The sequence below is a fragment of the Nocardia cyriacigeorgica genome, assembly GCF_010868145.1.
GTDB classification, from domain to species: Bacteria; Actinomycetota; Actinomycetes; order Mycobacteriales; family Mycobacteriaceae; genus Nocardia; species Nocardia cyriacigeorgica_D.
Genome location: NZ_JAAGUY010000003.1, coordinates 172,417 through 228,685, shown reverse-complemented (window position 1 = coordinate 228,685; position 56,269 = coordinate 172,417). Strand labels below are relative to the sequence as shown.

Below are 56,269 nucleotides of genomic sequence, written 5' to 3'. Positions count from 1 at the left end.
GTGGACGCAGCACCGGATGATCACCGTCGACGACGATGTCGTAGGCATCGTCCACTCCGATCATCGCCACCGGCACGATGGGCGCCCCGGCCTCGATCGCCATCCGGGCGAATCCGGTACGACCTTCCCATTTGAGGTGGTACTTCTCGTTCTTACGGCGCACGGCCTCCCGCCCGCCCCCAGGAAAGACCATCACCGCTTCACCGCGTGCGAGCAGAGCCAGGCAGTTGCGCCGGGTCCCGCGCACCGAACCGTAGTGGTGCAGCAGATGACGCACCCCCGGCACGGCGATGAGCACATTCTCCGCCAGCCCGCGGATGAGCCGGCCGCGTCGATGCAGTACCTCCGGCAGCAGCAGCGGCGCATCGATTCCGCCGAGCAGATTGTGGTTGCCCACCAAGAGAACCGGGCCCTCGGCGGGGATGTTCTCCAGCCCGTAGAACCGCGGACTCGTCCACGCGCGCAACGGAGCGAGCAAGGTCTCGATGATGCGCAGGTCGGTACCGCTCAGCGAGACCGACAGCGGCGCACCGTCGCTGAGCACGGCGGCCTCGGGCAGAGCGCCGGCCGGCCGATCACCGGAATCGGCCGAGCCGGAACGGTCGTGCGACATGAACCCTCCTGATGTCGATTCGATGACGATAACGCAACGAAATCGACTGTGTCGCATCGGATATGCCGTCAGCGCTGACCTGCGCCGATATTCACCCGCCGGACACCAGGTGGATTACGGTGCGGGCCGATCGTCGGCGACGGTGCCCGCGTGCGCATACTCCGACAGCGCCGCCGCAAGGGCATGCGGGACCCGCGCATGCACCCTGGTACCCGCTTCCTCGTGGCTGGAGCTGTCGATCCGGCCATCGGCGTGGATGCGGGCGAGCAGGTCACCGCGGGTGTAGGGCAGCAGCACACTGATCTCGACGTCGAGTCCGCCGAGCACCTCGGCCAGGCGATCACGCAGGGTGTCGATCCCGGTCCCCTTGTGCGCGGAGACGAACTCCGCGCCGGGTAGCAGCGCGCGCAGGCGCGTCAGCTCGACCGGATCGATGGCGTCGATCTTGTTGACGACCAACAGTTCCGGCGGCGCCGGGGCACCCGATTCGCGGATCACGTCGGTGACGACCTCGCGCACGGCCTTGATCTGCTCGGCGGGCAGCGCGTCGGAACCGTCCACCACATGCAGCAGCAGGTCGGCGCCGGTGACCTCCTCCAAGGTGGAGCGGAAGGCTTCGACGAGCTGAGTGGGCAGATGCCGGACGAAACCAACGGTGTCGGTGAACACGACCTCGCGGCCGTCATCGAGTTCGGCGCGGCGGGTGGTCGGGTCCAGGGTGGCGAACAGCGCGTCCTGGACCAGCACACCGGACCCGGTGAGCGCATTCATCAGGCTGGACTTGCCCGCGTTGGTGTAGCCGATGATCGCGACCGACGGGATACCGCTCGAGCTGCGCCGCGAGCGCATGGTGTCGCGCGCGGTCTTCATCTCGCGGATCTCCCGGCGCAGCTTGGCCATCCGCTCACGGATACGACGACGGTCGGTTTCGATCTTGGTCTCACCGGGACCACGCAGACCAACACCGCCGTTGCTGCCCGCCCGGCCACCGGCCTGACGTGACATCGACTCACCCCAGCCGCGCAGCCTGGGCAGCATGTACTCCATCTGCGCCAGCGCGACCTGCGCCTTGCCCTCGCGGGAGGTGGCGTGCTGGGCGAAGATGTCCAGGATCAGGGCGGTCCGGTCGATCACCTTGACCTTGACCACCTTCTCCAGCGCGGTGAGCTGCGCGGGGGTCAGTTCACCGTCGCAAATCACGGTGTCCGCGCCACTGCCGAGTACCACCGAGCGCAGCTCCTCGGCCTTACCGGAACCGATGTAGGTGGCAGGGTCGGGTCGGTCGCGGCGCTGGATCAGGGCTTCGAGCACCTCCGAACCGGCGGTCTCGGCGAGCGCGGCGAGCTCGGCCATGCTGGCATCGGCGCGTGCGGCGCTGCCCTCGGTCCACACACCGACGAGCACGACACGCTCCAGTCGCAGCTGCCGGTACTCGACTTCGGTGATGTCGGTGAGCTCGGTGGACAGCCCCGCCACACGGCGCAGGGCGCTGCGTTCCTCGAGCTGGAGTTCACCGGCGGTCGGCTCGGGCGCCCAGCCGCCACCGCGGCGGGCCGACTCGGCGTCGGAACCGACGTCGGTGCCGTCGAACTCGGTGCCGTCCTCGTCGTCGGCGCCGTCGAACAGATCAATACCGTTGGTCATATCGAAAGACTCTGAATTCCTCATACACCATCCATGCTGCCACGAAATCCCAGGACAGCGCATGTGGTTATCCGGCGGGCCGGTCCCTTCACGGCTGCTGCCACCATTCGGCGGCGATCCGGCCGGTCGCCACCAGCACCGAAGGTCCGCGCAGCCACGCCACGCCGCCTTCCAGTCCGACCGATACTTCACCACCCGGCACCCGCACGGTCACCTCACCGGTGTCGTGCGCGATCCGGAAGCCGCCCGCGGCCAGGGCGGCCGCGGCCGCGGCCACCGTGCCCGTCCCGCACGACCGGGTCTCGCCGACGCCACGTTCGTAGACCCGCATATCGACCGCACCCGAGGAGTCGAGCGCGGTGACGATCTCGATGTTCACACCCTGGGGAAAAACATCCGGGTCATAGCCCGGCGCCACCGTCAGGTCGAGCTTGCCGAGCGTGTCGGCCGTGAGTTCCGGGTCGACGCAGGCCAGGTGCGGGTTGCCGACGTCGATGCCGATCCCCGAATACGCCCATCCGGCCACCGTGGCGGTCGATTCGCCCAGTTCACGGACCTCGCCCATGGTGACGGTGACCTCGCCCCGCACCGGACCGGCCGCATGCACGGTCACCGGGCGGGCGCCTGCCCGGCTACCGACGACGAACGTCCGGCTCGATTCCAGGCCGGATGCCGCGAGATAGTGCGCGAATACGCGCACGCCGTTGCCGCACATCTCGGCGATCGATCCGTCGGCGTTGCGGTAGTCCATGAACCAGTCGTCGGTTCCGACGCCCTCGGGCAGTTCGGGCAGCACTCCCCTGTCCCGCAACGCACCGGCACGAGCGACCCGAAGAACCCCATCGGCGCCGAGGCCACGTTGCCGATCGCAGAGCGCGGCGATCCGCGCGGTGGTCAGATCGAGGCTTACCTCGGGGTCGGGCAGCACCACGAAATCGTTCTGGGTGCCGTGGCCCTTGGTGAACTCGATGCTGTCGGTATCTGGCACGTGCAGGCTGCCTCTCGTCATCGCGAGTGTCGGGGGAACATCGTGGTCATCTGGCAAACGTCCGGCGTTGCCGGGAAATTTCGTACAGCGCGACCGCACCGGCCGAGGGGGCACCGAGCGAGCTCGCGGTCCCGCCCATCGGGATATCGACGATGTCGTCGCAGGCCTGCGCCCAGCCCGCACTCATCCCGGTGGTCTCGTTGCCGACGACCAGGATCGTGGCCTCGGTGAAATCATGGTCGAACACCGCGTGCGAGCCACCTTCATCCGTGCCGACGATGCGGGTCGGAATGCCTCGCTCGACCTGCCGATCCCGGAACCCGACGATCTGGGCCGGCCCCGCTGCCCGCAGCACCGGTAGCGCGAACAGTGAACCGGTGGAGGCACGCACGGCCTGCGGGTCGTACTGATCGGCACCATGCCCGGTGACGATCACCGCGTCCGCGCCGAAGGCGTCCGCCGAACGGATCAGTGTGCCGAGGTTGCCTGGCGAGTTCGGACGGTCGAACACCACGACCACCGGCGCGTCACCGGGATCACCTGGTTCGAAGGTGTCGAGCTCGATGGTGCGCGACTCGGCGACCGCGACGACCTCCGGTGCCGCGCCGGACTTCTCCCCCAGTTCGGCCATCAATTCCGGCACCAGCCCGACCTGCGGTACATCGCTGGTCTCGAGCAGCTCACGCGCCCAGTGCGACAGCTCCGGCGTGCCGAGCCGGTACAGCAGCGTCTCGAGCGGCCAGTCGTTGGCGATGGCCTGGGTGATCGGGCGCACGCCCTGCACCAGAAACCGGCCATCACGATGACGCTTGGTGCGGTTGGTCAGGTAGGCCTGCCATACCTGCACGGAGGCGTTGCGGGTGCTGATCCGTCGGGTCACTGCGGGGTCCGCTCCTCGAGGTCGGTGCCGATGCCTGGCTCGGCGGTGGCGAGCAGCGTGGCGACTGTAGCCGCCAGCGCCGGATCGGCGCCGTCCACCCAGCGCACTCGTCGATCGCGGCGGAACCAGGAGCGCTGCCGCCGAACATAGCGTCGAGTGCCGATGAAGGTGCGTTCCTTCGCATGGGCGAGGTCGTATTCACCGTCCAGACAGGCCAGAACCTGGGCGTAGCCGATGGCCCGGCGGGCGGTTTGGCCGTCGCGAAGACCTCGATCGATGAGTCCGCGCACCTCCTCGACCAAGCCGGTGTCGAACATCAGATCCGTGCGGCGAGCGATGCGATCGTCGAGTTCGGTGGTGTCGCGGTCGACACCGATGATGGCGGTGCCCCAGCGGGGGCGGCCGATGACCGGCGCGGAGGCCGCGAACGGCCGCCCGGTGAGTTCGACGACCTCGAGCGCGCGCACCATCCGCCTGCCATCGGTCGGCAGGATGGTGGCGGCGGCGGCCGGGTCGGCGGCACACAGGGCCTCATGCACCGCGACCACCCCGCGCTCGGCCAGCAACGTCTCCCAGCGGGCCCGGACCGCAGGATCGGTGGCGGGGAAATCCCACTGATCCAGCAGCGCCTGGACATACATCATCGAGCCGCCGACGATGACCGGGGTGCGGCCGCGGGCCATGATCGCCTCGACATCGGTGGCCGCGGCGACCTGATAGGCGGCCACCGTGGCGGTCTCGGTCACCTCCAGCACGTCGAGCTGATGGTGCGGGATTCCCCGCCGCTGCTCCCGTGCCAGCTTGGCCGTGCCGATATCCATGCCGCGATACAGCTGCATCGCGTCGATATTGACGATTTCGCCGTCGAGGCGTTCGGCCAGATCCAGCGCGAGATCGGATTTGCCGGTGGCGGTCGGGCCGACCACCGCGATCGGAGTAGGCGCCGTCGTCACCGCTGCCCCGCTCCGGTGTCCGGCCGCCACACGCTCACCTGATAACCGACACCGAAGGGCGCGTCCTGGTAACGGGTGTCGATGGCGGGGTCCGCCGCATCGGCGCCGAACACCCCGGCCAGCACCTGGTAGGCGGCCCGGCCCAGGATGCCGACCTCGGCGCATTCGATCGGGTCCAACGCGAGCAGGCCGGCCCGGTCGCCCGCGCCGAGTGCGTTCTCCAGCGCGGCCTGCCTGCTCGCGGCGCGGGGATCGAAATAGCCGGGCGCGGATGTGGACAGGGTCGTCGCGCCGTCGGCGACGACGAGCACGCCGTGCGGTCGCGGGTCGGCGTCCAGTTCCGCGCGCAGTTTTGCGCCCAGCTCCGCACATCGATCGACCGGGCTGTCGGCGGCCACGATTCGGGCGTCCGCGACCGCATCCGGTGCGGCCTGCTCACGCAGCCACGCCGCGATCAGTACCGGTAGGGGTAGCTCCGGGTCCGCGTCGGTCGTTTCGATCGGTCCGATACCGGTGAGCGCGACGACGCGGTCCACTCCGAAACCTCGGAACGTGCCGACTGTCCCCGGCCCCATGACCTGGTCGAAGGCACCCACCCCAACGACTGTCCAACGCGAAGTCACCGCCGCCAGATCACCGATGGCGGCCAGCGTCGCCGCGCGCAGTTCGGCGGCCGCCGCACCCACGCCGAGACCACCGCAGAGCTCGGGAACCAGGACCGGCGGCGAGGGAACCAGGGCCGCAAGACAGAACACGCCGTCAACGGTAGTCGCCCACCAGAACCGCCCAGCGGCCTGCCAGTCCCGGTGCGCTGCCATGGGTTCGAGTGTCTCTGCCGGAAATCGGCCCGCAATTGCTAGTGTTCGAGGTACTCCAACCCAGGTCATCGCGGGTCGGGGTCCGTGGTGCCACACCGCGGTGCAAGGTCGATCGATGTGGTTTCCAGGGCTCGGACCGGGTTCAATGGGATGAGCTAGGGCGTAATCAGGCAGCCGTGACGCGCGGCAGGGACGAGGAGCAATGACCGACAGCAACGGAACCGCGAAACCCGGCCCCGGCACGACCCCGCGACCGTCCGGAATGCCGAAACCCGGCGGCTCCCCCCACCCCAAACCACATGCGGTCAAACCGCCGCCCGGCGCGTCGACCGAGCATCCGCATCCGGTCATCGTCCCCACGGTCACCGACCCGAGCAAATGGGGCCGCGTCGATGAGGACGGCACCGCCTGGGTCAAGACCGCCGACGGTGAGCGCGAGGTCGGCTCCTGGCAGGCCGGTGACGCCGCCGAGGGCCTGGCCCACTTCGGCCGCCGATTCGACGACCTGGCCACCGAGGTCGCGCTACTGGAAGCCCGGCTGGCCGCGGGCGCTGATGCCCGTAAAACCAAGGCCGCGGCGCTGACCATCGCCGAATCGCTGCCCACCGCCGCCGTCATCGGTGACATCGAAGGCCTGGCCCAGCGACTGCAGGCCATCGCCGAGCACTCGGAGGAAGCTGCCGCGCACGCCAAGGAGGAGAAGGAGCGCGCCAGGCACGAGCACACCGAACGCAAGGAAGCGCTCGCGGCCGAAGCCGAGCGCATCGCCGCCGAATCCACCCAGTGGAAGGCCGCCGGCGATCGGCTGCGCGAGATTCTCGACGAGTGGAAGTCCATCCGCGGGGTGGACCGCAAGGTCGACGACGCCTTGTGGAAGCGGTACTCGAAGGCGCGCGAGGCGTTCAATCGCCGTCGCGGCGCCCACTTCGCCGAGCTCGATCGCGAACGCGCCGCCGCCAAGACCCGCAAGGAAGATCTGTGTGCGCGGGCCGAAGAGCTGTCCGGCTCCACCGATTGGGCGGGCACCGCCGCGGTGTTCCGAGATCTGCTCACTGAATGGAAAGCCGCAGGCCGTGCACCGCGCGAAGCAGACGAGGCGCTGTGGCGACGTTTCAAGAGCGCCCAGGACGTCTTCTTCGCCGCCCGCAATGCCGCCGCCTCCGAACGGGACGCGGAATTCGAGCAGAACGCCGCCGCCAAGGAGGAACTGCTAGCCGCCTACGCCCACATCGACCCCGCGCACGGTCTCGACGGCGCCCGCGCGGCGCTGCGCGACCTGCAGGACAAGTGGGACGCCATCGGCAAGGTGCCACGCGAGCGAATGCAGGAGCTGGAAGGCAAGCTGCGCACCATCGAGAAGCGGGTCCGCGAGGCCGCCGACGCGCAGTGGCGCCGCACCGACCCCGAGGCCATGGCGCGGGCCGCGCAGTTCAGGGAGCGGGTCGCCCAGTTCGAAGAGCAGGCCGCCAAGGCCACCGCGGCCGGCAAGACCCGCGATGCGGAGAAGGCGCTCGAGCAGGCCAAGCAGTGGCGGGAGTGGGCCGAAGCGGCCGAGGGTGCGGTCAGCAACCGCTGACCGGCCAGCAACGAACAAGGCGCACCCGGCGAAGAGCCGGGTGCGCCTTGTTGTCGGGAGATGTCTTGCCGCCGCGAACCGGCCGGACCTGACTCACCGGCGCCCCCACTACGGCTTTCGGCCGGACTGCGGTCGGCACCGAAGGGCTCAGGAGTCGCTGTCGCCCTGCAGCCTGCGCCGATCGCGTTCCTCCTCGGCGGCGGCCGCGATACGCCGCTGTTCTTCGGCCGCCAGCTGCAACGCGGTGCGGCTCCAGACCACGCGGACCCAGTGGAAGGTCAGCACGACGGCGGCGATGGTGCCGATGACCAGGCCGATACCGGGTCCGGCACCGACATAGTTGTTCAGGCCGGGGGTCTGACGGTGCCAGATCGAGAACACGCCGAATGCGCTGGCGATCGCGGAACCGGCCACCGCGATCCAGGCCAGCACCCAACGCCGGGTCATCAGCGCCAGCAGCGAGAAGCCGATGCCGAACACTACGACGAACCATACGAAGATCCGCGACGGCAGACCGATGTGCTCGGTTGTCGCGACCTCCGACCCCAGCAGCACATCGAACCCGCGCGCGGCGCCCGCATGGGAGAGCACCAGCGATACCAGCAGCGCGAACACCGCGACGGCTACGACCATCGCCCGCACGCCCGGGTCGATCTCGCCGGCGATCCGGCGCTCGACGGCGTCGAGATCGTCGCGGAACTGTTCGAAATCGTCGGTCTTCTCCACCGAGCTCACGGAGTCCTCGTTTCCTTCGGCTGTGTCATCGGGTTCGGGTGCGGGGTCCGGACCGGTCGCGCCGTCATCCGGGACGTCGTTCGGATCGGTATCGCGCGCGCTCATGTCCCGCATCCGGTGGCGCAGCCCGCGGCGGCCACCGGTTCCGGTGCGGGGGCGCCGATGCGCGGCAAGCCAAGGCCGACGCCGATGGGTTCGGTCTTGGGCGTGGTCCCGCGTTCGTGAGCGTCACCGGCGCGGGTGCGTCGATGAGTGCGCAGCGGTGCATCGGCGATCAGGTGGTGGGGCGCCGCGCCGGTGATATCGACGGTGACGATATCGCCGGGCCGAATCGCTTCCGCGGATTCGGGCCGGAAGTGCACCAGCCGTCCGTCGCGGGCTCGGCCGCTCATGCGTGCGGTCGCGGCGTTCTTCTTTCCCGCGCCGTCGGCGACCAGCAGTTCCACCTCGGTACCGATCAGCGCACGGTTGGCGTCGAGGGAGATCTCCTCCTGCAACGCGATCAGCCGGTCGTAGCGGTCCTGCACGACCTGCTTGGGCAGCTGGTCTGGCATATCCGCGGCGGGTGTGCCGGGACGCTTGGAGTACTGGAAGGTGAATGCGCTGGTGAACCGCGCCTGCCGGACCACTTCGAGGGTCTGCTCGAAATCTTCCTCGGTTTCACCGGGGAAGCCGACGATGATGTCGGTGGTGATCGCCGCATGCGGCATCGCTGTGCGGACCTTCTCGATGATGCCGAGGAAGCGGGTCTGCCGGTAGGAGCGGCGCATCGCCTTGAGCACCCGGTCCGAACCGGATTGCAGCGGCATGTGCAGCTGCGGGCAGACGTTGGGGGTCTGCGCCATGGCCTCGATGACATCGTCGGTGAATTCGGCGGGATGCGGTGAGGTGAACCGCACCCGCTCCAGGCCATCGATGCTGCCACAGGCACGAAGGAGTTTGGCAAACGCGCCGCGGTCGCGCGGCTGCTCCGGGTCGGCGAACGACGCACCGTAGGAGTTGACGTTCTGTCCGAGCAGGGTCACTTCCAGCACGCCCTGGTCGACCAGTGCCTGTACCTCGGCGAGCACGTCACCGGGACGGCGGTCGACCTCTTTACCGCGCAGCGCGGGCACGATGCAGAAGGTGCAGGTGTTGTTGCAGCCGACCGAGATCGACACCCAGCCGGCATAGGCCGATTCCCGCTTGGCGGGCAGCGTCGAGGGGAAAGCTTCCAGGGACTCCAGGATTTCCACCTGGGCCTCGTCGTTGTGCCGGGCCCGTTCCAACAGCACAGGCAGTGAGCCGATGTTGTGGGTGCCGAACACCACGTCGACCCACGGAGCTTTGCGCACCACGGTGTCGCGATCCTTCTGCGCCAGACAGCCGCCGACCGCGATCTGCATCCCCGGGCGCTCGGCCTTGATCGGCGCGAGATGGCCGAGGGTGCCGTAGAGCTTGTTGTCGGCGTTCTCGCGCACCGCGCAGGTGTTGAACACCACCAGGTCGGCCGTCTGCCCCGACGACGCCCGCACATAACCCGCATCCTCGAGCAGTCCGGACAAGCGCTCGGAATCGTGCACGTTCATCTGGCAGCCGAAGGTGCGGACCTCATAACTGCGTGCGCCCGACTCCGCCGGGACCAGGGCCGGATGCGCTACTGCCTGTCCGATCGAATCCACCCGTCCAGGGTACGGGCTGCCCTGTGCCGGGTTCGCGGCGCATCGACCCCGCCCCGGCCATCGTGCCGCAGGTCACCGGCGGGGTGTCGGGTGTTCATCGGCAAACCGGTCGGTGTGTTCGGCCGGTGCGCTCGATCCGAACTTCCCCGAGCTGGACGCCAGGTTACGGCGACATGTCGATTCGGCGCGGCGACTCGGTGTGTCACCGAAAGCCGCGCAAATCCGTGATTTCCGCTTAAGGTCATGGACCATGACCGACGCCACCGACGCGGCCGGAACGACCGGGGCCGCCGACAGCGGGGACGCCACCGCGCCACCGATGATCTCGATGCGCAACGTCAACAAGCACTTCGGTGCTCTGCACGTCTTGCGTGATATCAACCTCGAGGTGCCCAAAGGGCAGGTCGTGATCGTGTTGGGGCCATCAGGGTCGGGCAAGTCGACGCTGTGCCGCACCATCAATCGGCTCGAGCCGATCGACACCGGCGATATCAGCGTCGACGGTGTGCCGCTGCCTGCCGAGGGCCGTGGCCTGGCCGCACTGCGCGCCGATGTCGGCATGGTCTTCCAGTCGTTCAACCTCTTCGCCCACAAGACGATCCTCGAGAACGTCATGCTCGCGCCGATGAGGGTCCGCAAGATCAAAAAGGACGGCGCCCGCACCACGGCGATGGAGCTGCTCGAACGGGTCGGCATCGCCAATCAGGCCGACAAGTACCCGGCGCAGCTGTCGGGCGGTCAGCAGCAGCGCGTGGCCATCGCGCGCGCGTTGGCGATGAACCCGAAGGTGATGCTGTTCGACGAGCCGACCTCCGCGCTCGACCCCGAGATGGTCAACGAGGTCCTCGAAGTCATGGTGTCGCTGGCCAAAGAGGGCATGACCATGCTGGTGGTCACCCACGAAATGGGCTTCGCCCGCAAAGCAGGAAACCGGGTGCTGTTCATGGCAGACGGTCAAGTGGTCGAGGACGCTACGCCGGAAACGTTCTTCACCACGCCGAAGTCCGACCGGGCCAAGGACTTCCTCGGCAAGATTCTCAGCCACTGAGCCGCCGAGCCGCCCACCGATCACGGACATCGAAAACCAGAATGAGGGAAGAAGGAACTCGATGAGGATCAACCGTGCGCTCCGTCTCGGAGTCGGGGCCATCGCCCTGGCCTTGGCCGCCGCCACCAGTGCGGGCTGCGGCAGCGGAGACGATAAGACCACTCTCGACCACGCCAAGGAAGGCAAGCTGACCATCGGCATCAAGTTCGACCAGCCGGGTCTGGGTCAGCGCAACACCGACGGCACCTACAGCGGCTTCGATGTCGAGGTGGCCCGCTATGTCGCGGCCAAGCTCGGCGTGCAGCCCGACGGCATCACCTTCAAGGAAGCACCGTCGGCGCAGCGCGAAACGCTGATCGAGAACGGTCAGGTGGACTTCATCGTCGCCACCTACTCGATCACCGACCAGCGCAAGGAGAAGGTCGATTTCGCCGGCCCGTACTACATCGCGGGCCAGAGCCTGCTGGTGAACGCGGGCAATACCGATATCACCGGACCGGACACGATCGCGGGCAAGACGGTGTGCTCGGTCAAGGGCTCCACTCCGGCCCAGAATATCGAGAAGAACTTCCCCGACACCCAGCTGCAGACCTACGACACCTACTCGCTGTGCCTCGAGGGTCTCAACAGCGGCGCGGTCGGCGCGATGACCACCGACGACATCATCCTCGCCGGTTACGCCGCGCAGACGCCGGGCCGCTACAAGCTGGTCGGTGAGCGGTTCACCACCGAGAACTATGGGATCGGCCTGAAGAAGGGCGATCAGGAAAGCCGCGACAAGATCAACGACGCGATCGAGGCGATGATCGCCGAAGGTGCCTGGGACAAGGCATTCCAGGATTCGGTCGGCCGCGCCGCCGGTTACCCCACTCCGCCCGCTCCGCAGGTGGACCGGTACTGATCCGATGATCGATCGCGGTGGGCGCCGTGATGCGCCCACCGCTCGGTCATCCGATCGGCTCTTTCCCCACCTCACGATCGGAGGCGCGCACCCACCGTGTTCGATTTGATCTCTGAGTACGACTCCCAACTGCTCGACGCGTTCTGGGTCACCATCAAGCTGACCGCCTTCTCCGCGATCGGCGCGCTGGTGCTCGGCACCATCGTCGCCGCCATGCGGGTCTCGCCGGTCCCGGTGGCGCGCTGGGTCGGCACCCTCTACGTCACCATCTTCCGCAATACGCCACTGACCCTGATCCTGGTGTTCTGCTCGATCGGCCTGTATTCGACCCTGCGGGTCAAGCTGGCCGCGGAAGGGCCGGACTCGCTGGCGGAGAACAACTTCCGGTGGGCGGTCGTCGGCCTGAGCGTCTACACCGCGGCCTTCGTCTGCGAATCGCTGCGTGCGGGCATCAATACCGTGCCGCTCGGACAGTCCGAGGCGGGCCGCTCGCTCGGCCTCGGCTTCCTGCAGAACCTGCGGTTGATCGTCTTGCCGCAGGCGTTCCGTTCGGTGATCGCTCCGCTGGGCAGCGTACTGATCGCGTTGACGAAGAACTCCACCGTCGCGTCCGCCATCGGCGTGGCCGAGGCCTCGTTCCTGATGGCCAAGATGCTCGATACCGAGGCCGCACTGCTGGCGATCGGTGCGATCTTCGCGCTCGGCTTCGTCATCCTGACGCTCCCGATGGGCCTGCTGTTCGGATACATCGCCAAACGATTCGAGGTAGCCCGATGAGCCGCGAACCGTCGGTTCTGTTCGATGCGCCCGGTCCAGCGGCGCGCGTGCGCAACATCATCTACTCGGTGATCGTGCTCGCCGTCGTGATCCTGGCGGGATGGTTCGTCTACCGCGGGTTCGACGAGCAGGGCCAGTTCGACGCCGAGAAGTGGACGCCGTTCCTCGAGGCGGATGTCTGGACGACCTATCTGCTGCCCGGTCTGCGCGGCACGATCGTGGCCGCGGTGCTGTCGATCGTCTTCGCGATGGTGCTCGGCATGATCTTCGGTATCGCCCGGCTTTCCGATCACCGATCGGTGCGCTGGGTCGCCGGTGCGATCGTGGAGATCGCACGCGCCATTCCGGTGCTGATCCTGATGATCTTCCTGTTCGCGCTGTACTCCGAATACAACGTGTTCGAATCGGAGTATCTCGCGCTCGGTGCCGTGGTGACCGCGCTGACCATCTACAACGGGTCGGTCATCGCGGAGATCGTGCGGGCAGGTATCCGCTCGCTGCCCAAGGGGCAGACCGAGGCCGCGGCGGCGCTCGGCATGCGCAAGAGCCAGTTGATGCGGTTGATCCTGCTACCGCAGGCCATCACCGCGATGCTGCCGGCGCTGATCTCGCAGATGGTCGTGGCATTGAAGGACTCGGCGCTCGGTTACGTCATCACCTACGAAGAGGTGGTCCGCAACGGTCTGCAGCTCGGCGCCGCGAACTCCAACACGATCCCGGCGTTGATCGTGGTCGCCATCATCATGATCGTGTTGAACATGACGTTGTCGCAGGTCGCGACCTGGCTGGAACGGCGTCTGCGCGCCGGCCGCCGCAAGGGTGGCGGCGCGGTGGTGGCCGCCGATTCGGTGATCACCGACGCCGCTCCCGGCGTGGACATCACCAAAGCCCCGTAACCGGTAGCTGTTCGGCGCACAGGTCGCAATCCCGCGACCTGTGCCCCGTTTCTGTTTCCGGACGTTCTCTGCCTTCAAGGGCGCGGTCCTGCGTGTCACGACCCTGAGCCCACTCCGCAATATAAGTTGAACTATGGTACAACTTGTACCATAGTTCAACTATCTTTGGGAGGCGCCGTGAACGCTGGGCGGTCCGCACGTGCGGGATGGCGAGAATGGGGCGGTCTTGCGCTGTTGGCGTTGCCGACCATGCTGTTGGGGCTCGATGTGACGGCGCTGTACCTCGTCGTGCCGAGTCTGGCCGCGGAATTGAATCCCACCGCGACAGAGACGTTGTGGATCATGGACGCCTACGGCTTCTTCATCGCGGGGTTCCTGATCACCATGGGAACGATGGGTGACCGAATAGGACGACGCCGCCTGCTGATGATCGGCGTGGCTACGTTCGGCGCGGCCTCGGTGTTCGCGGCGTTCGCCCCCAGCACCCTGTGGCTGATCGTGGCGCGGGCGCTGCTCGGAGTGGCCGGGGCAACAATGATGCCCTCGACGCTGTCGTTGATCAGCACTATGTTCACCGACGTCCGGCAACGAGCACTGGCGATCGGTGTGTGGGCCACGATGTTCGCACTCGGCATGGCTGCAGGTCCGGTCGTGGGCGGCGTGCTGGTCGCCCACCTCTGGTGGGGTGCGGTCTTCCTCATTGCCGTGCCGGTCGCCGCCCTCGTACTGGCCGGCGCGCCAGTTCTACTGCCGGAGTTTCGGACCCGTGCCGGTCGACTCGACCTGTTGAGCGTTGGCTTGTCTCTGGCCGCGATGCTGCCCATCATCTACGCGATAAAGCATGCGGCTGCCCATGGCATCGACCTTCAGGCATCGGTCGCTGCCCTACTCGGTTGTGGCTCGGCGGTCACCTTCGTCCGTCGCCAGCTGCGCCTGGCACAGCCGCTGCTGGATATGAAACTGTTTGCCAACCGGGCCTTCTCTGCGGCGCTGACCGTCTTGCTGATCGGTCTGGTCGGCTTTGGCGGGGTGATGCTGTTGGTCACCCAGTACCTCCAGCTCGTTGCGGATCTCTCGCCTACGACGGCCGGGCTGTGGATGGGGCCGCCCGCATCGGCAATGCTCATCGGAGCCATCGGTGCACCGCTGGTGGCCGGGCGCGTATCACCGGGCGTCGTCATGTCGACGACCTTGGCGGTGTCCGTGTCCGGATACGCGCTACTCGCCCTCGCCGAGACCGGCAGCACGCTGAGCGTGGTCGGTGGGTTCGCGTTCGTATATCTCGGACTCGGGGTGATCGCCGCGCTGGGTACCGAAATCGTCGTGGGCGCGGCACCATCGGAGCGGTCCGGATCAGCCGCCGCACTGTCGGAGACGGTTCAAGAGCTTGGTATCGCGGCAGGGGTGGCGATCCTGGGGAGCCTCACGACGGCGATCTATCGCAGCAAGATCGAGGCACCATCCGGGCTGTCCCCGTCCGCGGCCGAGACCTACGGGGACAGCCTCGCCGGAGCATCGTCGGTGGCGGACGAGTTGCCGGCTCGAGCTCTGGAATCCGCACGAGCCGCGTTCACCAGCGGACTCAGTACCGCCGCCGTCGTAGCAGGCATCGCAGTAGCCGCAGCCGCCCTGGTGTGCTTCACGACACTGCGGCACATCCATCCCCTCGGCGACGCACACGCTGAGCCAGCCGATAACCTCGTCTCGCGGGAGGCGCAATGACTGGTGAGACGATGGCGGCTGAACAGGACACGGTCGATGGACGCCGACTGCGCGGTCAACGCCGCCGAGCTCAGATCATCGAGGCAACGCTCATGATCGTCCTCCGCGACGGCGCCAGCGGGGTTACTCACCGGACCGTCGCCAAGGAGGCCGGGATCACCACCAGCCTGACGCTCTACTACTTCGCCACCTTGGACGACCTGCTGGTAGCCGCACTGACCAGCGTCACGGATGCGTACACCCACCGTATTCGTCAACTCATCGATTCCGAGGACGACCCACTCGATGGTCTTGCCCACCTCATCGCAGAATCCGCCGGCCCCGGCCGTGAGCGAGCACTCGCCGAACGCGAGCTGTCGACCCTGGCGGCGCGCCGACCCGCCCTTCGGCCCGTCGCGCGACGGTGGCGCGACAACGTCGCGGAACTCGCCCGAACGCAGACAGACGACCAAGACACGGTGGCAGCCTTCGTCGCCCTGACCGACGGCCTGTGCACAGCAATCCTTCTCGACGACCACGAGGCCGACCCGGACCACATCCGGGCAGTCCTCAGAAAGTCTCTATCGACAACCCTGCCCTAGGCCTACGGGCCGGACCGGCGAGTGTCGCGACTGCACAACGTCTCGTCGCGCAACACCTAGGACCCGCAATTGCGACGAGTTCGACGCTGGCCCAGCGAGTCCGGGCCCGGCGCCCCCGGTTTCCGCCCCTGGAGCGGACGGACTTGCGAACCGGGCAGCGGTCTCCAGCGGTCAGTCGAGTGGCCGGGCGTCATCGGGCGCGAACGGTTCCGAGCCGGTGGCGTCGAGTTCGGCCTTGACGACGGTGTAGGCGGTGGAGGGGTTATAGCCGCGGCGGGCGAGCATTCCGACGAGACGGCGGATCGCCTTGTCGCGGTCGAGGTTCGCAGGCATGGTGCGCAGTTTGCGGCGGACGAGTTCGGTGGCGCGGTCGTGCTCGTCGTCGGCGGTGACGGCGGAGAGGGCTGAGTCGGCGTCGTCCTTGGATACGCCTTTGCGATGTAGTTCCTGGGCGAGCGCCTGGCGACCTTTGCCGGAATAGGTGTGCCGGGACTGCACCCATTCCTGGGCGAAGGCGGCGTCGTCTATGAGGCCGACCTCGGCGAGCCGGTCGAGGGCGTGCTCGCTCACCTCGGCGGTGTATCCCTTGGCGGCCAAACGTTGTGCGAGTTCGGCGCGGCTGCGTGCGCGGACGGCGAGCAGCCGCAGGCAGGCGTCTTTCGCCTGTTCGACGGTGCCACCTGAGTCCGAACTGTCCGCAGTTTCGTCGCTCGGCGCGGCTGCCCGGCTCCTACCGCCCCGGCGTGAACGACGGTCGGTCGACGTCGACTCCCTGCCGCGGTCGTTCTCAGACGCGGGCCACGAAGCGTCGGTGGAGGCGATCCGGTCACCACGCTCGTCGGCTTCTGCCCGGGAACGACCACGGCGGCGCCCACTGTCCTCATGTTGCGCGCTGCGACGTCCACCGCCCCACCTGGAGAACTCGGTCGAGCCTGTCCGCTGCGGATCGGACCTGCTCGACCGAGTTCCCAGTACACCCGCATCGGCCGAACCACCATCGGCCGAGCGGGTCCGGTCCGGTTCCTGGCCATCCGGCCGGAGACCGGTGGTCTCAGCGATGTCGACGCCGAGGCGCGCCAGCTGCCGTCGCATATCAGCGACCGGATCAGCCGACGCCCGCTCGGGCGCCGCATCTGCCCGCGAGGTGACGCGGGTGCGCCGCGGATCAGAAATCGGCGGGAACCTCTTCGCTCGCCGTCACGTCGGCGCCGATGCCGAGCTTCTCCTTGATCTTCTTCTCGATCTCGTCGCGGACGTCGAGGTTCTCCAGCAGGAACTTGCGGGCATTCTCCTTGCCCTGGCCCAGCTGATCGCCTTCGTAGGTGTACCAGGAGCCGGACTTACGGATGAAGCCATGCTCGACACCCATATCGATGAGCGAGCCCTCCTTGGAGATGCCGTGGCCGTAGAGGATGTCGAATTCGGCCTGTTTGAACGGCGGCGACACCTTGTTCTTGACGACCTTCACCCGGGTACGGTTGCCGACCGCGTCGCTGCCGTCCTTGAGGGTCTCGATGCGCCGCACGTCCAGGCGCACCGAGGCGTAGAACTTCAGCGCCTTACCACCGGTGGTGGTTTCCGGGGAGCCGAACATGACGCCGATCTTCTCGCGCAGCTGGTTGATGAAGATGGCGGTGGTGCCGGAATTGTTCAGCGCGCTGGTCATCTTGCGCAGCGCCTGGCTCATCAGCCGGGCCTGCAGGCCGACGTGACTGTCACCCATCTCGCCCTCGATCTCGGCACGCGGTACCAGCGCGGCGACGGAGTCGATGACGATGATGTCGATGGCGCCGGAACGGACCAGCATGTCGGCGATTTCCAGGGCCTGCTCACCGGTGTCGGGCTGGGAGACCAGCAGCGCGTCGGTGTCGACACCGAGCTTGCGGGCGTAGTCCGGGTCGAGCGCGTGCTCGGCGTCGATGAACGCCGCGACACCGCCGGCGGCCTGGGCGTTGGCCACCGCGTGCAGCGCGACGGTGGTCTTACCCGAGGCTTCCGGGCCGTAGATCTCCACGACGCGACCGCGCGGCAGACCGCCGATACCCAAGGCCACATCCAGCGCGATCGAGCCGGTGGGAATCACCGACACCGGCTGACGGGCTTCCTCACCGAGCCGCATCACCGCACCCTTGCCGAAGCTCTTCTCCACCTGAGCCAGGGCGAGCTCGAGCGCCTTGTCGCGGTCGTACGCCTGTGGTGCCATGTCTTGATCCCCTTTTCGACGGGTGAGTCTCGTTCTGTGGTTGGCGCCCACATTAGAGGGCGGCACCGACAAGTTCTGGCGACCAGATTAGACGAACAGATGTTCGAGTCAAGCGACGCGCCCGAAGGTGGCTACCACTGCGGCAATGGCGTCTCGTCCCCCGCCGAGCGCGGGCCGGGGATGCGTCGGTCGGACTCGTCGATACGGACGTCGTTGATGCTCGCCTCTCTGCGGGCCATCAGCCCGTCCGCCGCGAACTCCCACTGTTCGTTGCCGTAGCTGCGCCACCACCGGCCGGTATCGTCGTGCCATTCGTACTGGAACCGCACGGCGATCCGGTTGCCATCGAACGCCCACAGGTCCTTGCGGAGCGCGTAGCCGTTCTCCTTCGCCCACTTCCGGGTCAGGAATTCGACGATGGCGGCACGTCCGACGATATGCTCGTCCCGGTTACGCCACACCGAGTCCGGTGTATAGGCGGCGGCGACGCGTTCGGGATCGCGGGTGTTCCAAGCATCCTCAGCGGCACGCACTTTCGCTGCCGCGGTGATGCGATCGAACGGGGGCAGTGGGGGTCGCATCGACCTCTCCTTCGTGGGTTCGGTTCAGGGGTTGACGGGCGAGAGTTCGGCGGGCCCCCATCGCAGCGGGCCTGCCGCCGAGGTATCGACCACCTCGGTGACGGTGAATTCGATCGAGCACTGACCGTCCGCCGCTTCGGCCCGCGGCGCCCAGACCAGCTCCGCGGTGCCGGTGAGTTGCAGGCACCCGCCGGTGGACCAGTTCGGAACGAGGATGCCGCAGCGGGGATTCACCGCGATATTGCCGAGCGTCATGAACATCGAGTTGCCGCGGTAGTCCGGCCAGCGCAGCCGGGTGGGTGAGAGCATCTCCAGGAATCCGGGATTGCCACCGCGATGGGAGGCGTCGGCATTGCCTTCGGTGTCGGCGCTGGCGAGGAAGAACGTGTCGGCCGCGGCGATGGCCGAGCGCTGCTGGGCGTCCAGCGCCGACGCGTGCCGCGGCCGGGCCGCCGCTCGCGGGTCATAGGAGCGGATCTGCCTGCGCGAGATGTATTTCGGGCAGTTCGAATACACCTGATCGGTGATGATCCGCAAGCCGTCACCCTCGGGTGTCGCGGTGCCGTTGACACGCATGCGTCTGCGTCGCTGCGGTTGTAGCGCGATCAGGCCGATGCCTGCCGATCGGTCGAGAGCCTCGCGCAGCGGGTCGCCGACCGCAGGCCGTGCATCGATCAGGACGGCGTGCGCGCCGTCCGCCCGAAGGAATCCGGGCGGTCCGGACAGCTGGCTCGCCCACATCCGGCCCGCGGCGTCGGCGGCGGCGAGCACCACCATCGACTGTTCGGCCAGGAAGGACGCGGCGACCGCGGGAATGTCGCCTCGGATCATCCGGCCGACCCTGCCTGCAATATCGGCCTGCCCCATCCGCTCCTGGACGGCGCGTTCACCGGCATGGAAGGGCGTCATCACGGTTACACCTGCCTCGTCGCCGAACGGTCGATGGTGTGCGCTCAGAAGAAGCCGCAGGTGGGCGCGGATCCGGTGGGCGCGGGCGCGGATTCGGCTCCGCTGGGTGCGTAGACCTCGAGCCGGATGCCGTCGGGATCGGTGAAGAAGATGCCACCGGAGGCCGCGCCCTCACCGTGTGCCACCACACCATCGTGGGCGAACTCCACCGACTGCTCGCGCAGTGTCGCCTCTACCGCGCGGACCTGCTCGATGGTGTCGACCTGGAACGACAGATGATGCAGGCCAGGGGTGGCGGTGGCGAATGCGCCCTCGCTCTGCTGCCACAGGGTCAGCACCAGAGTGCCGCCTGTGCCGAGGAAGGCCCATTTCCGACCGTCGTCGGTACTGGCCGCGAGCTGCTCGAAGCCGAGGGCACTGCGATAGAAGTCGACCGATCGGGACAGATCGGAAACGTTGAGCCCGATGTGGCCGGTGGCGAGCTGGGGCGTGGTCATGGTTTCTCCTCCGGAATGGTCAAACCGCCATAATTGGTTTGTCTGGTTAGAACCTAAGGGCGGACGAACTCCAATGTCAACTGTTCAAATGAGTTTTAGTGGTTAGAACGAGGTGGTTGTCATGCCGACGTGCCGCGAGCCGTTACCCTCAGGCATGCTCGATCCACGCCCTCACCTCGGTGAACCACTGGCCTTGGATCTGTTGAACACCCGGTGGATAGCCGACGGGCCGCAGGACCTGCTCACCGATGTGGCGGGTCTGCGGATCTGGCTGGAATCGGCCGGGCTTGCCGATCGTGCCCGCGTGGACACCGCCACCTTGGACGCCGTGCGCACCGCCCGCGCCGCGATCTACGAGACCGTCTGCCACGGCACACGAGACGCCCTCAACGAGGTCCTCGACCGCGGCCGCATCCGGCGCACGCTCTCGGAGAGCGGGCCCGACGATGCGCCGGAGGTCACCGACCCGGTGTGGCTGCCCGGCTGGCTCGCCGCCGACGACCTGCTGAGTCTGCTGGCCAAGGCCCCCGACCGCATCCGTCAATGCGCGCATCCGGAGTGCGTGCTGTTCTTCTACGACACGTCCAAGAACGGCACCAGGCGCTGGCACTCCATGGCGTCCTGCGGTAACCGCACCAAGGCGGCGCGGCACTACGCGAAGAAGCCCTGACCGCTACCGAGCGGAATCGGCATTGCGGTCAGAACAGTTCGTCGAGCAGCCGGTAGCGCCGACGTCGACCGCGGCAACGCGTGGCGGCAGCGGCACATCGCGCCAGGACGAGGGGCGGTCACCAGCGGGCGCGGGGGACGTCGAATTCGGCGCAGAGGGCGCGCCAGACGTCACGCGGGTCGATACCGGCTTCGATGGCAGCGGCACCGGTTCTGCCGAGGGACGGGATCACGTGGTCGGTGAGCAAGGTGTCGCCGCGGGACACACCGAACTCGGTGTGCAACAGCTCCTGGAATTCGGTCAATCGCACCGTGCCGAAGATACCCGTGTGCGCGCGAGGCGACAGCCGGGCCCGGCGGTGCTGTCCCCTACCGGGCCGCGGCGAGGGCGGTGTGGCACAGCTCGACCGGGTCGGTCACCACCGCCAGGCCAGCCGCGGCCTCGGCCGCTGCGGCTGCGAAACCCGGCTCCGAAAGCACCCGCTGCACTGCCTCACGAACAGCGTCGGCGGTCAGCGGCCGCACAAGCAGCGAACTACCGTGGCGCACTGCGCGATTGGCCAGTTCCCATTGGTCACCGCCGCCGGGGACGGTCACCACCGGCACGCCGGCCGACAGCGCTTTCGCGAGCAGCCCGTGCCCGCCACCACCGACGACGACCGAGGCATGCCGGAGCAGTTCGTCCTGGCGCCCCAAACCCGCGGTGGCCCAAGGCGGCAGGTCGGCGGGCGGCTCATCCAACATCGACACCGCTACCCGGACACCGGTCCCCTCCAGTCCCGCGAGCACGGTCTCCACCATCCCAGCGACCCCGGTATGCGCGGTGGACGGCGCCACCACCACCAGCGGGCCGTCGCCCGGCGGCGGGTCCAGAATCGCATCGGTCGGCTCCCACAGCAGCGGCCCGATCAGATGCGCGGTCTCCGGCCAATCCGGACGCGGCACCTCGAGGGCAGGAAGGGTCGCGATCAGGCGAGCGATCGGCCCCGGGTCCTCGCCCGGCAGCCCGACACTCGCCCGCGCCCGCGCCCGCTGCCGCCGCCCCTGTTCGATGGCGCGCGCGGTCATGGTCCGCAATACCCCGTCACGCATCCGACCACGCAACCCGACGCCGGGAGCGAGCCCGCTCCCGATGGGCGGCAGCGCTTTCGAGGGCAGATACAGCGGATGCGGTGACAGTTCGACCCAGGGCACGCCGAGCCGTTCGGCTGCCATCCCGCCGCCCGCCGTGAGCACATCGGAGACCACCAGCTCCGGCAGCATGGCACTGAGCTCGGGCAGGATCTCGGTCGAGATATGCGCGGCACGTTCATGGATGCGCTGCCCGGCGTCGCGATCGTCGTCGGTGGCGCGTGGCGCCAGACCTTTGAGCCTGCGCACCCCGATCCCCGCGCCCCGGGCGGCCTCGAACCAGCGCGGCCCGGTGAACAGCACCGGCTCGTCACCGGCGGCGGCAAAGCGCACACACAGCGCGATAGCGGGGAACGCATGACCCGGATCCGGACCTGCGATGACGGCTACTCGCATCCGCTCAGCCTGCCACACCGGTGATAGACCGCGACGGCGCATGCCATGGCGCTACTCAGCCGCGAAAGTGGAACAGCTCGAATCCCACCGCGCGCTCGGCGGGGAAGCCCTCCTTGGGCCCGGTGGTCATCTCGATCACGGCGCGCGCCTGTTCGGCGACGGGTTCGTCACTCAATGCCGCCAGGTAGCGGCCGTGTGCGGCGAGCGAGGCTTCGGCTTTGTCGACGGAGTCGGTGACGTCGACGGCGTGCGTCATCGTCGGCCCGACCACGGCCGCCCACCGCGGCGTCCATGGTTCCAGCTCGGCCAGCTCACGGAAGATCCACTCGTTGCCCGCGTCGGAGACCGCGTCAAGCGCGGCTCGCCCCACTGCCCGGTGATCGGCACTGTTGACGTATCCGGGTGCCCAGGTATCGCCGAAATTGAACAGCACCACCATGTCCGGGCGATGCCGCCGGATCGCCCCGGCGAGATCGCGGCGTAGCGCCAGGCTCTCCTCGACCCGGCCGTCGGGGTAGCCGAGGAACTCGACTTCATTCACACCGACCACGCCGGCCGAGGCGATCTCCTCGCCTTCGCGCAGCGGGCCGGCGTCCGCGGGCGCCATACCGGCGATCCCGGCCTCGCCCGAGGTGGCCAGCACGTAGCGAATGTCCTTGCCCTGGCCGGTCCAGCGCGCCACGGCCGCGGCGGCTCCGTATTCGATGTCGTCGGGATGCGCGACGATCACCAAGCCGCGCTCCCAATCCTCCGGTAGCTGCTCCATACCCGCCATTCAAACACGCGAGCCGAGATGACAACGGGCCGTGCACCATCCACCTCGGATGACACACGGCCCGGTCGGCGCGTACGCGTCAGAGCTTGCTCACGGTGTTGTCCGAACCCGACACCGCCTTGTACAGCAGGTAGAGGCCGAATACCACGGCGCTGATCACCAGGATCGGGAACAGTCCCTTGATCAACGCGCCGATGACGGCCAGTGCGATCCAGACGACGGCGACCACGCCGATGATCTTCCACAGCATTTCGTGCCTCCCAGCAGTTCGTTCCTCTCTTCGAGCATGACACCGGGTCGGCGATAAATCACCAGGTGAGAACCGATATCGGGGTGAAGTTCAGGGTTCACCCCTAGCCCGGGTACCGACATCGGCCGGTAGATCGCGCGCTGTGCACTCAGTCCGGCGTACTCGCTCGGTCGAGGGGCGCGTTCGGATCGAGAACGACGTCGACTGTGCGCAGATGGTGGTCGATCAGCAACCAGGCCTGCGTGGTCAGGAGTTCGACCAGCTCCGTGCGCGAGGTTCCGCGGAAGGTCAGCCACCACTGCACCGTGGCGTCGATGAGCCCGAGCAGCGCGACGACCAGCCGGTCCGCGGCGACCGGGTCGGCGTCGAAGCGCGGAATGTAGCGGACCGCCGCGGCGGAGATCTCGGCGGCGAAGGCACTACCGCCGATCCGAGGCAGGTCTTTGCCCCGGTAGTAGTTGCGTCCCAGCAGGAAGCGGTACAGGTTCGGGTGTTCGCTGGCCCAGCCGACGTGGGCCACGATCGGCGCCCGAATGGCGTCGAGCGGGGTGCCGTCGACGACGAGCGCGGCGCGGATCCGCTCGGTGATCTCCAGATGAGCCCGTTTGGCCACCGCCCAGTCGAGCTCTGCCTTGCTGGCGAAATGGCGATAGAAGTGGGTGCGGTTGAGGCCGGCACGGTCGGCGATCTGGCCGGTCAACGCATCGGGTCCGTGTTCGGCGATCGCGGCGAGGGCCGCATCGACGATCGTCGCGCGGCGCTCGTCACGAGCCGAGGCGTCCGATCCCGACCGCCGAGACTCGGCGGTATCGATCCATCGCTGTCGTTCCACGTTGCGTCACGCTATCCGAGGCCGGGGCCATCTTTCGACGGGTGGGGCTTGTCACACCGGCGGGTGTGGGACACACTGTACCCGTTATTCCCGGTAACGAATACTGCTCCGGGGACCGCTGAACGGAGGACACCCGATGACCACCTACCGGTCGTGTTGGATGAACGAGGATCTCGACGCGTTGCGCGAGCTCGCGCGGGCCTTCTTCGAGAAGGAAGTAGCGCCCAACGTCGACAAGTACATCGAACAGCACCATGTCGACCGCGACCTGTGGAACAAGGCCGGTGAGCTCGGTCTGCTGTGCCTGTCGATCCCGGAGGAGTACGGCGGCGGTGGCGGCACCTTCGCCCACGAGGCCGTACTGATCGAGGAGCAGGCCCGGGTCGTCGACACCGCCTGGGGCCAGAGCCTGCACAACGGCATCGTCGCGCACTATCTGCTGGCCTACGGCACGGAGGAACAGAAGCAGCAGTGGCTGCCGAAGATGGCCAGCGGTGAGGTCGTCGGCGCGATCGCGATGACCGAGCCCGGCACCGGGTCGGATCTGCAGAACGTCAAGACCAAAGCGGTGCGCGACGGCGACGAGTACATCGTCAACGGGTCCAAGACCTTCATCACCAACGGGGCGCAGGCCGACCTCATCATCGTGGTGGTCAAGACCGACACCAGCCAGGGCGCCTCCGGCATCAGCCTGGTGCTGGTCGAGGCCGACCGGACCGGTTTCCGGCGCGGCCGGGTGCTGGACAAGATCGGCCAGAAGGGCCAGGACACCTCCGAGCTGTTCTTCGAGGATGTGCGTATCCCGGTGAGCAACCTGCTCGGCACCGCCGAGGGCCAGGGCTTCGTCCAGCTGATGCAGCAGCTGCCGCAGGAACGGCTGATCATCGCCGTCGGCTCGGTGGCGGGCATGGAAGTCGCGCTCGAGCACACGCTGCGCTACACCAAGGAGCGCGAGGCGTTCGGACGCTCGGTGTTCGGTTTCCAGAACACCAAGTTCAAGCTCGCCGAGGTCGCCACCGAGACCAAGATCGCCCGCGTGTTCACCGACGACTGCATCGCCAAGCACATCGTCGGCGAGCTCGACATCCCCACCGTCGCGATGGCCAAGTGGTGGACCACCGACCGCGCCATGTCGGTGGCCAGCGAATGCCTGCAGCTGCACGGTGGCTACGGCTACATGACCGAGTACCCCATCTCCCGCATGTGGGTCGACAACCGCGTGCAGATGATCTACGCGGGCACCAACGAGATCATGAAGGAAATCATCGCGCGCTCCCTCTGAGCGCAGCGTTCAGCGGTCGATAATGGCGGACGCCGGAGCATCGGGCTCCGGCGTCCGCCTTGTTGGTCCGGTCGCCGACGTGCCCGCGCATATGACCGGATGCCGGCCCGGCTGCGGGAATCTGCTCGGCGACGGTCAGTGGCCGTGTGGGGGCAGTGGGGCGGGCGCCTGCCGGTCGGCGATTTCGGTGAGAGCCTGGGCCCAGCCGTCGAGGCGGTCGGCGGCGTGCTGGAGTTCTGCGACGATGCCATTGAACTGATAGGCCACAACAGTGCTGTCCGGGACGGCGAGCACGCGGCCCGCGGCGGCGACGAGCTGTTCGTATTCGGCGACACCGGATTCGAGGCGGTCGACCGCGGCGCGGACGTTACCGGTGAGCGCGGCGGCGGCGTGCGGGTTGGTGCGGCCGACAGTAGCCGCTGCGCGTTCCATCGCGGCGATATCGGCGGCGAGGGCATGAAGTGCGGCGGCGCCGGAGCGCGCGGTGTCGAGGAGATCGTCGAGTTCGTCGGGTGGTAGCCGGTGCGAGCGGGCGATCTGCGCGGCCAGATCGTGCATGGCGCGCTCGGCGTGCACCAATCGCATGATCGGCGCACGGGCCGCGGACCGCACACCGGGAGCTTTGCGTGCGACGAATGCCGCCTGCGGCAAAGGCTTTCCGCGCAACCGCAGATAGCGACGAGCGCTCAGCGCGGTCCCGGTCACCAGGGCTACCGCGCCACCACCGACGACGACAACGGCCCAGGCGGGCGCCGAGATCACGATCAGCCCAACAGTTCCCACCGTGGTGAGGCCGGAGACGGTGCCGAGCTGCATACTGCGCCTGCGCGCACGGCGGCGCTTACGCAACTCACGTTCACGTGGATCAGCCCAGCGACGCACCGCAACGAGTGCGTGCTCGCCCACTTCGCGCAGTGTATCGGGCAGATTGGTGGGGTGGGTGCCCCCGTGGGAGGGTGCTCCCACGATGTTCATGCCGTCGACGCGGCCGCGTGACCCCTTGCGGCTCATGTCCATCCTTCCGCCGACACCACCACGACCGTCCCACCGGACAGCCGGCATTCCGGGCGGGTGCGGGCGTCCACCGGTCTACCGGACGCCCGCACACTCGCCACCATCGATCTTCCTCGCGTCTACCGCTACTGCTGCGCGGTCTGGCCTTTGTTCATCTGCGGCTGCGGCTGTGCCGGATCGGCCTGCGCCTGCGCCGGGTTGATCGCCGGTGCGGCTCCGCCAGAGGGCAGCGCGTCACCGCGCATGGAGGCACGGATCTGCTCGAGCTTGCTGTGGCCGGCCATCTGGATGCTGGCCTGCTGCACCTCGAGCATGCGCCCCTGCACCGAGTTCTGCGCCAGTTCGGCCGAACCGAGCGCGGTGGCGTAGCGGCGTTCGATCTTCTCGCGCACCGCGTCCAGGCTCGGGGTGGAGCCGGGCGCCGACAGTGTGGAGTCCATCTGCTGCAGCGAGGCGCTGACCTGCTCCTGCATCTTGGCCTGCTCGAGCTGGCTGAGCAGCTTGGTGCGCTCGGCGACCTTCTGCTGCAGCAGCATGGCGTTCTGCTCGACCGCCTTCTTGGCCTGCGAGGCGGCCTGCAGCGACTGGTCGTGGAGCACCTTCAGGTCTTCGACCGACTGCTCGGCGGTGACCAGCTGCGCCGCGAACGCCTCGGCGGCGTTGGTGTACTGGATCGCCTTCTCGGTGTCGCCCGCGGCGGTGGCCTGATCGGCCAGCATCACAGCCTGACGGGCATTGGCGTTGAGCTTTTCGACCTCGTCGAGCTGCCGGTTGAGCTTCATCTCCAGCTGACGCTGGTTGCCGATAACCGACGCGGCCTGCTGCGAGAGGGCCTGATGCTGACGCTGTGCTTCCTCGATAGCCTGCTGAATCTGGACCTTCGGATCCGCGTGCTCTTCGATCTTGGAATCGAAGAGGGCCATCATGTACTTCCAGGCCTTGACGAACGGATTAGCCATCGATTGATCCCGCCTCCATCTGCTGCGCCGCTGTGCGCGACTCCAGTGCGCGACCGTCACGCACCCGATATATGCCTATCCTCCACCATGTGGCGCCCGGTCCGGGCCAACCCCGCGAGGTCGGGGACCGGCTCGGACCGTTCGGCCACCTATGACGAATCTATCCGCTCATGCGGGTGCGCCGCAGCGTTGCCACGGCTCACCGCCGATTTCGGGCTCATGCGCTGCGCACCAGAACCAGGGTGTCCGAGCGCGGCGCGGGGATGACGATCCTGGTGTCGTCGTCGATATGCGGGCGGGCCACCGACATCGTGGCCGCTGCTGGCTCATGCTCGGCCGCGGTTTCGGCAGGTGCGGGCTCATGCCCGGCCCCGCCACCGACCGGCACGCCCTCGGCCGCACCCGGTCCTGCCGGCACCGGCACGGCGGCCTCGCGCACGTCATCCCTACCGGCCATGATCGTGCTCACGTCCCACAGCACCCGCGACAGCGGGACGTCGAGGGCCTCGCAGATCGCGGCCAGCAGCTCGCTGGAGGCCTCCTTGCGGCCCCGCTCGACCTCGGACAGATAGCCGAGACTCACCCGCGCGGAGGTGGACACCTCCCGCAGGGTTCGCTGCTGGGCGAGACGCGCACGCCGCAGACTGTCACCGATCGCTTCTCGCAGCAGCGTCATCTCGGTCTCCTAACTTCCTGTTTCCAGGCCGTCGGCGCGCATGCGCCGTTCTTTCTGGCACAACGTCTCGGCGCGTCCGGTTGGTTCCCGAACGAGGTATCTCGCCCGCGAACTCAGTCCGTTATCGCCGGCCCTCGCACACAGCGCAGGAGCTCGGCGACGGCGGTCCGGGTCGCACCGAGTCTGATGTTCCACCGGTCGCCGGACAGTTTCAACCGCATCACCTCGGTGTGCCCGGGGCCGGCCAAGCCGAGGAACACCGTGCCGACCGGGTAACCGCCCTGCTCATCCGGTCCGGCGACGCCGGTCAGGCCGACTCCCCAGTCGGCGCCGCAGCGGGTCCTGGCGCCGACGGCGAGCTGTTCGGCGGTGCTTGCGGCGACCGGACCTTCGGTGGCGAGCACGTCGGCACCTACACCTGCCAAGCTGTGTTTGAGGTCGGTGGCGTACACCACCAGTCCACCGCGCAGCACCACACTGGCACCGGGGACACCCGCGATGGTGGCGCTGAGCAGGCCCGCGGTCAGCGATTCGGCCGTGGCGACGGTCTGACCGGCCGCGGTGAGCGCGGCCACCAGCTCGGCGGCGGGTACGCCCGCGGTGAGCGGATCGTTCATGCGGCGCGGTTGCGGGCGGAGCCGGCGAACCAGACGCGCGCCGCCTGACCGACGTAATCGAGTCCGGTGGCCACGGTCAGCACCAGCGCCACCCACATCAGTGCCATCCCCGCGGTGGCGAACCCACCCGCGAGCGGCAGCACCAGGACCGCGATCGCCAGCGATTGCACCAGGGTCTTCAGCTTGCCGCCGCGTCCGGCGGGGATGACACCACGGCGCACCACGACCAACCGCAACAACGTCACACCGAGCTCACGGCCGCAGATGACGATCGTTATCCACCACGCCAGGTCGCCGAGCACGGACAACCCGATCAGGGCCGAGCCGATCAGCGCCTTGTCCGCTATGGGGTCGGCCAGCTTGCCGAAGTCGGTGACCAGACCGTATTTGCGGGCCAGTTGCCCGTCGAACCGGTCGGTGATGGCGGCGAGTCCGAACAGTGCGGCTGCGGTGACCCGCCACGCGGTGTCGTGACCACCTCCGGCGAACAGCGCGAGCACGAACAGCGGAACCAGCGCGATCCTGGCCATGGTCAGGACATTCGCGATGTTCAGCAGCGGAACGGCGGGCTCGGCCGGCGGGGCTACCAGGCCGGGGCGCAGCGGCGCCGGCCCGGACCAACCGCGATCCATTTCGTCGGGTTGCACGCTCATGGCCGCCTCTCGGTCCAGTCGCGCTGCCCGGCGCGATGCGTTGAGCGGTACGACTGGGTGTGCGGCACATCTCCAGACTATCGGTAGCGGCGCCGACTACTGTGCACCCCATGACCTCACGGGGACCACTGAGTGGTTCGACCAGCGACGCACCCGCCGCGGTGCCCGCCGATCCGGCAGACGCGGCACCGTTGAACACGTCCGCCACCGGATCGGCCGGCGCGCATGATCGTGTCCCGACCATGCGCCGCGCCCGAACCTCCGACGTCCCCGCGATCAAAGCCCTGGTGGACGTCTATTCGGGCCGGATCCTGCTGGAGAAGAATCTGGTCAACCTGTACGAGGCGGTACAGGAATTCTGGGTGGCCGAACTCGACGGCCGAGTGGTCGGCTGTGGTGCACTGCACGTGCTGTGGGCCGACCTGGGCGAAGTGCGCACCGTCGCGGTGCACCCGGATGTCAAGGGCCACGGTGTGGGCAAGCTCATCGTGCGGCGGCTGATCGAAGTGGCCAGGGAGCTGGAGCTGGGCCGGGTCTTCGTGCTGACCTTCGAGGTGGATTTCTTCTCCAGGCACGGGTTCGTCGAGATCGACGGGACACCGGTGACTGCCGAGGTGTACGCCGAGATGTGCCGCTCCTACGACACCGGTGTCGCCGAATTCCTCGACCTCAGCTACGTCAAGCCGAACACCCTCGGCAACACCCGGATGCTGCTCACCCTCTGAGCGGTCCTGCCCCGCCCTCGACAGAAAGCGATCGATCGTGCCGCTGTTCGCCGTCCACTACACCTACACCGCCGACACCGTGCCCGGCCGCGACGAGCATCGTCCCGTGCACCGCGGCTGGCTGTCCGATCGGCTCGCGGACGGCGCCCTGCTGACCAGCGGGCCCTATCCCGACGGTTCGGGCGCACTGCTGGTGTTCCGCGCCGATGATGAGTCGGCGTTGCAGGCGATGTTGGCGGAGGACCCGTTCGCCAGACAGAACCTGATCACCGACGTCCGAGTGAACGAGTGGCTGCCCATCTTCGGAGCAATGAGCGACGCGTGAACACCGGTGGCGCCGGACCGGCGCCACCGAGTTGCCGCTACTTTGCCGTCTGCCTGGTGCGGAGCAGGCTGGCCACGGTCGCCACCGCCAGGATCCCGATGATCACCGACAACGAGAACGCAGTGGAGATCTCCGGCACCGAAACGTGCTCACCGCCGTTGATGAACGGCAGCGTGTTCTCGTGCAGTGCGTGCAGCACCAGCTTCACACCGATGAACGCCAGGATCGCGGACAGGCCGTAGGACAGGTACACCAGCCGGTCGAGCAGGCCACCGATCAGGAAATACAGCTGACGCAGGCCCATCAGCGCGAACGCGTTCGCCACGAAGACGATGTAGGGCTGTTCGGTCAGGCCGTAGATGGCCGGAATCGAGTCGAGCGCGAAGAGCAGATCGGCGAAGCCGATGGCCAGCAGGGCCAGCAGCATCGGGGTGACCACGCGTCGGCCGTTGATCCTGGTGATCAGTTTGTCGCCGTCGTATTCGTCGGTGGTCGGCACCAGGCGTTTGGTCAGCGCGACGATGCGACTGTCGCGTTTCTCCTCCTCCTCGACCTCGTGACCGCTCTCCCGCAGCAGTTTGACCGCGGTGTAGACCAGGAACAGTCCGAACAGGTAGAAGACCCAGCTGAACGCGCTGATCGCGGCGGCGCCGACGGCGATGAAGACACCGCGCATCACCAGAGCCACCACGATGCCGATGAGCAGGACTTTCTGCTGGTAGATCCGTGGCACCGCGAAGGTCGACATGATGATCAGGAATATGAACAGGTTGTCCACCGAGAGCGCCTTCTCGGTGACGAAGCCGGCGTAATACTCACCCGCGAACGTCCCGCCCCACTTCCAGGCGATGAAACCGCCGAAGGCCAGCGCAAGGCCGATGTAGACCGCCGACCAGAAGCCGGACTCCCGGAAGGTCGGCTCGTGCGGCGTGCGTACGTGGGCGAAGAAATCGAAGACGAACAAGCCGAGGATCACCGCGATGGTGATCCCCCACTCCAGCGCGGTCACCTGCATGGTGCGCCCCTATCGACAGTGAGGATCATGGCGTCAATCATGCCCGATTTGCCCGATTCGCTCGGCTTGCGGGTTGGTTGCTCACCATGATTTCACATCGATCGGGCATCTCTGCCACTCCATGACAGCCGTCTCACCGCCCTGTTCTCGCAGACGACCGCATCGCGTCCGGTGCGTGGGCCATCGTGTCCGCAGTCGCGGCGATGCACTGACTGCCACCCCGTGAGGTCATCTCACCAGCTCGATCCCGCCTCGTCGGCACGCCGGTAGTCATGCACGACACCACCTCGACCCATCGTGCCGAACATATGGGTTGTCGGCCCCTCCGATTCTCATGAGCAAGCAGCAATTGATCGGAGCCGAAAAAGGCCTTTCTTGAACATTATTCGAGTGCTACCGTGATTCCTGTCATCGAAATCACCCACGTATCAACACTTCAGACGAAAGGCTCGAGCCATGAACGTGCAGCGCATTCATGAGCGGCAGTTGTGCCGACTCGGCGTAGCGCGCCGGCTCAGCGGATTCGCCATGCCCGAGGCCAGGATGTATGCCGATCGCCTCGCTCGCGCCCGGAGCGGCCCCTAGCTCGATCTTCACGATCCAGCAAGGGGTCATTCCAGGCGACAGCCAGGAATGGCCCCTTTTTCGTGTGCGCATAAATTGCACACGAATCAGCACGGCAGTATGCCCGAGCGGACGAAAGGGCCTGACTGTAAATCAGGTGCATTACGCCATCGGAGGTTCGAATCCTCCTGCTGCCACCAATTCCCGAATTCTCGATTAACCCCGAGTGCCACGACGCACTCGGCCCATGGCTCACGCAGGTTGCCGCCGGGCTCTCATAAGGCCCGGTCGCGTGGTTCGACTCCACGGTGAGCTTCGGCGGAGGTCACTCCTCGTCCGATCCCGCATGCCACAGCGGCAGTGCGGATCGGCCAGAGCAAACCTTCCGGACAAGACCGCGGACTCAGTCCTCCGACTCCTCGGGCGCCTCGCCCCCACCGCCGCGAATCGACCACAGCAGCCCTTCCAGCTCATCCGGCTTGACGAGAACATCGCGCGCCTTGGACCCCTCGCTCGGACCCACCACATTGCGCGTCTCCATCAGATCCATCAGCCGGCCTGCCTTGGCGAACCCGACCCGTAGCTTGCGTTGCAGCATCGAGGTGGACCCGAACTGTGACGTGACCACCAACTCCACCGCCTGCACGAACAGATCCAGGTCGTCGCCGATATCGGGATCGACGTCCTTCTTCTCCCCCGCCTTGGCCGCGGTCACGCCCTCGGTGTACTCGGGTTCGGCCTGGTTCTTGGTGAACTCGACGACGGCATGGATCTCTTCGTCGCTGATGTAGGCGCCCTGTAGACGGGTGGGCTTACCGGCACCCATGGGCAGGAACAGGCCGTCACCCATGCCGATGAGTTTCTCCGCCCCCGGCTGGTCCAGGATGACGCGCGAGTCGGTGAGCGACGAGGTCGCGAACGCCAGGCGGGACGGCACATTCGTCTTGATCAAGCCCGTCACCACATCGACCGACGGACGCTGAGTCGCCAGCACCAGATGGATGCCGGCGGCGCGCGCCTTCTGGGTGATGCGCACGATGGCGTCCTCGACGTCACGCGGCGCGGTCATCATCAGGTCGGCGAGCTCGTCCACAATGGCCAGGATGTAGGGGTACGGGCGGTAGACACGTTCGCTGCCCAGCGGCGCGGTGATCGCGCCCGACTTCACCTTCCTGTTGAAATCGTCGATATGGCGAACCTTGTTGGCCTGCATGTCCTGGTAGCGCTGCTCCATCTCCTCCACCAGCCAGGCCAGTGCGGCGGCCGCCTTCTTCGGCTGGGTGATGATGGGCGTGATCAGATGCGGAATGCCCTCGTAGGGGGTCAGTTCCACCATCTTCGGGTCGATCAGGATCATCCTGACCTCGTCCGGGGTGGCCCGTTGCAGCAGCGACACCAGCATCGAGTTCACGAAGCTCGACTTACCGGAACCGGTGGAGCCGGCCACCAGCAGATGCGGCATCTTGGCCAGGTTCGCCGAGAGGAACTCGCCCTCGATGTTCTTACCGAGTCCGATCACCAGCGGGTGATGGTCGTTGCGGGTGGAGGGCGCCTTGAGCACATCGGCCAGCCGCACCAGTTCTCGATCGGAGTTGGGTACCTCGATACCCACCGCGGATTTGCCCGGGATCGGTGCGAGCAGGCGCACATTCTCGGTGGCGACCGCATAGGCGATATTGCGGGCGAGTGCGGTGATCTTCTCGACCTTCACACCGGGTCCGAGCTCGACCTCGTACCGGGTGACCGTCGGTCCTCGCACGAATCCGGTGACCGCGGCATCGATCTTGAACTGCACCAGCACCTCGGTGATCGCCTCGATCATCGATTCGTTGGCGGCACTGCGCTTCTTGGGCGGTTCACCGTCGGTGAGCAGGTTCATCGGCGGCAGCGTGTAGTCGCCCTCGATGACCCGGTCGGTCACGAACTCCGGTTCCTTCGGCGGTGGCGGTGTCTGATCCACCGCCTTCGCCGGTTTCGGCTTGGGTTTCGGTTTCGGCGGGTCGGCCTGCGCCTGCTCGGCGATGGGTTTGGCGTCGCGCAGCGGCGGTTCGCCCAGCGCCTCGGTGACGGCGTCGGAACCGGCGAACTCGTCGGTCGGATAGTTCTCCGCCGGAGTCCGGCCCCGGCGACGGGAACCACCGCGCGAGAGCGGGAAGCCTTCGGCGTCATAACCCCCGCTCGCGAATTCGGGGTCGTAGTCGTCGTATTCGTCGCCACCACTGGCGGTGCCGAAGTAGTGCCGGAACAGTTCCGGCAGTTCACGCACAGTGATCCCGGTGACGAGCAGCAGGCCGAAGACGATGGCCAGCAACAGAATCGGTACCGACAACCAGGCCGTCAGCCCGTCGGTGAGCGGACCGCCGATCACGAACCCGACGAAGCCGGCGGCACGCGAACGCCCGTGCGCGTCGGTCGGGGCGCCCGCGGCGAGATGCCAGAGCCCGAGCAACGGCAGCCCGATGAGCAGACCGCCGAGCACCAGGCGCGGCCGGATCTCCGGATGCGGTTCGGTGCGCATCAGCACCAGCGCGATTCCCGCCGCAACGAACGGCAAGGCGGCCGAGGCCGACCCGGACACCGCGCGGATCGCGTCGTCGACGAAATGCCCGATCGGCCCGCCCGCCGAGAGCCAGACGGCGGCGGCGATCACTGCGCTGAGTGCGATCAGGCCGAGCGCGATACCGTCGCGCCGGTGGCCGTGCTCGATCTCGCCGGCCCGGCTCAGCGTGCGGGTGGTGGCGCCGAGACCACGCGCGAGCATGGTCCAGCCGCTGCTGATCCCGCGCCCGATGACGGCCAACGGTGCGGTATCGGATCGGCGCCGGGCCGGCCGGCGACCGGCGGCCCGGACCCGTCCGGCCGACGCGCGGCCGCGGGCCGCCGTGGTGCGCCCGCGTGCGGCGGAACCGGTGCGAGTCGCCGAACGAGATGGGTTGTTCGTAGCCGAACGCGAGGAGGCCGCAGTCGTCCGCCCCCGTGCCGATCCCGCCCGCGCCCGAGTCGTCGTGGTGCTGCGGGACTTACCTGCCATGGACTCAGGCTAGCCGTAAACGCACCATCAGGACCATCCGCAACACTGGTATCGCCTGTAACTAATACGGATGAGCGGGGCGAATGCCCAGGTGATGAGGTTTCATCATGCACCGGACTGCGGTGCGGGACACGCCGACACACCGCGCCTGCCGCGGCGCCGACAGCAGAAACCCGCCGGATGACGTCGTATCCGGCGGGTTTCAAGCGATGGTGTGCTGTTGTCAGACCCCGATGACGGTCGGCACGATCATCGGACGGCGCCGATAGGTATCGGCCACCCAGCGCCCGACCACCCGGCGCACGCCTTGGGCGATGCGGTGGGTGTCGGTGATGCCTTCCCCGGCCAAGCGCAGCAGCTCGGACTCGACCAGTTGCGCGGCATCCGCGAGTGCGGTCGGGTCGTCGGAGAACCCTCGACCGCTCACCTCCGGTGTGCTCACCGCCTTACCGGTGGTCTCGTCGATCGCGACGGTAATGGCGATGAAACCGCCCTCACCCAGGACGAGGCGGTCCGACAGGGTCGATTCGCCGACGTCGCCGACCGACAGGCCGTCGACGTAGACGTGACCGACCGGCACCCGGCCGACGATCGAGGCGATGCCGTCGACCAGATCGACCACCACACCGTCCTCGGCGAGAACCACGCGGTCCTCCGGAACGCCGGTGGCCACGGCGAGCGCCGCGTTGGCGCGTAGGTGCCGCCATTCGCCGTGCACGGGCATGGCATTGGTCGGCCGCACCGCGTTGTACAGGTAGAGCAGCTCGCCCGCGGACGCGTGGCCGGAGACGTGCACCTTCGCGCTCTGCTGGGTGATCACCGAGGCGCCGAGCCGGGCCAGACCGTTGACCACGGCGAAGACCGAGTTCTCGTTGCCGGGGATCAGCGAGGAGGCAAGCACCACGAGATCGTCGGCCCTGATGTTGATCTGGCGGTGATCGCCGCGCGCCATCCGCGACAGCGCCGACAGCGGTTCGCCCTGCGAACCGGTCGAGATCAGCACAAGCTTGTCGCTGGGCAGGGTCGCGGCCTGATCGAGCTCGACGACGAGGCCGTCGGGCACCGTCAGATAGCCGAGATCCTGCGCGATCTGCATATTGCGGACCATGGAGCGTCCGACGAAACAGATCCGGCGCCCGTACTTCTGGGCGACGTCGACGACCTGCTGGATGCGGTGCACGTGGCTGGCGAAGGAGGCAACGATCACCCGGCCCTTGGCCTTGCCGATCACCGTGTCGAGCACCCCGCCGATCTCGCGTTCGGGGGTGACGAAGCCGGGAACTTCGGCGTTGGTGGAGTCGACGAGGAACAGGTCGACGCCCTCGTCGCCGAGCCGGGAGAACCCGGCGAGGTCGGTGAGCCTGCCATCGAGCGGCAGCTGGTCGAGCTTGATGTCACCGGTGTGCAGTGCGACGCCGGCGGGGGTGCGGATGGCGACGGCGATGGCGTCCGGAATCGAGTGGTTGACCGCGAAATATTCGCAGCCGAACGGCCCGTGCGTGGTGTGCTGCCCCTCGGTGACCTCCACCAGCTTCGGATGCTGGCGGTGTTCACGGCATTTCGCCGCGACCAGCGCGAGGGTGAACTTCGATCCGACAACCGGGATGTCTGGGCGCAACCGCAGCAGGAACGGCACGGCACCGATGTGGTCCTCGTGGCCGTGGGTGAGCACGACCGCGACCACATCGTCCATCCGATCCTCGATCGGGCGGAAGTCGGGCAGGATCAGGTCGACGCCGGGCTGCTGATCTTCGGGGAACAGCACGCCACAGTCGACGATGAGCAGCTTGCCGCCGTATTCGAAGACGGTCATGTTGCGGCCGATCTCGCCGATACCGCCGAGCGCGAAGACCCGAAGGCCGTTTCGCGGCGCCTTCGGCGGTGTGCCGAGACGGTCTTGCGGCGCGAGGGCAGCGCGCGGATCCGGTTGCGGGGCGGACTGATCGCCGCGGCCACGACCACCCTGGCGGGACCGCCCCTGGCGGCGCGGACGGTCGGACTGACCACCGCGAGATTCGGCGGGCGCAGCCGATTTCGCCGGCGCGGCGGCTTTCGCGGCCGTCTTCTTCTCGGGTGCCGCGGCGGCGGGCTGCTCGGCCTCGCTCGGCGCGGAAGGCGTTGCGCCGGCAGGCTTTTCCTGCTCGGGCGCGGGCTGCGGCGGGCGTGGCTCGGCGGGGCCGGCACTGCGGCTGGCGGAGCGGCGAGGGCGACGGCCTAGCGGGGCCGTCATCCGAGCACCCCGGCGGCCCGGAGGTCGGCGCTGAGCAGATCGACCTGATCGGGACCGGGCATGAGCTGCGGCAATCGCGGCTCACCGACATCGACACCGAGCAGGCGCAGGCCCGCCTTGGACATCGCGACACCGCCGAGGCGCGCCATCGCAGCGTTCAACGGCACCAGGCCGGCATTGATCTCGCGGGCGCGCACCACGTCACCGGAGGTGTATGCCTCCACGAGCTCGCGCAGTCGTTCCGGCACGAGATGTCCGATAACACTGATGAATCCGGTCGCACCGACCGACAGCCACGGCAGGTTGAGCGTGTCGTCGCCGGAGTAGAAGTCCAGGCCGCTGGTGGCAATGAGTTCGGCGCCGGCATTGAGATCGCCCTTGGCGTCCTTGACCGCGACGATGCGCGGATGCTCGGCCAGGCGGCGGATGGTGTCGGAGGCGATCGGAACGATCGAACGCGGCGGAATGTCGTAGAGCGTCACCGGCAGATCGGTGGCATCGGCGACCGCGGTGAAATGCGCGATCAAGCCTTCCTGGGTGGGCCGCGAGTAGTACGGCGTGACGACCAGCAAACCGTGAGCACCCGCCCGCTGCGCGTTGCGCGCGAGCTCCACCGAATGCGCGGTGTCATAGGTGCCCGCACCGGCGATCACGGTGGCGCGGGAGCCGACGGCGTCGACAACGGCGCGCAGCAGATCGGCCTTCTCCGACTCGGTGGTGGTCGGCGATTCACCGGTGGTGCCGGAGATCGCGAGCAGATCGACACCGCGGTCGACCAGGCGAGCCGCCAGTGCGACGCCGGCGTCGACGTCGAGCTTGCCCTCGGCACTGAAAGGGGTCACCATCGCGACGCCGACCGTGCCGGAGGCACGCAGTCGGGTCGGATCGCCAGCGCTGCCCGGCCCTTGGTGGTTACGCATGCTGCCGCCTCCGGGCCTGCGCCTCGCACCGCGGTGTCGGCGTCGATTCACCGTTCGTCATGGTCAGAAAGGCTACCCGGTCCGGGACACACCCTCGACACCCTCGTCGCCGTTCGGAGACGCGTGGCACATGATACCCGTCTCATAGCGTCGCTGTGACGCCAAAATCTTCCTTGAATGACATCAGATATGACGTCACACTGGTGTCATGGATCTGGACAAATACACCGCCCGTTTGCGCGCGGATCTGGTCGCCGCGGCGGCCCTCGGCGATGAGAAGACCCAGGCCACGGCCGCCGCTCTGGCCGCGGCCGTGGAGAGTTCGCAGCGACTGGTGCTGCTGTCGGCCCTGTCCGATATGGCCACCGAGGTCGGCGCCGCGCTCGGAGACCGCACCGTGCACGTGTCGATGGACGGCACCGACGCCACCGTCGATGTGCGCAAAAACCCCGCCGCCGAGTCCGAGCACCCGACCATCGAGGACATGACAGGCGACATCAGCCGGGTCACCCTACGTCTGGTTGAGCAGGTGAAGGCCCGCGCCGAGGAGGCCGCGGCACAAAGTGGGCAATCGCTGAACTCATGGATGTCGGGCGTGGTCTCGGGCGCGCTGCGAGACCAGATGCGTGGTTACGGCGGATATGGCAGCAGCCCCAAACGCGATACCGGCAGCTCCGCCCGCGATACCGGCAGTTCCTCGCGCGACACCGACAACCCCGCCTGAGCTCGAGCCGATCGGCAAAGGGACGCCTACCGCGCGGCGGCCTCGGCGCACGAAGCACTTGCTTGCCTGGCTTCAGCTCGCGGCGCGCAGTATCGGCATGAGGTCTCCACGATCGCCCAGGACGATGTCGTCGAGTTCCAGCCAGTCGGCCATCTCCCGCAGCGCGACCGACAACGCCTGCGCTGTCCGTGTGTCGCTGTGGCCGGGCTCGGCAAACGCGGCCGGGACCCGCAGCCGGCCGGTGCCGCGTTCGGCGCGCAGATCTACCCGCCCAACGAGCTCGCCATCCAGCAGGAAGGGGAAGACGTAGTACCCGTGCACCCGCTTGTGTTCGGGGGTGTAGATCTCGATCCGATAATGGAAGTCGAAGATCCGTTCGGTGCGGGCGCGGAAGAAGATCAGCGGGTCGAACGGGCACAGCAGGGCGGCGCCGTCGATCTTGCGCGGCGTCACCGCGCCCGAACGCACGTAGGCGGGTGCGCCCCACTCGGCGACGTCGACCGGGACCAGTTCGCCCGCATCGACGAGTTCGGCGATGGCGGGCCGGGTCTGCGCGCTGGCCAGCCGGTAGTAGTCACGCAGATCCGGTTCGGTGGCGACCCCCAGTGCGGTCGCAGCACGCAGCACCAGTTCCCGTAGGGCCTCGGCCTCGGGCACCGACCGGCCGAACACATCGGCGGGCAGTACCCGCTCGGCCAGGTCGTAGTGCCGAGTGAAGCCGACTCGACGCCCCACCGAAAGCTCACCGGCGGCAAAGAGTTGTTCGCAGATCATCTTGGTGTCACTGAGGTTCCACCAGGACCCCGGCGGGCGCGGTTTGTCCAGCTCCAGATGACGTTCCACGTCTCCGGCACTCGCCGCACCGACTTCGGCGATGACATCGAGGATGTCTTTGCCGAGCGTCGGATTGCGCTCGAGCACCGCCCGCGCGCCACCCCATCGGCCCTGCCGATAACGCTCCATGCGCCAACGCATCAACGGCCAGTCTTCGACCGGGATCAGGGCCGCCTCGTGCGCCCAGTACTCCACCAGCGCCCGCGGACGCCGGGTTCCGGTATGCCAAGTGGCCTCGTCGAGAAGCGCGCGATCATAGACGCCGATCCGGCTGAAGACCGGCGCGTAATGCGCACGCACCACTGCGGAGACTGAATCCAATTGCAGCAGTTGGGTTCTGCCCAGCACGCCGAGAAGCGTTCGCCGTGTCGCCTTCGCCGGCCTCGGCCGACCGAAACCTTGCGCCGCCAGCACCGTCCGCCGCGCCGCCGCCGCACTCATCGTCCGCATACCCGCACTGTGCCACGGAGGTACGACAGGTCCTGATCCGGTGTATTCGCCGGCACCGTCGCCAGGATGCGCACGATCTCCGAGCCCGTCAGGTGGAGACGGTCACCTCACCCGCCACGTCGATCTCGGTGCGTCGATCCTGATCCGGCGCGTTGGCGAGGACGGTCGCGAGGATGCGACGGCCGGTCGGCAGGATGCGCACGGTCACCGAGCCCGCGTTGGCCGCATCCAGCTCCCTGGTGGCGGCCTCGATGACCCGGCGCCGCGCCGAACGCGCCACCCCGTCGAAGCCACCGTCGTCGAGCAACACCACCTCGACCCCGCGCGAACGCGCACCCCGTGCGGCGCTGTTGAGTTCGTCGGTGGCGAGTTGAGGTGCGCGCAGGCCGTCACGCAGCTCGGCCTCGAGCAGCCGGCATTGTTCGCGTTCGAACGGAGTGAGTTCGACACCGTCGGCGATGCGTTCCAGGATCGGCCGCGCCACCTTGTCCAGCCGGGCGAGCTGACGGTCACGTTCACCGTTCTCGGCGGCCATGGTGGCCTCGGCGGCCGCACGCATGGTCGCCTCCTCACGCAGTAGCCGCAGGGAACGCTGGGTGGGTCGCATGATCAGCACGCACACCGACACCCCCGCAACGGTGGCCACCGGCACGATCGAGCCCACGATCACCCCCGCCGACAAGCCGGCGACCGCACCGACGACCGCGACCACGACGGCCACGCCCGCGACACCGAGCCAGGCCGCGCCCATCCGGCCGCGCAGCGCCAGCACCGCGAGCACATACGACGAGGCGAACGCGGTCCACACCTGGCTGGAGGCGTACTCCTGGATGTCGAAGGTGGTCAACGCCGTGGCCAATGGGCCTGCGATCACGATGTAGGTGGTGGCGAGCCATGGCAGCGGATCCACCGGGATCATCAGCACCAGCACACCGGAGACCACCAGCAGCACCATCGCGGCGGTGGCGGGCACGACCGAGGCCTCGGTGAAGTTGCGCACCATGTACAGCACGATGGTCAGCTCCAGGATGGCGAGGAACAGCCAGCCCGCGGCGCCGCGCAGGCCGAGTAGATCGCGCAATCCGAAGTCCGTACTCGTCTCAGCCATCGCCACCCCACACCAATGTCACCGTCGTACCATGGCCCGGTTGGGATTCCACGAATCCGGCGCCGCCCGCGAGCTGGCGCATCCGGCCGAGGATGCTGACCGAGATACCGAGCCGGTCCACCGGCACCAGGTTCTGATCGAATCCGGCACCGTCGTCGCGCATTTCGGTACGGATACCACCGGCGCTGACCGTCACGGTGACGGTGCGATGCACTTCCCGGCCCGGCACCGTGGCATGGCGCAAACTGTTGCGCGCGGCCTCGGCCAGGGCGGCAGCGATCGTGCTCGCGGCGGTCACCGGCAGGCGCAGGTCGTCGAACCCGGCGGTGCGCCGTGCGGTGAACTCGATCCCAGGGTTCACCTCGTGCACCGCCGAACGCAGAAAGCCGATGGCCGACTGCGCGTCCAGATGGTCGGGATCGGTGCTGCCCGCGCGCGATTCGTCGAGTTGTTCCAGGGTGCGCTCGGCCTGTCGGCGCAGCACTGGCGATTCGGTGCCGCCGCGGGAGGCATCCAGCAGTGTCGATAGCACCGCATCGTGAATCAGCGCGGCGAACCGGGCGCGCTCCCGGTCGCGGGCCGCGGCGCCCGCCACGGCGGCGGCTTGGCTGCCCGCGACTTCCGACTCCAGGTCGACCCGGACACCGGCGGCCCTGGCGTAGACCACGCACCACAGGAACAACGCACACAGCCCGGCCGCCCGCGCGAAGTCGCCCGCCGTCGCCAAGGGCGAAACATCGGGCACCACGAACAGATTCACCACGGCAGACAGTGCCGATCCGACCAACAGGTAGCCGATGGCCGGCCCCGTCGGCCATGCCAGCGCGGCTGCGAGCACACCGAGGGCGAGCACGCGATAGACCCAGACCGAGCCGATGGCATCGGTGGGCTGGGAGTAGGCCAGCATGATCACCACCATGGCCGCCAGGAAGCTGATCGCGGCGGCGCCACTGACCCGGCGAATGGTTCTGGGCCGCGCACCGATCGAGACGAACGCCAGCACCGGGAAAACGCCGAAGGCCAAGAGGACCGCGCTGATCGTCCAGCTCAGAGCGATATCTCGGCTCTGATCGGCGATCTCGGGCAGTTCGACCAGCGCGGCGATCACCCCGGCCAGGCCGACGACCAGGCCGAATCGGCGCAGGATGCGTTCGGAGGCGCCGTCGGCAGCCGTATCACGCGACGCCGCGGCCAGCCCGCGCCCCCATCGGGTCGCACGAACTCGGTCGAGCGGGGTGGCGGGCGTGGTCGGTGCGGTGTCCAGCAAGCCGGACGCGATCACGGGCGAGGATGCCGCTCGGGGACCGGCAGCCATCCGTCCTCCACCGCACGCTTGTACAGATCCGTCTTGGTCGGGGCGGGCCGACCAGCGTCGGAGTACTTCTGCCGGATCCGGCCCAAATAGTCGTTGACGGTCTGTTCCGACAACCCGGTCAGCCGGGCCACCCGCGACGCCTTTTCCCCGGACGCGTAGAGGGTGAGCACTTCTTCCTGGCGCGGGCTCAACCCGACGCTGGACAACTGGGGGTCGCCATCGATGGCGGCGGCCCAGTCGGTGGTGACGACCTGCTCACCGGAGGCGGCTCGGCGCACCGCGGCGACCACGGTCGGCACATCCTCGGATTTGCGTACCACCCCGAGCACTCCGGCGCGAGCGGCCGAACGCACCAGGAAGGCATTATCCGCGCCAGTGAACACCAGCACTTCCATGCCGCGCTCACGCAATGCGCGCACGTTGTCCTCGGGGGTGGATCCGTCGGCCAGCCGCAGATCCAGTACCACCAGATCGACCGGATCGGCTACCGCGGGATCGGCGAGCAGTTCGGCCACCGTGCCCGCCGTCGCCACCAGGTCGAGATCGGGATGCGGAGCGAGCATCGCCGCCAGGCCGATCGCGACCGACTCATGGTCTTCGACCAGCCCTATTCGGCGTGGTGTGCTCTCGACCGTTTCGGCCCACGTCACCTCGACAACTCCCATCCGAGCAACTCGGTCCACCGCGGACCGCACATTGGTTCTGTGAGAAGTATGCCTGCCGAACCGTCGCGTGGTCAGCCACCAATAATCGGGGGCGGGTCAGGGCGCCAAGCCGGCCGCGACCGTCGCACCGAGTTCCCAGCATGCGTCGAGATCGCCCTTGGTCGGTTTGCCCGACACCACCACGTAGTCGGCGGCCCGCACCCATCCCAGCCCGGTGGTGATGGAGGTGACGCCCCTCTCGGCCCCCTCGGTGCCCTCGTTGCCGTGGAAGTACGCCCCGAACGGCCGTCCGCGGGTCGAGTCGAGGCAGGGGTAGTAGATGACATCGAAGGCGTGTTTGAGGGCGCCGCTCATGTATCCGAGGTTGGCCGGGGTGCCGAGCAGATACCCGTCCGCTTCCAGCACGTCGGTGGGCGACACCGCGAGCGCTGCCCGGCGCACGACCTCAACGCCTTCGATCTCCGGGTCGGTCGCGCCGGACATCACCGCCTCGAACATCGCCTGCATGAACGGTGACGGTGTGTGGTGGACGATCAGCAGTCGCGGCACGTCGACGAGGGTATCCCGGGGCAGCCGCTACCCGCGCTGCTCGCGTTCGTGTTTCTCGAGCTCCACCGCGCGGCGCATGGTGGCCCTGGCCCGGCCGCGGTCGCCGGCATAGTCATAGGCGCGGGCCAGCCGGTAGGAGACCCGCCAGTTGTCGGGATCGGCGTCCCATTCCTGTTTGACCTTCAGAAACAGCTCGTCTGCGGCGGCGCGCTCGATCCGTCCCGATGGCCGCCGCGGCAGCTGCGACACATCCAGTTCCAGGTCTTCGTCGTGGATGCGTCGGGCCAGATGTTGATGCGCGAGTGCGGCGCGCACGGTGGCGTACACCATCCACACGCCGAGCAACGGCAGGATCAGCACCCCGATCCCGATGGCGACGGCGGCACCGCCACCGTCGCCGATCAGGCTGATCGCGATCCGGCCGAGCATCAGGAAGTAGAAGACAAGCACGAGCACCAGCACCGCCACCATGGCGACGACCTTGACGACATCCCGGCTCGGTCCCGCACCCTCCGGTTCGACCGGATCCTCGGCGCTCACAGGTCGAGCAGCGGATCGAGTCCGACGGTGAGTCCGGGGCGGTCGGCGATACGACGCACGCCCAGCAGCACACCGGGGGCGAAGGACGACCGGTCGATCGAGTCGTGCCGGATGGTCAGCGTTTCCCCTTGTGTGCCGAACAGCACCTCCTGATGCGCGACGAGGCCCGCCAGGCGCACCGAATGCACTCGCACACCGTCGACGTCGGCGCCGCGCGCACCCTCGAGCTCGGTGCTGGTGGCGTCGGGGCTGCGGCCGACGCCCGCCTTGTCCCTGGCCTCGGCGATCAACCCTGCGGTGCGGTAGGCGGTGCCCGACGGCGCATCGGCCTTGTTCGGGTGGTGCAGCTCGATGACCTCGACCGATTCGAAGAAGCGCGCCGCCTGCTCGGCGAACCGCATCGACAGCACCGCACCGATCGCGAAGTTCGGCGCGATCAGCACACCGACGTGCGGCCTGGCCGCCAACCAGCCGCGCACTTCGTCGAGGCGGGCGGCGTCGAAGCCGGTGGTGCCCACGACGGCGTGGATGCCGTGTTCGACGAGGAACTTCAGATTGCCCATCACCACGTCGGGGTGGGTGAAGTCGACTACGACCTGGGTTCCGGTCTCCAGGAACTTCTCCAGGGCGTCGTCCTTGTCGACGGCCGCGACCAGCTCCAGATCGGCGGCGGCCTCGACCGCCGCGCAGATCGCCTGTCCGACCTTGCCCTGCGCGCCGAGCACACCCACCCGAATCGGTGCGGTCACGATTGGTCTCCCTACTTCTCGTCCAGCTCTTGTCCGCCGAGCCTAACGTTCCGCTGCGGCGTGGTCGGCGCGCCCACCTGCGGGCCCGGTCACAGTCGCCCGATGCTGCGGTGTCGCAATCGAAATCGGGGGTTGGCAGCGTCGCGGAACAGCCGTTAATGTGATCTCTTGTGACGGTGCTCCCGTTGGCCGCCTTGTACCGAGCCCGGGGTCGGGATCGTCACTACTCGAGGAGAAATTCCCCTGTCAGTACAGTTCAATCACACCATTGTCGGATGCAAGGACAATCGGGTATCCGCCGAATTCTGGGCGGACATTCTGGGTGTGGACATCGGAGCCGAATGGGGTCCGTTCATTCCGGTCGCCACCGGTAATGGCGTCACCTTCGATTTCGCCAACGTGCCACCCCATATCGGCGATATCCAGCCCCAGCACTATGCGTTCCTTGTGTCGGACGCCGAGTTCGATGCGGCCTACGACAAGATCCGGCGCTACAAGCTGGAGTACTGGGCCGATCCGCGTCAACAGGACGCCGGGCAGATCAACCACAACGACGGCGGCCGGGGGATCTACTTCCTCGACCCCAGTGGGCACTACATGGAGCTGATCACCGTCCCGTACGGCGGCTGGCCGCAGTAGCGATCGGGGCCGGGGTACGACCCGGCCCCTTCGTACACCCGTCGCGGAACAGCACCACGGCAGCAACAGTTCGATCATCGGGCACAGCCACACCGCAATGGAATGGATACCGCATGGGCACCGACATCATCGCCGCCGTCGAAGAATTGCACACCGACCTGGCCACCTGGCTCGGCTCGGACGCGCCCGATTCGGTTTTCGATCGATTCGCCGCCGCACAACACGAAGCATTTTCGATGGTGAGCACTACCGGGGAAACCGTGCGGCGAAACGAATTGATGGCCAGGCTTCGTGGTGCGCGAAATGCGCTTCCCGGACTGCGCATCGACATCACCGAACTCGAACAACTCACGGAGGAATCCGGAATAATAGTGGTGCGATTCCTGGAATCACACCACCACGCCGGACAGATATCGCGCCGCCGCGTGAGCGCGGTGCTGGTATCGCCGGACGGACAACCCGGCGTGCAGTGGCTGACCGTCCACGAAACCGCGGTCGCCCCGGACTGATCGGCCGCGGCCCTCGCCGGGGATCAGGCCCTCGCCCTTACCATCCCGCCACCTCGGCTCAGAGCTCGCCCGGGCTCAGACCGTCGCTTCGGCACGTCCGCGCCGGGCACCGAGACCGGCCGCGATCAGGCAGGCCACCGCCACCGCACCAACGAACCACGGGAACACCGTGCTCAAACCCCATGTTGTGGCAGCCCAGCCCGCCACAACGGTGGGCAGTGCCATCGCAGAGTAGGCCAGCAAGTAGTACGCCGACATGGTCTCGCCACGCTTGTGCTGTGGCACGACATTCGACAGATGTCGCAACGATCCACCGAAACCTAGACCGAAGGTGACGCCGAGCGCCAGGCCGATACCGATGACCGCGACCCAGTTGTGCGTGCCGAGGGCAGGCACCGTCAGCAGCAATGCGATCGCCATCCCGATATCGCCGATGATCGCCGCCGCCCGCGCGGGCACCCCTGTGGCGAACAGTTGTGCCAGTGCCGCAGACAAGGCGGTAGAAGCGACCACCACACCGCCGAACACCAGATTGTGGATACCGGTCTGTTGGGCAGCAAGCGAGGGATACAGCGACAGCAGCACACCGAGCACCGACCATGCCGCCATCACACCGATCGCGGAGAACCAGAAATCACCGCGGATCTCCTGCGGCACTGCGGGCTTGGCGATCCGGATCCGACCCGCCACCCGCGCGGCGTGCGGTTCCCGCAACGCCAGGACACCGACGCCGATGATCAAGCAGACCACGCTGATCACGACATACGGCGTGCGCAGCGGATTCGGGGCGTACTGCGCGAGCAGCGCCGAACCCAGAATCGCCACCGCCATACCGACATTGAATGCGACACCGGTGAGCTGACCGGACCGGGCGCCGCGGTGTGGACGCAGATCCAGCAGCGCCGCCGCGCCCGCGACCACGGTCGCCCCCACCGCAAATCCGTGCAGGGCTCGCGCCAGCAACAGCATCGGCACGGTATCGGCCAGCATGAACACCACCAGCCCGACGATCATCGTGGCGAACGCACCCAGCAGCACCGGCTTGCGCCCGACGACATCGGAGATCCGACCCGAGACCAGCACCGCTCCCAGCGCAGCGACCGCATAGACGGCGAACACGATGGTGGTGGTCAGTGGCGACAGATGCCATTCCCGCTCGTAGATGCCGTACAGCGGCGCGGGCACACCCGACACCCCGAGCGCGACACCACTGGCGGCCAGCACCAGAGCGTACGCCCACGACTGCGATGTGCGCTCCTGGCCGGGCACTGCCGTTGTCGCTGCCATCGAAACCCCGATCAGGTAAGTTTGATAATGATCGAACCAAATCGTTACCCTAGCGCACGGTACGACGATCATCAAACCCCCGAGTGAGGTAGGTCATGACGGACACCACAGCGGTCACCGGCACCGAGGTCCACCCCGTGGCCGCGCTTCCCGTTGTGCTCGGCGCGCTGCAGGATCCCGTGCGCCTGGAGATGGTGCGCCGGCTCAGCAATGCGGGCACCGCGGTGCGCTGCGGTGCGCTCTACGACGTGATCAACAAGTCGACCGCCACCCATCACTTCAAGATCCTGCGCGAAGCAGGCGTCATCGAACGCCTGGTCGTCGACGGCCAGACCTGCCAGCGGCTACGCACCGACGCCCTCGACGACGCACTGCCGGGCCTGCTGGTTTCGGTTGTCGATGCCGCCAACCGAGCGCAGCGCGCCTGAGCGGATCTACCCGACCACCGGGTGGCTGCCGGCCGGCGCGCGCAGATCGCGGACCGTCGCCCGCCACGACCCGGACCGCGCATCGAGGTCGATGACGCTCATCGCGACCTCAGCGCCGGAGAGCGCGACACCGCTGCCCGGCGCTCGGCCGGTGACTGCGAATACCGGCCCTCGGCCGTCACCGGAGATTCTGTCGGACTCTGCGGCATCGAACAGCACCACTGATGAGTCGACGGCAGTCGAGGACGATCGCTACCGCTCGCCACCCACCCGCAGGCACGGCCGGAATCAGTCGGCTACGAGCCTGCGGACCGCCGCGGGTAGGTCACGCGTGCGCCGGTACGGGCCCGCCACCGAGGCGGCGAAGGGCCTGGCCAGCAGTGTTCGGGCGATATCGCTGACTTCCTCGGTGGTGACGGCGTCGATGCGGGCCAGGGTCTCGGAAACGCTGCGGTGGTTGCCGTAACTGAGTTCGCTGCGGCCGATGCGGTTCATCCGCGAGGCGGAATCTTCCAGTCCGAGTACCAGTCCCCCACGCAGCGAGCCCTTGGCGCGGGCACATTCGGCGTCGGTGATGCCGTCCTCGGCGACCTCTTCCAGGACGCCGCGGGCCAGGGCAGCAACCTCGGCCAGGTTCTCCGGCTGGCAGCCGATGTACACCGAGAACGCCCCGGTATCGGCGAAGGTGTCCACACTGGAATACACCGAGTACGCCAGGCCGCGTTCTTCCCGGATGCGTTGGAACAGCCGCGAACTCAACCCACCGCCGACGACGGTGTTGAGCACCGACAGCGGCCAGCGACGCTCACCCTCATGCCTGCCGAAGGCACGCACACCGAACACCAGGTGCGCTTGTTCGCTGTCTCGGTAGCTCCATTGCAGCTGGGGTGCGGTCCGCACTCGAAACCGGCCCTCGCGACGGGGCACCGGCGCAACAGTCGGATCGAGGCGGTCGGCGAACGCGCGATGCACCAGTTCCACGGTGTGCTCGTGCTCCACATTGCCCGCCACCGCGACCACCATCCGGTCCGGCCGGTAGCGGCGCTGATGGAAGGAACGCAGCTGGTTGGCGCGCATCCCCTCGATGGACTCGACCGAGCCGATCACCGGGCGTCCGATCGGGTGATCGCCGAACAGCGCGGTCAAGAACGCATCGCCGACCAGGTCTTCGGGGTCGTCGTCGCGCATGGCGATCTCTTCGAGCACCACCTGTCGTTCGACGTCCACGTCGACCGACCGGCACAGCCCGTTGAGCACCACGTCCGAGACCAGCTCCACCGCCAGCGGCAGATCCTCGTCCAAGACGTGGGCGTAGTAGCAGGTCTGTTCCTTGGCGGTGAACGCGTTGAGCTCACCGCCGACCGCGTCCATCGCCTCCGCGATATCGAGCGCGCTGCGGGTCGGGGTGGCCTTGAACAGCAGATGTTCGAGGAAGTGCGCGGCCCCGGCGACGGTCGGTCCCTCATCGCGGGAACCGACCCCGACCCACACACCGATCGATGCCGAACGCACGCCGGGAAGGTGTTCGGTCACCACCCGCAATCCACCCGGCAACACCGTGCGCCGAACTCCGGTCTCGGTCGCCGTCTCCGTTTTGCTCACCCGCCAATCCAGCGACAAACCCCCCTGCCCGTTGAAGAGCAAGGGGGTTGCCGAGTTCTGCTTCGTCACACCGTCAAGTACTACTCGCCCGAGGGCGCATCCGCATCGGCGGAGGGCTCGTCGGCGTTCTCCTCGACCGGGATCAGCGAGATCTTGCCGCGGTTGTCGATATCGGCGATCTCGACGCGCAGCTTGTCGCCGACGTTGACCACGTCTTCGACCTTGGCCACGCGCTTACCGTTGCCCAGCTTGGAGATGTGCACCAGACCGTCGCGACCCGGAAGCAGCGAGACGAACGCGCCGAAGGCGGTGGTCTTGACGACCGTGCCGAGGAAGCGCTCGCCCACCTTGGGCAACTGCGGGTTGGCGATGGCGTTGATCTGGTCGATCGCGGCCTGCGCCGACGGGCCGTCGGTCGCGCCGACGAACACGGTGCCGTCGTCCTCGATGGAGATGTTGGCGCCGGTCTCCTCGGTGATCTGGTTGATCACCTTGCCCTTGGGCCCGATCACCTCGCCGATCTTGTCGACCGGGATCTTGATCGCGGTGACGCGCGGAGCGTACGGGCTCATCTCGTCCGGGGTCGCGATGGCCTCGGCCATCACGTCCAGGATGGTGTTGCGGGCGTCGTGCGCCTGGCTCAGCGCGCCGGCGAGCACCTTGGAGGGAATGCCGTCCAGCTTGGTGTCCAGCTGCAGCGCGGTGACGAACTCGCGGGTACCGGCGACCTTGAAGTCCATGTCACCGAAGGCGTCTTCGGCGCCGAGGATGTCGGTCAGCGCGACATAGCGGACCTCGTCCTCACCCTTGTCGTTGGTGACGGTGTCCGACACCAGACCCATGGCGATACCGGCGACCGGCGCCTTGAGCGGCACACCGGCGTTCAGCAGCGACAGGGTCGAGGCACACACCGAACCCATCGAGGTGGAGCCGTTGGAGCTCAGCGCCTCCGAGACCTGACGGATGGCGTAGGGGAACTCTTCCTGGCTGGGCAGCACCGGCATCAGGGCGCGCTCGGCGAGGGCGCCGTGGCCGATCTCGCGCCGCTTCGGCGAGCCGACGCGGCCGGTCTCACCGGTGGAGAACGGCGGGAAGTTGTAGTGGTGCATGTAGCGCTTGCTGGTCTCGGGGCCAAGCGAGTCGACCTGCTGGGCCATCTTGACCATGTCGAGGGTGGTGACACCGAGAATCTGGGTCTCACCGCGCTCGAACAGCGCCGAACCGTGCGCACGCGGCACCACGGCGACCTCGGCGGACAGGGCGCGGATATCGGCGAGGCCGCGGCCGTCGATGCGGAAACCGTCGGTGAGGATGCGCTGACGCACCAGCTTCTTGGTGACCGAGCGGAACGCCGCGCCGAGCTCCTTCTCGCGGCCAACGAAGTCCTCGCCAAGGCGCGAGAGCACATCGAGCTTGATCTCGTCGATCTTCGCCTCGCGCTCCTGCTTGTCGGCGATGCTCAGGGCCTCGTTCAGTTCACGCTTGGAGGTGCCCTCCACGGCCTCGAACACATCGGCCTCGTACGGCGGGAACAGGGGGAACTCACCGGTCGGCTTGGCGGCCAGCTCGGCGAGGTCGGCCTGGGCGCGGCACAGGCGAGCGATGAACGGCTTGGCCGCCTCGAGGCCCTCGGCGACGATGGCCTCGGTCGGTGCCTGCGCGCCATCGGCGACCAGTTCGATGACCTTGTCGGTGGCCTCGGCCTCGACCATCATGATGGCGACGTCACCGGACTCGACCACGCGGCCCGCGACGACCATGTCGAATACGGCACCTTCGAGCTGCTCCACGGTCGGGAACGCGACCCACTGGCCCTCGATCAGGGCGACACGCACACCACCGACCGGGCCGGAGAACGGCAGGCCCGCGATCTGGGTGGATGCCGAGGCCGCGTTGATCGCGACGACGTCGTAGAGATCCTTCGGGTCCAGGCTCATCACCGTGACCACGACCTGGATCTCGTTGCGCAGGCCGTCGACGAACGACGGGCGCAGCGGCCGGTCGATCAGGCGGCAGGTGAGGATCGCGTCGGTGGAGGGGCGGCCCTCGCGGCGGAAGAACGAACCGGGGATGCGGCCAGCGGCGTACATCCGCTCCTCGACGTCGACCGTCAGCGGGAAGAAGTCGAACTGGTCCTTGGGGTGCTTACCGGCGGTAGTAGCCGACAGCAGCATGGTCTCGTCGTCGAGGTAGGCGACGACCGAACCGGCGGCCTGACGCGCCAGGCGGCCGGTCTCGAAGCGGATGGTGCGGGTGCCGTAGCTCCCGTTGTCGATCAGCGCGACGGATTCGAAGACTCCGGGCTCGACCTCGACGGCCGAGGTGTTCGCGCGTTCGGTGGTTTCGGACATTTCTCTTCTCTCAACCTCTCGTCTCGCCGGACCCGGCGCCCATCGGCGCGATCCGGCTATGTCAGCCATACCTGGCAGGGCACGCGGCAGCCCTCCTGGCTGCGACGCGCACACCCGGCCGGTATCCCCTTGGATACGGCGACGCGGAGGCGGTCATCGATCGAAGCCCTCCGGCGGTTGACCACCGGCCGAAAGGCCACTACCGAAGACCGACGCCACGGGGACGGGTGCATACGGCTGTGTTGTCGTGCAGGGGTGATTTCTCCCCCGGGCACGAAAAAGCCAACGGGGAGATTGTAAGCTCCCCGTTGGCCGGGTCGTCTACTGCCTTGCCGAAACCGCGTGTCGTCGCGGTGGCAGGGCGGAGGACGCGAAGATCAGCGACGCAGACCGAGACGCTCGATCAAGGTGCGGTAGCGCGCGATGTCCTTGTCGGCAAGGTACTTCGACAGACGCTTGCGACGACCGATCAGCGCCATCAGACCGTGGCGGGTGTGGTGGTCGTGCTTGTGCTTCTTGAGGTGCTCGGTGATGTCGGCGATGCGCTTGGACAGCAGCGCGATCTGCGCCTCCGGCGAACCGGTGTCGGTCTCGTGCAGGCCGTAATCGGCGAGAATCGCCTTCTTCTGCTCGGTGGTCAACGCCATGGGGCATCCACTCCTGTTTCTCAGTTCCGCGCTCGAGGATCCGGCGAACCGGTTGGGATGCCACCGCGGACCGCAGCAAACCCGAGGATCCACCCTACCGGACCGCGCGCGACGGACCGAATCGCGGGGTCAGCGCGGTTGAGGCGCTCAGGCGTCGGCGCCGCCGAGGACCTTGCGTGCCCCGGCGACATCGCGGCCCATGGCCGCGATGAGCTCGTCCAGCGAATCGAACTTCTGCATACCGCGCAGATGCTCGACGAAGTCGACGGCCACATGCTGGCCGTAGAGGTCGGCTTCACCATCGAGCACATAGGCCTCGACGGTGCGGGCGCGTCCGGAGAAGGTGGGGTTGGTGCCGACCGAGATCGCGGCCATGGCGCGTTCACCGGGGGTGACGGTGCCGATGGTCGGTCCGGGGCCGAGCACGGTGAACCAACCCGCGTATACCCCGTCGGCGGGGATGGCGGCGTGCATGGGCGGCGCGACATTGGCCGTGGGGAATCCGAGCTCGCGGCCGCGGCCGTCGCCGTGCACCACGACGCCCTCGACCCGGTGCGGGCGCCCGAGCGCTTCAGCGGCGGCGGCCATATCGCCTGCGTCGACACAGGCACGGATGTAGGTGGAGGAGAAGGTGACCGCATGCTCACCCAGCAGCGTCACCCCGTCGACCTCGAACCCGAAACGGTGGCCGAGTTCGCGCATGGTCTCGACGGTGCCCGCGGCTTTCTTCCCGAAGGTGAAGTTGTCACCGACCACGACCTCGGCCACGTGCAGCCGCTCGACCAGCAGGTCGTGCACATAGCGGCCAGGGGGCAGCTTCATGAATTCGTGGGTGAACGGCATGACGCAGAAGACGTCGACGCCGAGTTCCTCGGCGAGTTCGGCGCGACGGGTCAACGTGGTCAGCTGCGCGGGATGCGAGCCGGGACGGACCACTTCCATCGGATGCGGATCGAAGGTCATCAGCACCGCCGGAACCCCGCGTGCGGCAGCGGACTTGACGGCCCGACTGATCAGCTGCGCGTGCCCACGGTGGACACCGTCGAACACGCCGATCGTGAGCACGCACCGGCCCCAGTCCGCGGGGACGTCGTCGAGACTTCGCCATCTCTGCACAGTGCGCAGCCTACGCAAATCAGGTGTCGAACAGTATTCCGGCATGCTGATCGCACCGGCTCGATGTCGCCCCGGTGAGGGCCCGGCGAATAGCGGGTTTCCCCCGCATGGCGTGATGTGTGTATCGCTGCTCCTATGCCTAAGCTCGGAGATGTGCCCGGTAAACGAGATATCGCCACCCGACGGGAACTGGCCGACGCCGTCACCGGCAATCCCGACGCGAGCGGCGTGGATGCGACCACGATCGCACCGGTGCTGTCGTCGGTCGCCCAGGACTATTTGAAGGTCATCTGGACCGCACAGGAGTGGTCGCAGGAGAAGGTGTCGACCAAACTGCTCGCCGAGCGGATCGGGGTGTCGGCGTCCACGGTGTCCGAGGCGGTGCGCAAACTGGCCGATCAGGGTCTGGTCGAGCATGCCCGCTACGGCGCGATCACGCTCACCGAGCATGGCAGGCTGGCCGCGGTGGCGATGGTGCGCCGCCACCGGTTGATCGAGACCTTCCTGGTGAACGAGCTCGGGTACGGCTGGGACGAGGTGCACGACGAGGCCGAGGTGCTCGAGCACGCGGTCTCGGACCTGCTGATGGCGCGCATCGACGCGAAACTGGGCTATCCGGACCGCGATCCGCACGGTGATCCGATTCCGTCGGTCGACGGCGCGGTTCCCACTCCCCCGGCCCGTCAGCTCAGCGACTTCGGTGACGGCGAGGTGGGACGGGTCGCGCGGATCTCCGATTCCGATCCGGCCATGCTGCGGTATTTCGACGAGGTGGGCATTTCGCTGGACACCCCGATCACGGTGGTGGAGCGCCGTGATTTCGCGGGCACCATCGCCATCCGGGTGGGTGCCGACGATCAGCCGGTGGACTTGGGGACACCGGCCGCCGACGCGATCTGGCTGACCGCACTCTGACCATCCCGCAGGCCGCGGCACACACCGCGCTCAGCTCGCCTCCAAGTCGAGGACCCGCACGGTCTCAAGGGCTACCAGCGGTTCGCAGTGGTCGGTGAAGAGTTTGGCGACCAGTTCCCCCCGGCTGGTGACGCCGGTCTTGTCGAAGATGGATTTGACGTGGTCGCGGACGGTGTGGGGGGACAGGAAGAGCGTGGCGGCGATATCGGTGGTCGACAATCCGCGGGTGACGAGTTCGGTGACTTCGAGTTCGCGGGCGGTCAATTCGTAGGCGGCCGCGACGAGGGAGGCGACCTCCGAAGGCGCGGCCGGTGCGAGCACGAGCGCGGTGGTGCTGCTGCGTCCGTCGACGTCACGAAGGCACGATGCGTGACAGACCAGCCACCGCCCGGTCCGGGCGCGGACCCGGATCTTGGTGCTGTCACCGGTGAGCCGCGCACGAGCCGACGTACTGAGAATCCACACCGGCAGCGGTAGGTCGATACCTGACGGCGTCGACGTGATCGGGCCGGGAGGCATCTCGGCCAGCAGGTCCCGCGCCTGCTCGTTGATCGAGAGCAGGCCGCCGTCGGCGCCGAAGACCAGCAGTCCCGGCGAATCGGCCAGGTCGGTCGTTGGTAGCCCGGCCGGTTGGGCGCAGGCGCGCAGCCGGCGCGCCATCGGCGTGGACAACGAATGCACGAGCGCGAGGTCGCCGCCGTCGAATGGCGCACGTCCACGCTCCCTGAACAGGCTCAGCTGACCCCATGACTGGCCGTCGACGCGCAGCACCGCACGTAGTTCGTCGATGAAGCCGCGTGGGCGCATGAAGTTGCGGTACAGCGGGCTGAGTGTGGGCCGGTCCCCTGTCGTCGCGCGCAGGCCCGCCACTGGCACCGGGGCGAGGGCGAGATCACGGAACAGGTTCACGTGTTCGGCGAATATCTCTGATTCCCAATAGATTCCGCAGCCGCCCTCGTGCAGATTCTCCACCCGGACGGGCGCGGTGGTCAGCCCGTTCACCGGATCGGTGGCCACCCAGACCGCGGCGTCGAACGGGATGAGCCGTCGCAGCCGTTGTGAGGTGACCGCGAACAGGTCGTGCGCGTCCGCGGCATTCTCGATGCCTGCGCGCAACGCGTCGGCCATGTGCCGGGTGGGGGCGGTCATGGGCTCCATCCTGTCGCCCGGTCCGTGCACCCGCCATCCCACATATGGGGGGAACGCCATCGGGTCTCGGCGACATTCCCCGCAAACGCGGGATATCGCCGGGGCCAGGCTCCGGTGACGCTGATCGTGTTCGCCACACGGAGGAGAAACCCATGCATCTCGGCATCATCGGCGCAGGAGCCGCGGCGGTCGGTCTGATCGACGCGCTCGCCTCGACGGAGACGCCGCCGGACAGCGTCACCGTCTTCGACGGCTCGTCCGCGGTCTGGCGCGGGCGTGCCTATCAGCCGGACGCGGCGTCCGTGCGCGTCAACGCTCCGCCCGCCATCATGTCGGTGCGGGCAGGCGATCGCACACACTACGAACACTGGCTGCGGGAGCGCCACGGCGACGATACGAAGTTCCTCGATGACGGGCTCGGCGTCACGCTGGTTCCGCGCGGAGTGTACGGCGACTACCTCGAGCAGACCGCGACCGCCGCACTCGCCCGGCTGCGCTCCCGCGGGGTCCGGGTCAGCATTGTGAACGACCACGTCAGCGCATCTACCGGGGAGGACGGGACCGTCCTGCGGACCGCGAGCGGGAGCCTGCATCCCGTGGACAAGGCGGTGCTGTGCGTTGGCAGCGGACGACCACGTGATCACT

At 67.7% G+C, this 56,269-nt stretch carries 58 protein-coding genes and 1 tRNA gene (2 of these 59 running past the window's edge); 18 read left to right on the top strand and 41 right to left on the bottom strand.

Annotation, left to right across the window (positions count from 1 at the left end):
- The 6 genes from GV792_RS07490 to GV792_RS29155 form a co-directional block, all read right to left on the bottom strand.
- On the bottom strand, window positions 1-613 hold the 5' portion of the coding sequence (locus GV792_RS07490) for a lysophospholipid acyltransferase family protein (protein WP_256667996.1). The gene continues 335 nt to the left of window position 1, outside the view; the window shows 613 of its 948 coding nt (coding positions 1-613); it begins with the start codon at window positions 611-613; its stop codon lies beyond the left edge, outside the window.
- Between the two features lie 114 nt (window positions 614-727).
- Complete coding sequence (hflX, locus tag GV792_RS07485) at window positions 728-2,257, bottom strand: GTPase HflX (RefSeq protein ID WP_163822995.1); 1,530 nt, start codon at window positions 2,255-2,257, stop codon at window positions 728-730.
- A gap of 88 nt (window positions 2,258-2,345) precedes the next feature.
- Complete coding sequence (dapF, locus tag GV792_RS07480) at window positions 2,346-3,266, bottom strand: diaminopimelate epimerase (RefSeq protein WP_175584053.1); 921 nt, start codon at window positions 3,264-3,266, stop codon at window positions 2,346-2,348.
- Window positions 3,267-3,291: 25 nt separating this feature from the next.
- Entirely contained in the window at window positions 3,292-4,125 is an 834-nt protein-coding gene (locus GV792_RS07475; protein WP_163822994.1) for a TrmH family RNA methyltransferase, read from the bottom strand.
- Entirely contained in the window at window positions 4,122-5,078 is a 957-nt protein-coding gene (miaA, locus tag GV792_RS07470) for a tRNA (adenosine(37)-N6)-dimethylallyltransferase MiaA (protein WP_163822992.1), read from the bottom strand. The genes GV792_RS07475 and miaA overlap by 4 nt, the downstream gene beginning before the upstream one ends.
- Window positions 5,075-5,896 (bottom strand): hypothetical protein, encoded by an 822-nt coding sequence (locus tag GV792_RS29155; protein WP_256673777.1) that lies wholly within the window; start codon window positions 5,894-5,896, stop codon window positions 5,075-5,077. The genes miaA and GV792_RS29155 overlap by 4 nt, the downstream gene beginning before the upstream one ends.
- Window positions 5,897-6,098: 202 nt before the next feature.
- Between GV792_RS29155 and GV792_RS07460 the strand changes: the two genes are divergently transcribed.
- Window positions 6,099-7,472, top strand: a complete 1,374-nt coding sequence (locus GV792_RS07460; protein ID WP_163822991.1) for a DUF349 domain-containing protein — start codon at window positions 6,099-6,101, stop codon at window positions 7,470-7,472.
- A 147-nt stretch (window positions 7,473-7,619) separates the two neighbouring features.
- Here the strand turns inward: GV792_RS07460 and GV792_RS07455 are convergent, their stop codons facing one another.
- Together GV792_RS07455 and miaB are read right to left on the bottom strand one after the other, a co-directional pair.
- The gene (locus tag GV792_RS07455) at window positions 7,620-8,321 is read right to left on the bottom strand and encodes an Rv2732c family membrane protein (RefSeq protein ID WP_375154291.1); all 702 of its coding nucleotides are present in this window, start codon (window positions 8,319-8,321) and stop codon (window positions 7,620-7,622) included.
- On the bottom strand, window positions 8,309-9,868 hold the full coding sequence (gene miaB, locus GV792_RS07450) for a tRNA (N6-isopentenyl adenosine(37)-C2)-methylthiotransferase MiaB (RefSeq protein WP_175582952.1): 1,560 nt from the start codon (window positions 9,866-9,868) through the stop codon (window positions 8,309-8,311). Before miaB ends, GV792_RS07455 begins: the two co-directional genes overlap by 13 nt.
- A 319-nt stretch (window positions 9,869-10,187) precedes the next feature.
- Between miaB and GV792_RS07445 the strand changes: the two genes are divergently transcribed.
- From GV792_RS07445 to GV792_RS07420, 6 genes are all read left to right on the top strand, one after another.
- Window positions 10,188-10,916 carry an amino acid ABC transporter ATP-binding protein gene (locus GV792_RS07445; protein WP_163823235.1) on the top strand — a complete coding sequence of 243 codons (729 nt, stop codon included), beginning with the start codon at window positions 10,188-10,190 and terminating at the stop codon, window positions 10,914-10,916.
- Between the two features lie 61 nt (window positions 10,917-10,977).
- A complete protein-coding gene (locus GV792_RS07440) occupies window positions 10,978-11,817 on the top strand; it encodes a glutamate ABC transporter substrate-binding protein (protein WP_163822990.1) in 840 nt (279 codons plus the stop codon).
- Between the two features lie 96 nt (window positions 11,818-11,913).
- On the top strand, window positions 11,914-12,594 hold the full coding sequence (locus GV792_RS07435) for an amino acid ABC transporter permease (RefSeq protein WP_163822989.1): 681 nt from the start codon (window positions 11,914-11,916) through the stop codon (window positions 12,592-12,594).
- The gene (locus GV792_RS07430) at window positions 12,591-13,490 is read left to right on the top strand and encodes an amino acid ABC transporter permease (protein ID WP_163822988.1); all 900 of its coding nucleotides are present in this window, start codon (window positions 12,591-12,593) and stop codon (window positions 13,488-13,490) included. Before GV792_RS07435 ends, GV792_RS07430 begins: the two co-directional genes overlap by 4 nt.
- Before the next feature lie 177 nt (window positions 13,491-13,667).
- Window positions 13,668-15,212 (top strand): MFS transporter, encoded by a 1,545-nt coding sequence (locus GV792_RS07425; RefSeq protein ID WP_309139082.1) that lies wholly within the window; start codon window positions 13,668-13,670, stop codon window positions 15,210-15,212.
- The gene (locus tag GV792_RS07420; RefSeq protein ID WP_256667993.1) at window positions 15,209-15,793 is read left to right on the top strand and encodes a TetR/AcrR family transcriptional regulator; all 585 of its coding nucleotides are present in this window, start codon (window positions 15,209-15,211) and stop codon (window positions 15,791-15,793) included. The genes GV792_RS07425 and GV792_RS07420 overlap by 4 nt, the downstream gene beginning before the upstream one ends.
- 171 nt (window positions 15,794-15,964) lie before the next feature.
- On the opposite strand, the gene recX is transcribed toward GV792_RS07420, so the two are convergent.
- The 5 genes from recX to GV792_RS07395 form a co-directional block, all read right to left on the bottom strand.
- Window positions 15,965-16,615, bottom strand: coding sequence for a recombination regulator RecX (gene recX, locus GV792_RS07415; protein ID WP_163823229.1), 651 nt, complete (start codon window positions 16,613-16,615; stop codon window positions 15,965-15,967).
- Window positions 16,616-16,958: 343 nt separating this feature from the next.
- A complete protein-coding gene (recA, locus tag GV792_RS07410; RefSeq protein WP_163822987.1) occupies window positions 16,959-17,996 on the bottom strand; it encodes a recombinase RecA in 1,038 nt (345 codons plus the stop codon).
- Between the two features lie 131 nt (window positions 17,997-18,127).
- Window positions 18,128-18,577, bottom strand: coding sequence for a nuclear transport factor 2 family protein (locus tag GV792_RS07405; RefSeq protein ID WP_163822986.1), 450 nt, complete (start codon window positions 18,575-18,577; stop codon window positions 18,128-18,130).
- A 24-nt stretch (window positions 18,578-18,601) separates the two neighbouring features.
- Window positions 18,602-19,486 (bottom strand): pyridoxamine 5'-phosphate oxidase family protein, encoded by an 885-nt coding sequence (locus GV792_RS07400; protein ID WP_163822985.1) that lies wholly within the window; start codon window positions 19,484-19,486, stop codon window positions 18,602-18,604.
- A 44-nt stretch (window positions 19,487-19,530) separates the two neighbouring features.
- The gene (locus tag GV792_RS07395; protein WP_163822984.1) at window positions 19,531-19,983 is read right to left on the bottom strand and encodes a VOC family protein; all 453 of its coding nucleotides are present in this window, start codon (window positions 19,981-19,983) and stop codon (window positions 19,531-19,533) included.
- Window positions 19,984-20,137: 154 nt separating this feature from the next.
- Here GV792_RS07395 and GV792_RS07390 point away from each other — a divergent pair, with 154 nt between their 5' ends.
- Entirely contained in the window at window positions 20,138-20,653 is a 516-nt protein-coding gene (locus GV792_RS07390; RefSeq protein WP_163822983.1) for a CGNR zinc finger domain-containing protein, read from the top strand.
- Window positions 20,654-20,771: 118 nt separating this feature from the next.
- Here the strand turns inward: GV792_RS07390 and GV792_RS07385 are convergent, their stop codons facing one another.
- The 5 genes from GV792_RS07385 to GV792_RS07370 all read right to left on the bottom strand — a co-directional run bounded on the left by GV792_RS07385 (window position 20,772) and on the right by GV792_RS07370 (window position 24,036).
- A complete protein-coding gene (locus GV792_RS07385) occupies window positions 20,772-20,963 on the bottom strand; it encodes a DUF3046 domain-containing protein (protein WP_163822982.1) in 192 nt (63 codons plus the stop codon).
- Window positions 20,964-21,021: 58 nt separating this feature from the next.
- Window positions 21,022-22,179: a glycosyltransferase gene (locus tag GV792_RS07380; protein ID WP_163822981.1), complete on the bottom strand. Its 1,158-nt coding sequence runs from the start codon at window positions 22,177-22,179 to the stop codon at window positions 21,022-21,024.
- Between the two features lie 55 nt (window positions 22,180-22,234).
- Complete coding sequence (locus GV792_RS07375; RefSeq protein ID WP_163822980.1) at window positions 22,235-22,945, bottom strand: PIG-L deacetylase family protein; 711 nt, start codon at window positions 22,943-22,945, stop codon at window positions 22,235-22,237.
- Between the two features lie 88 nt (window positions 22,946-23,033).
- Entirely contained in the window at window positions 23,034-23,204 is a 171-nt protein-coding gene (locus GV792_RS29000; RefSeq protein WP_175582951.1) for a hypothetical protein, read from the bottom strand.
- A 148-nt stretch (window positions 23,205-23,352) separates the two neighbouring features.
- Window positions 23,353-24,036, bottom strand: coding sequence for a TetR/AcrR family transcriptional regulator (locus tag GV792_RS07370; RefSeq protein ID WP_163822979.1), 684 nt, complete (start codon window positions 24,034-24,036; stop codon window positions 23,353-23,355).
- 136 nt (window positions 24,037-24,172) lie between these two features.
- Here GV792_RS07370 and GV792_RS07365 point away from each other — a divergent pair, with 136 nt between their 5' ends.
- Entirely contained in the window at window positions 24,173-25,318 is a 1,146-nt protein-coding gene (locus tag GV792_RS07365) for an acyl-CoA dehydrogenase family protein (RefSeq protein ID WP_163822978.1), read from the top strand.
- Between the two features lie 135 nt (window positions 25,319-25,453).
- Here GV792_RS07365 and pspM read toward each other — a convergent pair whose 3' ends face one another.
- From pspM to pgsA, 5 genes are all read right to left on the bottom strand, one after another.
- Window positions 25,454-26,329, bottom strand: a complete 876-nt coding sequence (gene pspM / locus GV792_RS07360) for a phage shock envelope stress response protein PspM (RefSeq protein ID WP_163822977.1) — start codon at window positions 26,327-26,329, stop codon at window positions 25,454-25,456.
- A gap of 128 nt (window positions 26,330-26,457) precedes the next feature.
- A complete protein-coding gene (gene pspA, locus GV792_RS07355) occupies window positions 26,458-27,291 on the bottom strand; it encodes a phage shock protein PspA (RefSeq protein WP_163822976.1) in 834 nt (277 codons plus the stop codon).
- Window positions 27,292-27,508: 217 nt separating this feature from the next.
- Window positions 27,509-27,967, bottom strand: coding sequence for a helix-turn-helix domain-containing protein (locus tag GV792_RS07350; protein ID WP_163822975.1), 459 nt, complete (start codon window positions 27,965-27,967; stop codon window positions 27,509-27,511).
- A gap of 113 nt (window positions 27,968-28,080) precedes the next feature.
- A complete protein-coding gene (locus GV792_RS07345; protein ID WP_163822974.1) occupies window positions 28,081-28,584 on the bottom strand; it encodes a CinA family protein in 504 nt (167 codons plus the stop codon).
- On the bottom strand, window positions 28,581-29,237 hold the full coding sequence (gene pgsA / locus GV792_RS07340; protein ID WP_256667992.1) for a CDP-diacylglycerol--glycerol-3-phosphate 3-phosphatidyltransferase: 657 nt from the start codon (window positions 29,235-29,237) through the stop codon (window positions 28,581-28,583). Before pgsA ends, GV792_RS07345 begins: the two co-directional genes overlap by 4 nt.
- A gap of 242 nt (window positions 29,238-29,479) precedes the next feature.
- Between pgsA and GV792_RS07335 the strand changes: the two genes are divergently transcribed.
- Window positions 29,480-29,962: an amino-acid N-acetyltransferase gene (locus tag GV792_RS07335; RefSeq protein WP_163823225.1), complete on the top strand. Its 483-nt coding sequence runs from the start codon at window positions 29,480-29,482 to the stop codon at window positions 29,960-29,962.
- A 37-nt stretch (window positions 29,963-29,999) separates the two neighbouring features.
- Window positions 30,000-30,287, top strand: a complete 288-nt coding sequence (locus tag GV792_RS07330) for a YciI family protein (RefSeq protein WP_163822973.1) — start codon at window positions 30,000-30,002, stop codon at window positions 30,285-30,287.
- Window positions 30,288-30,324: 37 nt separating this feature from the next.
- Here GV792_RS07330 and GV792_RS07325 read toward each other — a convergent pair whose 3' ends face one another.
- Entirely contained in the window at window positions 30,325-31,302 is a 978-nt protein-coding gene (locus GV792_RS07325) for a TerC family protein (protein WP_163822972.1), read from the bottom strand.
- Between the two features lie 678 nt (window positions 31,303-31,980).
- Between GV792_RS07325 and GV792_RS07320 the strand changes: the two genes are divergently transcribed.
- Window positions 31,981-32,066: transfer RNA gene (locus tag GV792_RS07320), tRNA-Tyr, on the top strand.
- Window positions 32,067-32,269: 203 nt separating this feature from the next.
- On the opposite strand, the gene GV792_RS07315 is transcribed toward GV792_RS07320, so the two are convergent.
- The 3 genes from GV792_RS07315 to dapA form a co-directional block, all read right to left on the bottom strand.
- Window positions 32,270-34,897, bottom strand: a complete 2,628-nt coding sequence (locus GV792_RS07315; protein WP_163822971.1) for a DNA translocase FtsK — start codon at window positions 34,895-34,897, stop codon at window positions 32,270-32,272.
- A gap of 223 nt (window positions 34,898-35,120) precedes the next feature.
- Entirely contained in the window at window positions 35,121-37,127 is a 2,007-nt protein-coding gene (locus GV792_RS07310) for a ribonuclease J (protein ID WP_163822970.1), read from the bottom strand.
- Window positions 37,124-38,047: a 4-hydroxy-tetrahydrodipicolinate synthase gene (gene dapA, locus GV792_RS07305; RefSeq protein ID WP_163822969.1), complete on the bottom strand. Its 924-nt coding sequence runs from the start codon at window positions 38,045-38,047 to the stop codon at window positions 37,124-37,126. Before dapA ends, GV792_RS07310 begins: the two co-directional genes overlap by 4 nt.
- Before the next feature lie 208 nt (window positions 38,048-38,255).
- Here dapA and GV792_RS07300 point away from each other — a divergent pair, with 208 nt between their 5' ends.
- Window positions 38,256-38,771 (top strand): hypothetical protein, encoded by a 516-nt coding sequence (locus GV792_RS07300; protein ID WP_163822968.1) that lies wholly within the window; start codon window positions 38,256-38,258, stop codon window positions 38,769-38,771.
- Between the two features lie 72 nt (window positions 38,772-38,843).
- Here the strand turns inward: GV792_RS07300 and GV792_RS07295 are convergent, their stop codons facing one another.
- The 7 genes from GV792_RS07295 to dapB all read right to left on the bottom strand — a co-directional run bounded on the left by GV792_RS07295 (window position 38,844) and on the right by dapB (window position 44,981).
- A complete protein-coding gene (locus GV792_RS07295) occupies window positions 38,844-40,055 on the bottom strand; it encodes a winged helix-turn-helix domain-containing protein (RefSeq protein WP_163822967.1) in 1,212 nt (403 codons plus the stop codon).
- Between the two features lie 88 nt (window positions 40,056-40,143).
- Window positions 40,144-41,163, bottom strand: coding sequence for a hypothetical protein (locus GV792_RS07290; protein WP_175583326.1), 1,020 nt, complete (start codon window positions 41,161-41,163; stop codon window positions 40,144-40,146).
- Window positions 41,156-42,478, bottom strand: coding sequence for an ATP-binding protein (locus GV792_RS07285; protein WP_175584050.1), 1,323 nt, complete (start codon window positions 42,476-42,478; stop codon window positions 41,156-41,158). Before GV792_RS07285 ends, GV792_RS07290 begins: the two co-directional genes overlap by 8 nt.
- On the bottom strand, window positions 42,442-43,143 hold the full coding sequence (locus tag GV792_RS07280; protein WP_163823221.1) for a response regulator transcription factor: 702 nt from the start codon (window positions 43,141-43,143) through the stop codon (window positions 42,442-42,444). Before GV792_RS07280 ends, GV792_RS07285 begins: the two co-directional genes overlap by 37 nt.
- A 96-nt stretch (window positions 43,144-43,239) precedes the next feature.
- The gene (locus GV792_RS07275) at window positions 43,240-43,692 is read right to left on the bottom strand and encodes a flavodoxin family protein (RefSeq protein ID WP_175582949.1); all 453 of its coding nucleotides are present in this window, start codon (window positions 43,690-43,692) and stop codon (window positions 43,240-43,242) included.
- 27 nt (window positions 43,693-43,719) lie between these two features.
- Window positions 43,720-44,163 carry a hypothetical protein gene (locus GV792_RS07270; RefSeq protein ID WP_163823217.1) on the bottom strand — a complete coding sequence of 148 codons (444 nt, stop codon included), beginning with the start codon at window positions 44,161-44,163 and terminating at the stop codon, window positions 43,720-43,722.
- Window positions 44,164-44,228: 65 nt separating this feature from the next.
- Window positions 44,229-44,981: a 4-hydroxy-tetrahydrodipicolinate reductase gene (gene dapB, locus GV792_RS07265; protein WP_163822965.1), complete on the bottom strand. Its 753-nt coding sequence runs from the start codon at window positions 44,979-44,981 to the stop codon at window positions 44,229-44,231.
- Window positions 44,982-45,224: 243 nt separating this feature from the next.
- Here dapB and GV792_RS07260 point away from each other — a divergent pair, with 243 nt between their 5' ends.
- Both GV792_RS07260 and GV792_RS07255 read left to right on the top strand, forming a co-directional pair.
- On the top strand, window positions 45,225-45,620 hold the full coding sequence (locus GV792_RS07260) for a VOC family protein (RefSeq protein ID WP_163823215.1): 396 nt from the start codon (window positions 45,225-45,227) through the stop codon (window positions 45,618-45,620).
- A 113-nt stretch (window positions 45,621-45,733) separates the two neighbouring features.
- On the top strand, window positions 45,734-46,129 hold the full coding sequence (locus tag GV792_RS07255; RefSeq protein ID WP_163822964.1) for a hypothetical protein: 396 nt from the start codon (window positions 45,734-45,736) through the stop codon (window positions 46,127-46,129).
- A 75-nt stretch (window positions 46,130-46,204) separates the two neighbouring features.
- Here GV792_RS07255 and GV792_RS07250 read toward each other — a convergent pair whose 3' ends face one another.
- Window positions 46,205-47,416 (bottom strand): MFS transporter, encoded by a 1,212-nt coding sequence (locus tag GV792_RS07250; protein WP_163822963.1) that lies wholly within the window; start codon window positions 47,414-47,416, stop codon window positions 46,205-46,207.
- Window positions 47,417-47,511: 95 nt separating this feature from the next.
- On the opposite strand from GV792_RS07250, the gene GV792_RS07245 reads away from it, so the two are divergent.
- Window positions 47,512-47,844 carry an ArsR/SmtB family transcription factor gene (locus GV792_RS07245; protein ID WP_163822962.1) on the top strand — a complete coding sequence of 111 codons (333 nt, stop codon included), beginning with the start codon at window positions 47,512-47,514 and terminating at the stop codon, window positions 47,842-47,844.
- 6 nt (window positions 47,845-47,850) lie between these two features.
- On the opposite strand, the gene GV792_RS07240 is transcribed toward GV792_RS07245, so the two are convergent.
- From GV792_RS07240 to GV792_RS07220, 5 genes are all read right to left on the bottom strand, one after another.
- A complete protein-coding gene (locus GV792_RS07240; RefSeq protein WP_163822961.1) occupies window positions 47,851-48,063 on the bottom strand; it encodes a hypothetical protein in 213 nt (70 codons plus the stop codon).
- A 69-nt stretch (window positions 48,064-48,132) separates the two neighbouring features.
- Window positions 48,133-49,446, bottom strand: coding sequence for a M16 family metallopeptidase (locus GV792_RS07235; protein WP_175582947.1), 1,314 nt, complete (start codon window positions 49,444-49,446; stop codon window positions 48,133-48,135).
- A gap of 80 nt (window positions 49,447-49,526) precedes the next feature.
- Window positions 49,527-51,797, bottom strand: coding sequence for a polyribonucleotide nucleotidyltransferase (locus tag GV792_RS07230; protein ID WP_163822960.1), 2,271 nt, complete (start codon window positions 51,795-51,797; stop codon window positions 49,527-49,529).
- Window positions 51,798-52,174: 377 nt separating this feature from the next.
- Entirely contained in the window at window positions 52,175-52,444 is a 270-nt protein-coding gene (gene rpsO / locus GV792_RS07225) for a 30S ribosomal protein S15 (protein WP_163822959.1), read from the bottom strand.
- 147 nt (window positions 52,445-52,591) lie between these two features.
- The gene (locus tag GV792_RS07220) at window positions 52,592-53,560 is read right to left on the bottom strand and encodes a bifunctional riboflavin kinase/FAD synthetase (RefSeq protein WP_175583325.1); all 969 of its coding nucleotides are present in this window, start codon (window positions 53,558-53,560) and stop codon (window positions 52,592-52,594) included.
- A 135-nt stretch (window positions 53,561-53,695) separates the two neighbouring features.
- Here GV792_RS07220 and GV792_RS07215 point away from each other — a divergent pair, with 135 nt between their 5' ends.
- The gene (locus GV792_RS07215) at window positions 53,696-54,475 is read left to right on the top strand and encodes a metal-dependent transcriptional regulator (protein WP_256668599.1); all 780 of its coding nucleotides are present in this window, start codon (window positions 53,696-53,698) and stop codon (window positions 54,473-54,475) included.
- Window positions 54,476-54,505: 30 nt separating this feature from the next.
- Here the strand turns inward: GV792_RS07215 and GV792_RS07210 are convergent, their stop codons facing one another.
- A complete protein-coding gene (locus GV792_RS07210) occupies window positions 54,506-55,624 on the bottom strand; it encodes a helix-turn-helix domain-containing protein (RefSeq protein ID WP_163822957.1) in 1,119 nt (372 codons plus the stop codon).
- A 152-nt stretch (window positions 55,625-55,776) separates the two neighbouring features.
- Between GV792_RS07210 and GV792_RS07205 the strand changes: the two genes are divergently transcribed.
- Window positions 55,777-56,269 carry the beginning of an FAD/NAD(P)-binding protein gene (locus GV792_RS07205; RefSeq protein WP_163822956.1) on the top strand. It continues 965 nt past the right edge of the window, so only the first 493 of its 1,458 coding nucleotides appear in the window; its start codon is at window positions 55,777-55,779; its stop codon lies off the right edge, out of view.

Excerpts from the sequence above, each read along its gene's own strand:
- hflX (WP_163822995.1), bottom strand. The coding sequence starts at position 2,257 with ATGACCAACGGTATTGATCTGTTCGACGGCGCCGACGACGAGGACGGC.
- dapF (WP_175584053.1), bottom strand. The coding sequence starts at position 3,266 with ATGACGAGAGGCAGCCTGCACGTGCCAGATACCGACAGCATCGAGTTC.
- GV792_RS29155 (WP_256673777.1), bottom strand. The coding sequence starts at position 5,896 with ATGGCAGCGCACCGGGACTGGCAGGCCGCTGGGCGGTTCTGGTGGGCG.
- GV792_RS07460 (WP_163822991.1), top strand. The coding sequence starts at position 6,099 with ATGACCGACAGCAACGGAACCGCGAAACCCGGCCCCGGCACGACCCCG.
- GV792_RS07455 (WP_375154291.1), bottom strand. The coding sequence starts at position 8,321 with ATGCGGGACATGAGCGCGCGCGATACCGATCCGAACGACGTCCCGGAT.
- GV792_RS07445 (WP_163823235.1), top strand. The coding sequence starts at position 10,188 with ATGATCTCGATGCGCAACGTCAACAAGCACTTCGGTGCTCTGCACGTC.
- GV792_RS07440 (WP_163822990.1), top strand. The coding sequence starts at position 10,978 with ATGAGGATCAACCGTGCGCTCCGTCTCGGAGTCGGGGCCATCGCCCTG.
- GV792_RS07430 (WP_163822988.1), top strand. The coding sequence starts at position 12,591 with ATGAGCCGCGAACCGTCGGTTCTGTTCGATGCGCCCGGTCCAGCGGCG.
- GV792_RS07420 (WP_256667993.1), top strand. The coding sequence starts at position 15,209 with ATGACTGGTGAGACGATGGCGGCTGAACAGGACACGGTCGATGGACGC.
- recA (WP_163822987.1), bottom strand. The coding sequence starts at position 17,996 with ATGGCACCACAGGCGTACGACCGCGACAAGGCGCTCGAGCTCGCCCTG.
- GV792_RS07405 (WP_163822986.1), bottom strand. The coding sequence starts at position 18,577 with ATGCGACCCCCACTGCCCCCGTTCGATCGCATCACCGCGGCAGCGAAA.
- GV792_RS07400 (WP_163822985.1), bottom strand. The coding sequence starts at position 19,486 with ATGACGCCCTTCCATGCCGGTGAACGCGCCGTCCAGGAGCGGATGGGG.
- GV792_RS07395 (WP_163822984.1), bottom strand. The coding sequence starts at position 19,983 with ATGACCACGCCCCAGCTCGCCACCGGCCACATCGGGCTCAACGTTTCC.
- GV792_RS07390 (WP_163822983.1), top strand. The coding sequence starts at position 20,138 with ATGCTCGATCCACGCCCTCACCTCGGTGAACCACTGGCCTTGGATCTG.
- GV792_RS07380 (WP_163822981.1), bottom strand. The coding sequence starts at position 22,179 with ATGCGAGTAGCCGTCATCGCAGGTCCGGATCCGGGTCATGCGTTCCCC.
- GV792_RS07375 (WP_163822980.1), bottom strand. The coding sequence starts at position 22,945 with ATGGAGCAGCTACCGGAGGATTGGGAGCGCGGCTTGGTGATCGTCGCG.
- GV792_RS29000 (WP_175582951.1), bottom strand. The coding sequence starts at position 23,204 with ATGCTGTGGAAGATCATCGGCGTGGTCGCCGTCGTCTGGATCGCACTG.
- GV792_RS07365 (WP_163822978.1), top strand. The coding sequence starts at position 24,173 with ATGACCACCTACCGGTCGTGTTGGATGAACGAGGATCTCGACGCGTTG.
- pspM (WP_163822977.1), bottom strand. The coding sequence starts at position 26,329 with ATGAGCCGCAAGGGGTCACGCGGCCGCGTCGACGGCATGAACATCGTG.
- pspA (WP_163822976.1), bottom strand. The coding sequence starts at position 27,291 with ATGGCTAATCCGTTCGTCAAGGCCTGGAAGTACATGATGGCCCTCTTC.
- GV792_RS07350 (WP_163822975.1), bottom strand. The coding sequence starts at position 27,967 with ATGACGCTGCTGCGAGAAGCGATCGGTGACAGTCTGCGGCGTGCGCGT.
- GV792_RS07345 (WP_163822974.1), bottom strand. The coding sequence starts at position 28,584 with ATGAACGATCCGCTCACCGCGGGCGTACCCGCCGCCGAGCTGGTGGCC.
- pgsA (WP_256667992.1), bottom strand. The coding sequence starts at position 29,237 with ATGAGCGTGCAACCCGACGAAATGGATCGCGGTTGGTCCGGGCCGGCG.
- GV792_RS07335 (WP_163823225.1), top strand. The coding sequence starts at position 29,480 with ATGCGCCGCGCCCGAACCTCCGACGTCCCCGCGATCAAAGCCCTGGTG.
- GV792_RS07325 (WP_163822972.1), bottom strand. The coding sequence starts at position 31,302 with ATGCAGGTGACCGCGCTGGAGTGGGGGATCACCATCGCGGTGATCCTC.
- GV792_RS07315 (WP_163822971.1), bottom strand. The coding sequence starts at position 34,897 with ATGGCAGGTAAGTCCCGCAGCACCACGACGACTCGGGCGCGGGCGGGA.
- GV792_RS07310 (WP_163822970.1), bottom strand. The coding sequence starts at position 37,127 with ATGACGGCCCCGCTAGGCCGTCGCCCTCGCCGCTCCGCCAGCCGCAGT.
- dapA (WP_163822969.1), bottom strand. The coding sequence starts at position 38,047 with ATGCGTAACCACCAAGGGCCGGGCAGCGCTGGCGATCCGACCCGACTG.
- GV792_RS07300 (WP_163822968.1), top strand. The coding sequence starts at position 38,256 with ATGGATCTGGACAAATACACCGCCCGTTTGCGCGCGGATCTGGTCGCC.
- GV792_RS07295 (WP_163822967.1), bottom strand. The coding sequence starts at position 40,055 with ATGCGGACGATGAGTGCGGCGGCGGCGCGGCGGACGGTGCTGGCGGCG.
- GV792_RS07290 (WP_175583326.1), bottom strand. The coding sequence starts at position 41,163 with ATGGCTGAGACGAGTACGGACTTCGGATTGCGCGATCTACTCGGCCTG.
- GV792_RS07285 (WP_175584050.1), bottom strand. The coding sequence starts at position 42,478 with ATGGCTGCCGGTCCCCGAGCGGCATCCTCGCCCGTGATCGCGTCCGGC.
- GV792_RS07280 (WP_163823221.1), bottom strand. The coding sequence starts at position 43,143 with ATGGGAGTTGTCGAGGTGACGTGGGCCGAAACGGTCGAGAGCACACCA.
- GV792_RS07270 (WP_163823217.1), bottom strand. The coding sequence starts at position 44,163 with ATGGTGGCGGTGCTGGTGCTCGTGCTTGTCTTCTACTTCCTGATGCTC.
- GV792_RS07255 (WP_163822964.1), top strand. The coding sequence starts at position 45,734 with ATGGGCACCGACATCATCGCCGCCGTCGAAGAATTGCACACCGACCTG.
- GV792_RS07250 (WP_163822963.1), bottom strand. The coding sequence starts at position 47,416 with ATGGCAGCGACAACGGCAGTGCCCGGCCAGGAGCGCACATCGCAGTCG.
- GV792_RS07245 (WP_163822962.1), top strand. The coding sequence starts at position 47,512 with ATGACGGACACCACAGCGGTCACCGGCACCGAGGTCCACCCCGTGGCC.
- GV792_RS07230 (WP_163822960.1), bottom strand. The coding sequence starts at position 51,797 with ATGTCCGAAACCACCGAACGCGCGAACACCTCGGCCGTCGAGGTCGAG.
- rpsO (WP_163822959.1), bottom strand. The coding sequence starts at position 52,444 with ATGGCGTTGACCACCGAGCAGAAGAAGGCGATTCTCGCCGATTACGGC.
- GV792_RS07215 (WP_256668599.1), top strand. The coding sequence starts at position 53,696 with ATGCCTAAGCTCGGAGATGTGCCCGGTAAACGAGATATCGCCACCCGA.
- GV792_RS07210 (WP_163822957.1), bottom strand. The coding sequence starts at position 55,624 with ATGACCGCCCCCACCCGGCACATGGCCGACGCGTTGCGCGCAGGCATC.